General features: G+C 58.9%; 47 protein-coding genes (2 of these 47 only partly in view). 10 read left to right on the top strand and 37 right to left on the bottom strand.

Annotated elements, in window-relative coordinates; all coding sequences use genetic code 11:
* The 26 genes from HU736_RS10360 to mtnA all read right to left on the bottom strand — a co-directional run.
* Positions 1 to 1202: the 5' portion of a polysaccharide biosynthesis protein gene (locus HU736_RS10360; protein ID WP_186700183.1), read on the bottom strand. The gene continues 793 nt to the left of window position 1, outside the view; 1202 of the gene's 1995 nt are visible here — the first part of the coding sequence; its start codon is at positions 1200 to 1202; its stop codon lies off the left edge, out of view.
* 117 nt (positions 1203 to 1319) lie between these two features.
* On the bottom strand, positions 1320 to 2297 hold the full coding sequence (locus HU736_RS10365; protein ID WP_186700181.1) for an MraY family glycosyltransferase: 978 nt from the start codon (positions 2295 to 2297) through the stop codon (positions 1320 to 1322).
* Between the two features lie 40 nt (positions 2298 to 2337).
* Positions 2338 to 3300 carry an NAD-dependent epimerase/dehydratase family protein gene (locus HU736_RS10370; RefSeq protein ID WP_186700002.1) on the bottom strand — a complete coding sequence of 321 codons (963 nt, stop codon included), beginning with the start codon at positions 3298 to 3300 and terminating at the stop codon, positions 2338 to 2340.
* Positions 3301 to 3314: 14 nt separating this feature from the next.
* Complete coding sequence (locus tag HU736_RS10375; protein ID WP_186700000.1) at positions 3315 to 4526, bottom strand: glycosyltransferase family 4 protein; 1212 nt, start codon at positions 4524 to 4526, stop codon at positions 3315 to 3317.
* Positions 4527 to 4703: 177 nt separating this feature from the next.
* Complete coding sequence (locus HU736_RS10380) at positions 4704 to 5813, bottom strand: glycosyltransferase family 4 protein (protein ID WP_186699998.1); 1110 nt, start codon at positions 5811 to 5813, stop codon at positions 4704 to 4706.
* Between the two features lie 15 nt (positions 5814 to 5828).
* Positions 5829 to 6962: an N-acetyl sugar amidotransferase gene (locus HU736_RS10385; protein ID WP_186699996.1), complete on the bottom strand. Its 1134-nt coding sequence runs from the start codon at positions 6960 to 6962 to the stop codon at positions 5829 to 5831.
* A 116-nt stretch (positions 6963 to 7078) separates the two neighbouring features.
* A complete protein-coding gene (locus HU736_RS10390; protein ID WP_186699994.1) occupies positions 7079 to 7834 on the bottom strand; it encodes an AglZ/HisF2 family acetamidino modification protein in 756 nt (251 codons plus the stop codon).
* Entirely contained in the window at positions 7834 to 8451 is a 618-nt protein-coding gene (hisH, locus tag HU736_RS10395) for an imidazole glycerol phosphate synthase subunit HisH (protein ID WP_150571389.1), read from the bottom strand. Before hisH ends, HU736_RS10390 begins: the two co-directional genes overlap by 1 nt.
* Positions 8448 to 9683, bottom strand: coding sequence for a lipopolysaccharide biosynthesis protein (locus tag HU736_RS10400; RefSeq protein ID WP_186699992.1), 1236 nt, complete (start codon positions 9681 to 9683; stop codon positions 8448 to 8450). The genes hisH and HU736_RS10400 overlap by 4 nt, the downstream gene beginning before the upstream one ends.
* Positions 9680 to 10996 carry a hypothetical protein gene (locus tag HU736_RS10405; RefSeq protein ID WP_186699990.1) on the bottom strand — a complete coding sequence of 439 codons (1317 nt, stop codon included), beginning with the start codon at positions 10994 to 10996 and terminating at the stop codon, positions 9680 to 9682. The genes HU736_RS10400 and HU736_RS10405 overlap by 4 nt, the downstream gene beginning before the upstream one ends.
* 2 nt (positions 10997 to 10998) lie before the next feature.
* Positions 10999 to 12081, bottom strand: a complete 1083-nt coding sequence (locus HU736_RS10410) for a DegT/DnrJ/EryC1/StrS family aminotransferase (protein ID WP_186699989.1) — start codon at positions 12079 to 12081, stop codon at positions 10999 to 11001.
* A gap of 2 nt (positions 12082 to 12083) precedes the next feature.
* Complete coding sequence (gene wbpD, locus HU736_RS10415) at positions 12084 to 12659, bottom strand: UDP-2-acetamido-3-amino-2,3-dideoxy-D-glucuronate N-acetyltransferase (RefSeq protein WP_186699987.1); 576 nt, start codon at positions 12657 to 12659, stop codon at positions 12084 to 12086.
* Positions 12656 to 14488 carry an acyltransferase family protein gene (locus HU736_RS10420; protein WP_186700178.1) on the bottom strand — a complete coding sequence of 611 codons (1833 nt, stop codon included), beginning with the start codon at positions 14486 to 14488 and terminating at the stop codon, positions 12656 to 12658. The genes wbpD and HU736_RS10420 overlap by 4 nt, the downstream gene beginning before the upstream one ends.
* 133 nt (positions 14489 to 14621) lie before the next feature.
* Complete coding sequence (gene wbpB, locus HU736_RS10425; protein WP_186699985.1) at positions 14622 to 15572, bottom strand: UDP-N-acetyl-2-amino-2-deoxy-D-glucuronate oxidase; 951 nt, start codon at positions 15570 to 15572, stop codon at positions 14622 to 14624.
* 73 nt (positions 15573 to 15645) lie between these two features.
* Positions 15646 to 16956, bottom strand: a complete 1311-nt coding sequence (gene wbpA, locus HU736_RS10430) for a UDP-N-acetyl-D-glucosamine 6-dehydrogenase (protein ID WP_186699983.1) — start codon at positions 16954 to 16956, stop codon at positions 15646 to 15648.
* A gap of 1223 nt (positions 16957 to 18179) precedes the next feature.
* Positions 18180 to 19229 carry an LPS O-antigen chain length determinant protein WzzB gene (locus HU736_RS10435; protein WP_186699981.1) on the bottom strand — a complete coding sequence of 350 codons (1050 nt, stop codon included), beginning with the start codon at positions 19227 to 19229 and terminating at the stop codon, positions 18180 to 18182.
* 204 nt (positions 19230 to 19433) lie between these two features.
* Complete coding sequence (locus tag HU736_RS10440) at positions 19434 to 20852, bottom strand: MBL fold metallo-hydrolase (protein WP_186699979.1); 1419 nt, start codon at positions 20850 to 20852, stop codon at positions 19434 to 19436.
* A gap of 103 nt (positions 20853 to 20955) precedes the next feature.
* Positions 20956 to 21219, bottom strand: coding sequence for a LapA family protein (locus HU736_RS10445; RefSeq protein WP_150571398.1), 264 nt, complete (start codon positions 21217 to 21219; stop codon positions 20956 to 20958).
* Between the two features lie 22 nt (positions 21220 to 21241).
* Positions 21242 to 21541 carry an integration host factor subunit beta gene (gene ihfB, locus HU736_RS10450; RefSeq protein ID WP_101321649.1) on the bottom strand — a complete coding sequence of 100 codons (300 nt, stop codon included), beginning with the start codon at positions 21539 to 21541 and terminating at the stop codon, positions 21242 to 21244.
* Between the two features lie 398 nt (positions 21542 to 21939).
* Positions 21940 to 23619 (bottom strand): 30S ribosomal protein S1, encoded by a 1680-nt coding sequence (gene rpsA, locus HU736_RS10455; RefSeq protein ID WP_101321650.1) that lies wholly within the window; start codon positions 23617 to 23619, stop codon positions 21940 to 21942.
* 123 nt (positions 23620 to 23742) lie between these two features.
* Positions 23743 to 24429, bottom strand: coding sequence for a (d)CMP kinase (cmk, locus tag HU736_RS10460; protein ID WP_101321651.1), 687 nt, complete (start codon positions 24427 to 24429; stop codon positions 23743 to 23745).
* The gene (locus HU736_RS10465; RefSeq protein ID WP_186699977.1) at positions 24426 to 26666 is read right to left on the bottom strand and encodes a bifunctional prephenate dehydrogenase/3-phosphoshikimate 1-carboxyvinyltransferase; all 2241 of its coding nucleotides are present in this window, start codon (positions 26664 to 26666) and stop codon (positions 24426 to 24428) included. The genes cmk and HU736_RS10465 overlap by 4 nt, the downstream gene beginning before the upstream one ends.
* Positions 26667 to 26835: 169 nt before the next feature.
* Positions 26836 to 27930, bottom strand: a complete 1095-nt coding sequence (gene pheA / locus HU736_RS10470; RefSeq protein WP_101321653.1) for a prephenate dehydratase — start codon at positions 27928 to 27930, stop codon at positions 26836 to 26838.
* Complete coding sequence (gene serC, locus HU736_RS10475) at positions 27930 to 29015, bottom strand: 3-phosphoserine/phosphohydroxythreonine transaminase (RefSeq protein ID WP_186699975.1); 1086 nt, start codon at positions 29013 to 29015, stop codon at positions 27930 to 27932. Before serC ends, pheA begins: the two co-directional genes overlap by 1 nt.
* A gap of 70 nt (positions 29016 to 29085) precedes the next feature.
* Positions 29086 to 31860 carry a DNA gyrase subunit A gene (gene gyrA, locus HU736_RS10480; protein WP_150571400.1) on the bottom strand — a complete coding sequence of 925 codons (2775 nt, stop codon included), beginning with the start codon at positions 31858 to 31860 and terminating at the stop codon, positions 29086 to 29088.
* 281 nt (positions 31861 to 32141) lie between these two features.
* Positions 32142 to 33218, bottom strand: coding sequence for an S-methyl-5-thioribose-1-phosphate isomerase (gene mtnA, locus HU736_RS10485; RefSeq protein ID WP_103438212.1), 1077 nt, complete (start codon positions 33216 to 33218; stop codon positions 32142 to 32144).
* Between the two features lie 109 nt (positions 33219 to 33327).
* On the opposite strand from mtnA, the gene HU736_RS10490 reads away from it, so the two are divergent.
* From HU736_RS10490 to HU736_RS10505, 4 genes are all read left to right on the top strand, one after another.
* The gene (locus tag HU736_RS10490; protein ID WP_186699973.1) at positions 33328 to 34650 is read left to right on the top strand and encodes a TRZ/ATZ family hydrolase; all 1323 of its coding nucleotides are present in this window, start codon (positions 33328 to 33330) and stop codon (positions 34648 to 34650) included.
* 64 nt (positions 34651 to 34714) lie between these two features.
* Complete coding sequence (ubiG, locus tag HU736_RS10495) at positions 34715 to 35413, top strand: bifunctional 2-polyprenyl-6-hydroxyphenol methylase/3-demethylubiquinol 3-O-methyltransferase UbiG (RefSeq protein ID WP_101321657.1); 699 nt, start codon at positions 34715 to 34717, stop codon at positions 35411 to 35413.
* Between the two features lie 2 nt (positions 35414 to 35415).
* Positions 35416 to 36087: an N-acetylmuramic acid 6-phosphate phosphatase MupP gene (mupP, locus tag HU736_RS10500; RefSeq protein ID WP_186699971.1), complete on the top strand. Its 672-nt coding sequence runs from the start codon at positions 35416 to 35418 to the stop codon at positions 36085 to 36087.
* A 51-nt stretch (positions 36088 to 36138) separates the two neighbouring features.
* Positions 36139 to 36879: a YciK family oxidoreductase gene (locus HU736_RS10505; RefSeq protein ID WP_101321659.1), complete on the top strand. Its 741-nt coding sequence runs from the start codon at positions 36139 to 36141 to the stop codon at positions 36877 to 36879.
* An 88-nt stretch (positions 36880 to 36967) separates the two neighbouring features.
* Here HU736_RS10505 and HU736_RS10510 read toward each other — a convergent pair whose 3' ends face one another.
* From HU736_RS10510 to HU736_RS10540, 7 genes are all read right to left on the bottom strand, one after another.
* Positions 36968 to 37753, bottom strand: a complete 786-nt coding sequence (locus HU736_RS10510; RefSeq protein WP_186699968.1) for an iron-containing redox enzyme family protein — start codon at positions 37751 to 37753, stop codon at positions 36968 to 36970.
* 39 nt (positions 37754 to 37792) lie between these two features.
* A complete protein-coding gene (locus HU736_RS10515; protein WP_186699966.1) occupies positions 37793 to 40249 on the bottom strand; it encodes an EAL domain-containing protein in 2457 nt (818 codons plus the stop codon).
* 146 nt (positions 40250 to 40395) lie between these two features.
* Positions 40396 to 42228: an ATP-binding cassette domain-containing protein gene (locus HU736_RS10520; RefSeq protein ID WP_186699964.1), complete on the bottom strand. Its 1833-nt coding sequence runs from the start codon at positions 42226 to 42228 to the stop codon at positions 40396 to 40398.
* Positions 42221 to 42853 (bottom strand): DsbA family protein, encoded by a 633-nt coding sequence (locus tag HU736_RS10525; protein WP_103438218.1) that lies wholly within the window; start codon positions 42851 to 42853, stop codon positions 42221 to 42223. The genes HU736_RS10520 and HU736_RS10525 overlap by 8 nt, the downstream gene beginning before the upstream one ends.
* Positions 42854 to 42856: 3 nt before the next feature.
* Positions 42857 to 43789, bottom strand: coding sequence for an oxygen-dependent tRNA uridine(34) hydroxylase TrhO (gene trhO / locus HU736_RS10530; protein ID WP_186699962.1), 933 nt, complete (start codon positions 43787 to 43789; stop codon positions 42857 to 42859).
* 180 nt (positions 43790 to 43969) lie between these two features.
* Positions 43970 to 44266: a BolA family protein gene (locus HU736_RS10535; RefSeq protein ID WP_101321665.1), complete on the bottom strand. Its 297-nt coding sequence runs from the start codon at positions 44264 to 44266 to the stop codon at positions 43970 to 43972.
* 10 nt (positions 44267 to 44276) lie between these two features.
* Positions 44277 to 44798 carry a DUF2059 domain-containing protein gene (locus HU736_RS10540; protein ID WP_101321666.1) on the bottom strand — a complete coding sequence of 174 codons (522 nt, stop codon included), beginning with the start codon at positions 44796 to 44798 and terminating at the stop codon, positions 44277 to 44279.
* Positions 44799 to 44952: 154 nt separating this feature from the next.
* On the opposite strand from HU736_RS10540, the gene HU736_RS10545 reads away from it, so the two are divergent.
* Positions 44953 to 46347 (top strand): class II fumarate hydratase, encoded by a 1395-nt coding sequence (locus HU736_RS10545; protein ID WP_186699960.1) that lies wholly within the window; start codon positions 44953 to 44955, stop codon positions 46345 to 46347.
* A gap of 145 nt (positions 46348 to 46492) precedes the next feature.
* Here the strand turns inward: HU736_RS10545 and HU736_RS10550 are convergent, their stop codons facing one another.
* Positions 46493 to 47452, bottom strand: coding sequence for a DMT family transporter (locus HU736_RS10550; protein ID WP_150570905.1), 960 nt, complete (start codon positions 47450 to 47452; stop codon positions 46493 to 46495).
* A 161-nt stretch (positions 47453 to 47613) separates the two neighbouring features.
* Positions 47614 to 49107: a polyphosphate:AMP phosphotransferase gene (pap, locus tag HU736_RS10555; RefSeq protein WP_186699957.1), complete on the bottom strand. Its 1494-nt coding sequence runs from the start codon at positions 49105 to 49107 to the stop codon at positions 47614 to 47616.
* Positions 49108 to 49230: 123 nt separating this feature from the next.
* Here pap and mnmC point away from each other — a divergent pair, with 123 nt between their 5' ends.
* The 5 genes from mnmC (at position 49231) to HU736_RS10580 (ending at position 56423) form a co-directional block, all read left to right on the top strand.
* Complete coding sequence (mnmC, locus tag HU736_RS10560; protein ID WP_186699955.1) at positions 49231 to 51207, top strand: bifunctional tRNA (5-methylaminomethyl-2-thiouridine)(34)-methyltransferase MnmC2/FAD-dependent 5-carboxymethylaminomethyl-2-thiouridine(34) oxidoreductase MnmC1; 1977 nt, start codon at positions 49231 to 49233, stop codon at positions 51205 to 51207.
* A gap of 141 nt (positions 51208 to 51348) precedes the next feature.
* Positions 51349 to 53136, top strand: a complete 1788-nt coding sequence (locus HU736_RS10565; RefSeq protein WP_103438222.1) for an N-acetylglutaminylglutamine amidotransferase — start codon at positions 51349 to 51351, stop codon at positions 53134 to 53136.
* A gap of 3 nt (positions 53137 to 53139) precedes the next feature.
* Positions 53140 to 54885, top strand: a complete 1746-nt coding sequence (gene ngg / locus HU736_RS10570) for an N-acetylglutaminylglutamine synthetase (protein ID WP_186699953.1) — start codon at positions 53140 to 53142, stop codon at positions 54883 to 54885.
* Between the two features lie 64 nt (positions 54886 to 54949).
* Positions 54950 to 56134, top strand: coding sequence for an osmoprotectant NAGGN system M42 family peptidase (locus HU736_RS10575; protein ID WP_103438224.1), 1185 nt, complete (start codon positions 54950 to 54952; stop codon positions 56132 to 56134).
* 61 nt (positions 56135 to 56195) lie between these two features.
* Positions 56196 to 56423, top strand: coding sequence for a YheU family protein (locus HU736_RS10580; protein WP_101321674.1), 228 nt, complete (start codon positions 56196 to 56198; stop codon positions 56421 to 56423).
* 32 nt (positions 56424 to 56455) lie between these two features.
* Here the strand turns inward: HU736_RS10580 and csrA are convergent, their stop codons facing one another.
* Together csrA and HU736_RS10590 are read right to left on the bottom strand one after the other, a co-directional pair.
* A complete protein-coding gene (gene csrA, locus HU736_RS10585; protein ID WP_186699951.1) occupies positions 56456 to 56635 on the bottom strand; it encodes a carbon storage regulator CsrA in 180 nt (59 codons plus the stop codon).
* Between the two features lie 966 nt (positions 56636 to 57601).
* A protein-coding gene (locus HU736_RS10590; RefSeq protein WP_101323088.1) for a YnfA family protein crosses the window boundary here: on the bottom strand, positions 57602 to 57671 show its final stretch. Its footprint extends 263 nt past the window's final position; 70 of the gene's 333 nt are visible here — the last part of the coding sequence; the start codon falls outside the window, past its right edge; the stop codon is at positions 57602 to 57604.

A 57671-nucleotide genomic window follows, 5' to 3' on the forward strand; every position in this document is an offset into this window, starting at 1 on the left:
AGCACACCCTCCGTAATATTGTGCTCAACCATAGGAACATGTTTATAAGCGGCCGCATGATAAACAGTATTGACCCGCCACATGACCATGGTGTCGAGGAGATGCTTTTGATTACGAATCGAGCCCAAGAGTGGCAATAAGTTGACCGGAAGTGACTCACGCTGGATGCGCTGCTCAAGCTCGCTGTGAATACTGTATAAATTAAATTCGCTGTGTTCAAACAACAGTAAGGCTTTGGGCTTGAGCATTAAAATCTGTCGACACAACTCAGAGCCAATCGACCCGCCCGCCCCTGTGACCATTACAACCTGACCAGCGATGCAGTGAGCCAATAGATCTTGCTGTGCGGGTACGGCATCACGTCCCAGCAGGTCCGCGATATCCACCTCCTGAATATCGTCGACTTTTACGCGACCGCTAGCCAAATCCATGATTCCAGGAATACTACGGACGTGCAGTGGAAATTTTTCGAGGAACCCTAGAATTTCTCTACGCCGCGCGCGTGTCGCAGAGGGCACGGCGAGAAGCACCTCTTCCGCTCCCGTACTGTCAATCAGCCTCTGAATATCTTTACCCCTGAAGACTTGAAGGCCGGAAATCACACGATCAGCTACTCCTTCGTCGTCATCTATAAATGCTACTGGACGCATCAGGCGCCCCATTCGAAGTGCTGCAACCAGTTGATTGCCAGCGGCGCCCGCACCATAAATGGCTACCTTAGGCAACCCGTTATCACGAGTTGCAAACGGAACATGCTGCTTTGCGGCAAACCAGTCGCCTAAAAAATACTGCCGCATGATCAATCGGAGGCCACCAATCATTATTAAGCTGAGCCACCAATAGTTGAATATGATGGAGCGTGGCACTACAAATTTATGATTAACATACCAGTACACGATCAGCGATAATATCAACGCGGAGAGGCTAACCGCTTTGATAATTGTAATGAGAGCATCATTGCCGAAGTACCTCATTACCGCACGATACATTCCAAATCGGATGAATATCGGAATAGCAACCAGCGGAGCCGCGACAAAAAGCCAAGGGTGACTTATCAGCGGATTGACCATCTCGTCTATGCCAAGCCGTACCGCGAAAGCGAGCCACAGAGCGAGCACCACCAGCAGGACATCAATCACCACCTGCAGCGCTCTTTTATATCGTCGCGGGAGTGCTAGCATGCGATTTCTTATACTGTCCATCTGTCTCACAAAACCCCTCACTTTCCTTTATTTCCGAGATACCCCAAACCGCTAACCTGTAGAACCGGCGGCTGACTATGAATGCAGATGCGCCGCTGAGAAGTTAGCTTCAGTGCATCATTCTTCAAGCTCGCCTGCATGGTATTTCACCGCAAGACCAATCAATGGTAAATAAGCAATGATCACACCAATTACGCCGGACAGCCAGCCCATAGCTACAGCGACGGCAACTGGAAGGAGCCAAATAACATTAATCAGAAAAACCGCACGCGTGACCGTCAAATGATTGCCGTAGAGACGGGCTGCAAACTGGTAAGCATGACTGCGATGAGCCTCGTGGGCTTTCTCTCCTCGTGTCAACCGACGTATGAGGGTGAAAGTGGCATCCACTATGAAAACGCTGAGTAAAATCAACCATGACCAGAAAATCGTGGATGACGCCCACGCGCCTTGAATTGACAAACCGCCGAGCGTAATACCAAGAAAACCGCTGCCGCCGTCACCCATGAAAATTTTCGCTGGTGGAAAGTTCCAGTATAGGAAGCCTGCCACAGCCAGACCAAGCACAAGTGGTGCCATGACTAATTGGTCAAGATCAACAAGCCAGTAGATAAAAGCAATACCAAACGAAGTCGTCAAAGCTTCAACGCTAGCTAGACCATCAATGCCATCCATGAAATTGTAGAGATTCAGAAGCCAGACGAGATAAAAGATAGCAAAAATCGCCAGCAGCCACTGCCCTTCTATTCGTAGACGCAGTACTTCAAGTGCAGGGAAGCCCCCCAGCCAAGTGAGTACCCACAGAGCGCCGCAAAGGTGACCGAGTAACCGCCAACGAGCAGCAATGTGACCGTGATCGTCCATGAATCCAATAACGGCTGTAATCAATCCCGCACCACCGACTCCGACTGATGCTCCCAAGGGAGCGTACCCAAGGATCACCAGCGTGAGGAGACTTGCGGTAAAGGAGATTACTATCGCAATGCCTCCTCCACGTGGAGTAGGAACGGCATGCGAACTCCGAGCATTCGGAACATCAATAATAGATTTCGCTAGAGCGTATCGACGAAGGAGGCCGGTGACCATCAGCGCCATAGTGAATGCAATGCAATATAGTAAGATTAAACTCACGGTCTCAACCCCCTAGGTTGTCATCGTACCTGCTCACGAAGTCTCTACCTGCTGCGGCCAACGCTTTCTCGGGGGAAAGCGGCGCAGTCCAACCAAGCAGCAATCTGGCTTTGGTGGAGCTTACTACCAATGACTTACATAATTGACTGTACATAGTCTTCCGATTAATAACAGAAAACCCTATCCCAATTAACGACACCGGAAAAGCGAAAAGTCGATGAGGCCTTCCCATGCCATCCGCCAGTAACTGAATTATTTGCGGAGTTGCCAGATCCTTACCGTCCGAAATTACAAAGGTTTGATTCGCCGCAAGAGGATGTCTAATACAGGTTTGGATGAAGTCGATCAGGTTCTCTAGCGCTATCATACTGCGACGGTTATCAACACTTAGCAGTGGAAGGGGTATGCCGCTTCTGACCAGGCTCATAAGACGTCGAAAGTTGCCTGGAGCCCCTCCAGCGTAGACAAGTGGAGGACGTATAATCACGAGCTCCATGTTTCCATCTTTTGCGAGTTGGATCAACTCCCTCTCGGCATTCTTCTTACTCACCGCATAGTGCTGCGACGGTAAACAAATACTGTTTTCGGAGAACTCCTCGCCTTCACTCGTTTCAGAGCCGATGACACCGATGGAGCTGAGAAATATAAAACGTCTTACGCGTTGTTGAATCGCGGCTTGTGCCAACTTAGTGACCACATGGACGTTCGCATTATTGAAAGCTGTAACCGGGTCATCCGACTTGTCATTAAGAATATGAGCTCTGCCTGCCAGGTGGACAATCGTATCCACTCCTGCACAGAGCGTGTCTAGGTCATCACTACTCTCAAGATCTAGACGAACGTGCTCCGTTACCTCTCCAGGTACTTCACCGCTGCGACTCACAGCTCGCACTGATGACTGCTGAGTTATCAACATTACGCACAATGCAGTGCCGATAAAACCTGAAGCACCAGTCACCAAAATCATGTCGCTTCCTGTGCTCATGTCAATATTCTGCAGGCAATAGTACTATACTCAAAGTTGGCCAGTAGGTATTCGCGACCACGTGACCCCATTGAGCTCAACTCTTCACTGCGCGTCATGCTTAGTGAAGATAAGGCCAGCGCCAGCTCACGAGATTGATCAGGTTGGACCGTCAACCCACACTTTGCATCGGCGATGGGATCGTTGAAAGCATGATAAGCACCAACAACAGGCAACGCCATCGCCATATAATCATATAGCTTATTTAGACTAACGCCGAATCGATAAATTGGTAAATCATGCATTACGAGAAAGCCGGCATCAACCTGCCCAAGCGCCGCCAGGATCACACTCTTATCGACCTGATCATAGAAACTCACAAAATCATATCTCCCCTCCACACAGCGACGCTTAAGCTCCTCGCCCTGCTCACCCTTGCCAACAATAACAAAACGCAGTTTCCGCTCAGGTGAACTAGGCAGATATTCCAGCGCATCGAGAAATTTGTGCATTGCATTTGGCTCACCGAGCGCACCGGCATAAAAATAGATAAATTCGCCATCTTTACGGTAACGTTCTAGCTGTACCAGCAGTGGATGTCTACATAAGGCCACAGCAGGCGTGTTCAGTGAAAAGCCGTTAGGGGCATAGGTAAATTTCTCAGACTCTAAGCCGTTTGCCTGCATGTGTGCCAACGCACCGGGAAGCAGGGAAATCACTCTATCGGATTTACGATAAGCAAGACGCTCTATCCAGTGAAGTAAATACACGACGGGATGGCGTTTACTTATGCCAGCTACTTCGACAAGGCTCAGCGGCCACAAATCTCTTACCTCGAAGTAAATCTTGGCTCGGTAGAGCCTCGCCATCATCAAAGCACTAGGGAAAGCGAATGGGTGTGCGGACGAATAAATGATCAAGTCAGGTCTGCACTTGCGTGGTAGCCGAGCAAGAAACAAGAGCACCGTCAATGCGAAACTCAGCATGGACAACAGCCTCTTCATACCGTTGCCAGCGTACCTAAATGCAGGTAGAAAATTATAGTTAACACCGCCGTGGGTGGCGGGTCCGGTAGCCATCCCCTCACCGTCCATGAGATGGTGATATGCAGGCGTTACTACAGTTACATCGTGACCAGTAGCTTGCCACTCTCTAGCTAGGTAGAAAGCTCTCCAATAGCGCCCTACTTCTGGCCCTCCTGCATAAGGATTGATGTACATAATCTTCATGTAAAGCTCACACGTAATTGATTTGAACCCAAGCGGTGGTGAGTACTGTATTGATGGAGTCGCACATGAAAACCTACTGTAAATTGATTAGCAGCTAAACGCTACGATGCTCGGCTGCCCATTTACTGGCGGCGCATGTACCCGAAGCGTTAGGTTTAACACATCCGAATGCAGTGACTAATACAATAGTTGATTATAAAGCCGCACCAGCTTTTCTTCTTCATTGGCCCAGTTATAATGTGATAAAATTGCCGCTCGACCGTTGCGCCCCATCCGCTCTGCTTCTTGCGGATTGTCGACTAAATAGTCGATCGCTTTCGCAATAGCCTCAGGATTCATTGGATTAACACACAGACCGCAGTCATTTTTCTCAATAATACTCTGCCAAAGAGGAAAATCAGACGAAATTACCGGTAAACCGATAGCCATATACTCAAACATCTTCACGGGCAAAGCGTCCAGATAATTAGGGATCGGGTGAAGCGTAACTAGGCCGGCCACTGATTCCTCCAATGTTCGCTTAACGCCGGCTCGATCCAGCCACCCCAAGTGATTCACTTTGTACCAACCGACCTCTTGCATCACGGCTGCTTCAAATTTGGGCTCAGTGAACACCCCACCAATTGCGAGCCTAACATCCGAGGTAGTGCATGAAATTGCTTTCACTATTTCATGAATACCACGCACTTCACCCAAGCCCCCTATGTAAGCAACCTGTTTCTTTCTACTAGTCCAGCTTATTTGACTAAGAGATAGCTCGTCTAAGATTGGGTAGTTATTAACATCTAGCGTACGCACCCCCATCTGCACAAATTTGTCGCGAATGTATGGAGTCGCAGCTACCACCGCATCGAGCCTTCGGCATACCCATCGTTCGAAAACGGCAAATATCTTAGATAATGCAATTTTAGCGATACGATTCAGATAAGGTTTACCTAACAGCTGCTTAGGGACATCTTCATGGGCGTCGAATATTACTATCTTACCGCTAGCCTTCAGTTTCAGAGCAATGGGCAGCAACTCTGGATCGTGCAGATGGTAGATAGCAGCATCCAATTGTAATGCCTTACATCCGATGTTCCTCGTGGTGCTAAAGATTCGTTTTAGACGCCCACTTAACTTGCCAACATCTAGAATTTTTACATCATCTATTACTTCATCGCCAAAGCCATCCGCTACAATTAAAGAGACATCATAGCCAGCACGAGCAAGCGACTTACATTGCTTATGGTAAATACGGACATCAAATCGAGGATGAGCTGATGTTAAATGAACGACTTGGGTCATCACGTCGCCGCCCGCTCAAGAATAAACATTGATACGTCTTCCCAGCGCACGCTGGACCATCAATTGCATTTTCTTCGCGAACTTTTGGCGAGCCCTCCAATTAGCGAATTCTGTATAATCGTGAATTGGCGCTCGCATAAGTTCATCAAACTGCTCACGCGTGACTCTCATTTTCTTGCAAAAATACTCGATATCAAGCGCCAACTCCTCAGCAGCATATAGAGGCTCTGCAAGTTTGGCCATAGCCTGTTCCCGCGTCATTTGACGAGAAAGTATCATACTGGAATAATGCAACTTTCTCTTATCATATCCGAACTTGGTGGGCAAGTAATAATTCTGGAATAACTTAGTAAATGCGGATTCGCCATGTTTGCGTGCGTATGAACGATATCCAATGGTTTCGCGCAGGTAGCTTTCAGCAGCACCCTTGTCGTAGTCCATGTAATTTAGCGGACGTACCGTTCGCATTCCTTTGACAAACGGGTACCAGAAGTAGTACTCAAAAAAACTGATCGTCTTATAATCACGTAGCGGCCGCGCGCCGTACTTATTATGAATAGCATGCAAATTTATAGCATCCATTGCGCTGCCATGCCACCCTTCAGGAAACACTGCCTCGGTGGCAAGATTTCCGCCACTGAGAATATAGCGAATGTCGTTTTTTACTGCAAAGTGGTACATACTAGAAAAGTAGGCATGATCCTGCGGCACGTCTTGATTAGCAACAGCGGCCTTCATATAAGCTAGCTGCAGATCCCTAACCTCCTCCCAATTCATCACATGAGTATGTAAATCGTATCCGCAGTACTTGATAACTTTCTCAATATTACTAACTGCGAGCTCAGTATTCCAACCTGCGTCAACGTGAACGACCAGTGGACGCAGACCTAAGTCCTTGACTTTGAGAGCGAGAAAGGAGCTATCAACACCTCCGCTTAGACCGATAATGCAATCATATTCCTTATCGGCCCCATCTCGTTTAATTTGGTCTACAATTTCTGCCAATCGTTGCTGGCCATCAACACCGCTAAATAGTTGCGCCGACTGCAAACTGTCAAACTTGTGGCAGTGATTACATACGCCCGCCTCATCAAATACGATTTCAGCGTCCGAAGTATCCATAACACAACGTTTGCATACCTTGATCAAGGTCAATCTCCTAACCCTATGATTTCTACCTGAGTTTCATCACCTTGAATTCAGGCTTAAGATCTTGTCCCACTTTGCTACATGCTGAGGGAATAAATGTCTTGCCTACACGGCGATTATCTTCGGCCTAGAGTGCTCACCTTAGGGTAGCTTATCAGTACCGCTCTGTGTTTACCGTGAAAAACAAAAAGGCTCCCCGCCGCTGCCGCCGAGACGCCGGTCTGATCGAATAGGTCGGTAAGGTCGCTCACCGCGCCTGCACCACCACAAGCAATTACAGGCACATGTACGCCTTTGACGACGCTGTCAATGAGCCCTGCGTCGAAGCCTCTCTGAGTACCATCCTGGTCTATCGAGGTGAGGAGGATCTCACCGATACCTGCGCTTTCGAGGGTTTGAGCCCATTCGACAGGGGATCGCTTGGTGTTCGAAGCCCCACTAGCAGCATAAACCGAATACCCCCCAAAAAATCCTTTCCTACAATCAATCGAGCCAACCACACTCTGCGAGCCATATTTTTTGGCTATATCAGTGATGATAGAGATATCAGCTAGCGCCGCCGCGTTGATCGAGATTTTTTCAACTCCCAGCCCAAACAGTTTATCGGCATGCGCTAGAGTCCTGATCCCGCCACCATAGCAAATAGGCATGAAACACTCGCCGGCAACTTCGGCGATGAGTTGATAATTGGGCTCCTGCTTGAGCATGGAGGCTTCAATATCCAACAAGATCAACTCGTCGACCTCTTTCTCATTGAAGATCCTGATCGCATTGATCGGATCGCCAACATATTTAGGGTCTTTGAACTTGACAGTCTTGACCAGACCACGATCTTTGAGCAACAGGCATGGAATAATACGTTTTCTGAGCATCAGATCAGCTCCACGAAATTCTTGAACAGTTGCATACCGAATTTGTGGCTTTTTTCTGGATGGAACTGAAAGCCGAACACGTTATCTTTAACGACCGCAGCGGTGAACAGCTGATCATAGTTTGCGCTCAGCAAAATATTGCTTTCATCGCGCGGGCTCATGTAATAGCTGTGCACAAAATAGAACCTGCTGGGGTTATCCAGGCCGTTCAGGCCGTCAAGGATGGGATGCTCCTGCGCCGCTACAATTTCGTTCCAGCCCATGTGCGGGATCTTGCGGTGCTCACGCGGTTCGAAACGGACAATATCCATGTCGACCCAGCCCAGGCCGGGTTCGCTGCCCTCTTCCGAGCGCATGCCCAACATTTGGCTACCGAGACAGATACCCATGACTGGCTTTCGCTTCTCCATGACCTGTTCAGTCAGAACGTCAACCAAGCCACTTTTGCGCAAAGTCTGCATACCCGCGTCGAAGGCACCGACGCCAGGTAAAATCAGCTTTTCAGCACTTTCGATGTCTGACCGGGCGTTGGAAGCAATGGCCTTAGCGCCCACGCGTTTCAACATGTTCAAAACCGAAGCGATGTTTCCGACACCATAATCAACGACAACGATCACTTGGCTTCTCCCTTGGCGCAGTGGAAAGACATCCATAAATAGATGAAATACATAAACGCGTAACCCGCTGCGTAAAAGGTCAGGACAGACTCAACGGTGGCCGGCAGCATAAAACATGCCACGGTCATGGCCAGGAGAACCAGTTGCCATAGCAAATCCAGATTCTGCCGCTGGGCAATGTAGATCGTGTAGCTGAGCGGACTGGCAACAAAGCGCATGTAAAACAGCGGTATCAGCAACACCGCGTAACGCCCTGACTCCGTCCATTCAGCGCCAAAAATCAGGGCGAACGCAGGTTCTGCGAACAAGCCAATAATGATGAAAGGGGGCAACGCCAGCAGCGCCAACACCTTGAACGTCGACAAGAATAGCTTGCGGCAGTTACCAGAGTCGCGATACTCGCGGGCCGCTTGCTCTTTGAACACATCCAGCACAGAAGCGGCTAGTAAAGATATCGGTGCGCCCATCATTCTCAGGGTCAAGGCAAACCAGCCGGCAATTTCACCGCCAAACTTGCTGGCCAACAAAATGACTGGTAACTGACTGGAAACGGTATTGATCAGATCCGCTGGTAGTGAGTACTTGGGGAAGTTTGAATAGCTACGCGCCACCGCTGCCACGTCGACGAGAGAAGCCCCCAAGCTCCTACCAAGCAGAACCTTGCCTACCCAGAAAGCGGCCAAGCTGGTTGCAATCAAAACGCCCAGTGTCTGCCCATAGATGAGCCCTTGCTCACCCTCCAATAGGTACCCAGCAGCCACCTGAGAAACCGCTATGCAGGCGGCCAGGCTTATACGTGCGAGTCCAAGCTTGTTGAATGCTTGCTGATAGGTCAGGACAGAGAGCAGCAACTTATTAATACCGAGGCCAGCGGCCACCGCTGCGAGCGCAAGCCAATAGTGACTAATTTCAGCGGGCAGACTAGACGTCGCATACGGAACAACCAACAACAGTCCGATAACCGCAATCGACAAAGTCAATACTAGGAAAATAACAAGTTTGATGACAGCATAGAACTCTGACTTCTGTCCAGTCGAAAATAGAGAAAGCTCATAGCGGCCAGTCAACAGCACCGAGATTATTGTAGCAGCAGATAACCATACGCTGAATCCGCCTATTTCACCCGGAGAGTAAAGGCGTACCAGCAACAGCATGACACCGATGGTAATCAGTTGCGCCCCGAGCGTACCTAGTAGAACGCGCATGATACGGCTAAAAAATAACTTACTCACGGACTTGTTCTCGCACCCAGCCTCAGCGGGAGGGAGATGAGGATTAGGGACACAAGCATGAAGAATACACCAGATCCTAATAAAACTGTCAAAAGCGACTGCTCAATTATCTTTGTCGCGATCAATAGCGCCACCGGAATTGCTAAGACTGCGCCGTGCCGTGAGTATAAAAAGTTTAACAATACGGTAATACCAGCGACAAGTGACGTCTCTACAACAACTCCAATGTATTTGAACTGCATGAACGCCACCGCGATAAAATTGACGTTTGCGTTCATCTCCGGATTTTCAAACATTTCCACGCCCAGCCTGAACGTCACGGGGTCAGAACGCCCCTGTCCGAACACCGCACCCAGTAGAGTATCGCCATAATAGTTATTTCCGAACTGAATTACGAAGGCGTCTGCGGCTCCAAGCAAAGTAGACGGGACTACAAACGCTCGCCGCAACAGGTAGTCATTCAAGTAAGAGTACCCGAGGACCTCATATTCAATTGCGCCAAGCATGAGCACACCCAACAGTGCGATTAGCAGCCACGACAACTTCACACTGCCAAACTTTCGATAATACAACATAATGAAATAGATAAGAAACATCAGCACAACCGGGTACTTTTGACCAAAGGCACCCCATACAATCAACACATTGAGGGAGCCCAGGACTAAAAAGCGCTTCTTTCTTTTGTACACGCCCCAAGCGAATAATACGGGGAAAAGCGCTTGAGTCCCGATAGAAGCTAGATAAGCGCCCGGTGTACCTGCGGCGAAGATCTCCCTTGCGACCGCGCGTCTGGCATAATGGCTGCTAAAATCGAGAGAAAAATACCCAGCGCTTTTAGCTACTATGTAGGCCAATACAGCCAGATTGAGCACAGACAATATTAATAAAATGTTCTTTCCCTGGCTACCCGAACCGCAATCGAGTTTAGGATAAAACCGTATCTTATTTGCCAAACCGATGATCGACAGGCCGATCACCACCGCAAGCGTCACACCCGAAAACGGATTGGCCTCAGGTGAATACCTATTAGCACCATTGAGCACCAGCGCATGTGGTACCAAAACCAAAACAAAAAAAGCGACCAGTAAGTCCCCAGGTCGCTCAATCCTTCCAACAGCCAGCAAGGCGCAGATCACTGCAAGCAGCAACAAATACATCGTTTGCACGAAGTCCAGTGGCCGCTCTGCCGCGCCCATGTAGTCATAAAGCTGATAGATGTAGCTGTTATTCACCCAGACCAATGCCAAAAAATAAGCAAACAACAGCACCGCGTTCAGCAGTACTGATTTGTCGATCCGGGTGGCTAGGTACATTCTTACTGTGCCAATGCGGCGCTGATGGCCGTCACAGCAGCCTGATCCAGATAAGGATGCATCGGCAAACTCATGACCTTGGTCGCAACGTCATCGCCAATCGGCAACACCGCGCGCTCATCCATGACTGCCGGCTGCTTGTTCAGCGGGATCGGATAATGAACTGCAGTAGGGATGCCGGCAGCCTTGAGACGTTCTTGTACGGCATCGCGGTCCTGTACCTGAACCGTGTACTGGGCAAAGGCACTGATGTTGCCTTCGGCAATGTACGGTGTACCCGACACCCCCGCCTGCTTCAGTGCAACTTCATACCATGCCGCCACTTGCTGACGCAGGCCGATCTCTTCCTCGAATATCTCCAGCTTCGGCAACAGAATTGCCGCCTGCAAGGTATCGAGCCGGCTGTTTACACCTACGCGAATGTGATGATAACGACGGTCCTGACCATGGCGCGCGACCTGGCGAATCACTTTGGCCAGCTCTTCGTCATTGGTGAAGATAGCGCCGCCGTCACCGTAGCAACCCAACGGCTTGCTCGGGAAGAAGCTGGTGCACGACACCGTGGTCAGGTTGCACGAACGTTTGCCTTTGTACGAAGCACCAAAGCTCTGCGCCGCATCCTCGATCACCGGGATGCCATGCTTGGCGGCGATTGCGTTGATTGCATCGTAATCGGCGCACTGGCCATACAACGAGACCGGGATGATGGCTTTGGTCCGCGGCGTGATGGCGGCTTCCAGCAAGGCGGGGTCAAGGTTGTAGGTGCGAGGGTCGATGTCTACATACACCGGTTTGGCGCCGAGCAGCGCTACGGTTTCGGCGGTGGCTATGTAGGTGAAGCCGGGGGTGATGACTTCATCGCCTGGGCCGATGCCAAACGCCATCTGCACGATCTGCAGGGCATCAGTGCCGTTGGCGCAGGTGATGCAGTACTTGGCGCCGACAAACGCCGCCAGGCGCTCTTCGAGTTCGCTGACTTCAGGGCCGAGGATGTATTGGCCATGGCTCAGTACCCGCTGGATACCGGCATCGATCTTGTCCTTGATGCGTGCCTGCTGGCTCTTCAGATCAATGAATTCAATCATGCTTACGCGTCCACCTTGCTCAGGGTCTTGCCATTAAGTACGTAGCGCACACCGGAATGCGAACACACCGCTTCGCGGTTGGCATCCAGTTGCAGTTGTTCGCCAAACTCGCTCATCCAGCCGATCTGCCGGGCCGGCACGCCGACCATCAAAGCGTAGGCCGGGACATCCTTGTTGATCACCGCGCCGGCACCGACAAAGGCGTATTCACCCACTGTTACGCCACAGACAATGGTGCAGTTGGCGCCGAGGGTGGCGCCCTTTCTGACCAGCGTGTCGCGGTACTGATCTTTGCGCTCGATCAGCGATCGCGGATTGTAAACGTTGGTGAAGACCATGCTCGGGCCACAGAATACGCCCTCTTCGAGGGTCACGTTGTCGTACACCGAAACGTTATTCTGGATCTTGCAGCGGTCACCAATGACAACCTTGTTGCCGACGAAGACGTTCTGGCCCAGCGATACTCCTGCGCCAATCTGTGCACCGGCACAGACGTGGACGAAGTGCCAGACCCGGGAATCGCTACCGATCTGCGCGCCGTCGTCGACGATCGCGCTTGGGTGTTGATAATAACTCATGGCTTGAAACTCACACTGGATTTAGGTTGATCGAAAAACCGCTGCAACTGAACACCCGCAAAATGCCCGTAAAGGCGAGCACCCAGCTCGTTTAGGTGATGGTTATCTCGATAGATAATTTGACCATTCTGATATGGGGCACTGCCGAAGAAGCTACCACTAGAAAAATCTACGAACTGTACATTCGCCATACCGCCAATAACTTCTTTCAACTGCTGATTAGCGTTCTTCCATTGCCTGTTGGGAATCACGGGCGCCGACAACCCAAGCTCAGCAAAACGGCGTATACGCTGAACGTTTGATTCGAACATTGGGATCTGCGCGAGCACCAGTACCTGCTTTCCAGCATGGCTGACGTCCACAAGGAAGGTTCTCATCGCTTTAATAAAGATCGGGCTCTGCATTTGGTACTGCCACATGCCCGCCACAATGACCTTGTCGAATGTAGGCATCAACTGCGCCACTGCAGCAATCTGCGCCATGCAAGCCTTCCGCGACGACTTTGGCAAACGATCGTAATCGAAACCTGGTATCGGTACGCAACTACTGCCGCTGAGTACCCGATAGGACACACCTGTTTCGTCACCGGCAACGTCAAAGAAGTAGTTCAACTGCGCAGCATGGCTGTCGCCGATCACCAGCACCGTCGGCTGAGCATCGGCCTTGCCCCGCTTGCATTCGCCGACCTGAGTGCCGTGGCAGATCAACTCGGGGGCAGCGTAACGTGTCAGTTGCAAGGGCGCAGGGGTGACCACCCGCAGATTCAACTGCGAGCCGGCAAACAGCACCACGGCTACAATGGCAGTGGCCAGTGCCCACTTCGGCGACTGCTGACGCAGCCCTGCGGACTTCCTGATCGGCGTTTCAATATAACGATAGGATAACCAACCCAGCAGCAGCGACCCGCTGACAAACAACAGCAAGCCAGCGCCATCAAGTTCGTACTGGCCAGTGTAGTAGCGGATAAAGGCCAGGATCGGCCAGTGCCACAGGTACAACGAGTAGGAGATGCCGCCGATCCACACCATCGGCCGGCTGGCCAGCAGCTGACTCGCCGGGCCGCGGCGGGCGGCGATCAGCAAGCCGGCACCAACGCAGGGCAGGATCGACCAGTAGCCGGGGAAGTTCTGCTTGTCTATCAGCAGGAACGCGCAGACCAGCGCAAGCGCCCCGAGCAAGCCCAAGGCAGTCGACAGTTTGCCGGGCAACTCACGGTTCTGCAGTGCCAGGGCAACAACGGCGCCGACCATGAACTCCGGCACGCGCGCGAGTAACGCAAAGTACAAGGTGTCCTGCTTGCCGCTGGTAACCCGATAGCCACTCCAGGCAAACAAGGCCAGGCCCAGCAACGCGAATACCGGCAGTCGCCACTGGCGGGGCAGGCACATGAACAAAATGGGGAAGAACAGGTAGAACTGCATCTCGATCGCCAGCGACCAGGTATGCAGCAACGGCAGCTCATCGGCACGGGGGGCGAAGTAACTGCCAAAATCGGCAAAGTAGCGATTGCTGGTGAAAAACGCCGACGACTTCAGGCTTTTTTCGAAAAATCCATAATCCGCTGGCAGAAACAGCACAGCCGAGACTACACACACGACCGCCAACATGACGAAGTACGCCGGCAGGATGCGCTTGATCCGACCCGTGTAGAACTCGACCAGATTGATTTTTTCAGTGCGCCCGGCCAGCAGGGCAGTGATGATGAATCCGGAGATGACGAAGAACACGTCGACGCCGACAAAGCCTGCATGCAACCAGGCGCTGTTGGCGTGGTAAGCGAGCACGGCCAGCACCGCGACGGCGCGCAAGCCCTGCACATCCAGACGCATGTCTCTGAGTTGCCTTGGCACGCCGACCTCGCTCAGCAGATTGTAATTATTGTTCGACACGCTGAAGACCGATCCTGCGCTAACGTGCTGTAGACGGGTGGCCGCACCGGGCCACCCATGGCATTGGTGCTGCTTAGCGGGTCAGCGCCGCAACGAACGGATGGCCTTCGTTGTCAGCGGCCTTGACGATGGCAGCACTACGGATGATGTTGACCGTTTCGACGCAATGGCGCGCATCTTCGATACCGTAACCGCGACCGGCCAGAATCTCTTCATAGCTGGTGGTGTGCAGGTCGGTGAAACCTTCCGAGAACTCCATTTCCTCGCCGTTGACGGTGATCGAACGGTAGGTAGGCTTCTTGCCCTTGACCGATTCCGGCAGGTCGTTGGCATCGACCGAGAGGAACCAGCGTACGCGGGCGTTCTCGTACTCGAGGTAACCGGCAGCTTTATGCTCGGAGGTGAAGTGCACGACGTTACGCTGCAGCTTGCCGAAGATGAAGTGCAGCATGTCGTAGAAATGCACGCCGATATTGGTGGCCACACCGAACGACTTGCGCGGGTCACCCTTCCAGCTCTTCAGGTACCAGTTACCCCGGGAGGTGATGTAAGTCAGGTCGACTTCATACTTGTGCGGGTTGTTCTCACGGGCAACCTTGTCTTTCAGGGCGATGATCGCCTGGTGGTGACGCAGTTGCAGGATGTTAAACAGACGCTTGCCGGTTTCCTGTTCCACCAGCGCCAGTTGGTCGAGCATCTCTGGAGTTGGCACCAGCGGCTTTTCGCAAATCACATCGCAGCCCAGGCGCAGGCCTGCGGCAATGTGTGGGTAGTGCAGGTAGTTTGGCGAGCACACCGCAACGTAATCCAGGGCGGTGGCCGGATCACGTTTGAGGTTGCTGGCGTGATCGAGGAAGAACTCGAACTCGGTGAAGAACTCGCTCTGCGGCGAGATGCTGTCAATGATGCCGACCGAGTCGTTGATGTCGTAGGCAGACACCAGACGGTTGCCGGTGTCCTTGATGGCGCGCATATGGCGAGGAGCGATGTAGCCGGCGGCACCGATGAGAGCGAAGTTTTTCATGGTTGATCCTGTAAAAACGAAAGTATCCGCCCGCGCGGCAAGCGCAAGCGGATCGACATGACGAAGTCGGTAATCAGGCTTTGATGATATGCGCTGTCGGCGTGCGGTACTTGCCGCGGCTGTCAACGATCAGCTTGGCCTTGCTCTCGATCAGGGCATAGTCAAACTTGTCGTGATCGGTCGCCAACACAACAGCATCGAAGCTGGCCAGGTTTTCAGCGGTCAGTGCTTCGCTGCTCAGCTCGAAGTGGTGCTCGCGCATCTTCGGGAACACCGGTACATGCGGATCGCTGTACGCAACCACGCCGCCCTTGGCTTCGATCAGCTCCATGATTTCTACCGACGGCGACTCGCGCATGTCGTCTACGTTTTTCTTGTAGGCAATACCCAGGACCAGCACGCGGCTGCCCTTGAGTGCCTTGCCTGCATCGTTGAGGCCGTCCATCAGTTTGCCGAGCACGTATTCCGGCATGGCCTGGTTGACTTCGCCCGAGAGCTCGATGAAACGGGTATGCAAGCCGTATTCACGCGCCTTCCAGGTCAGGTAGAAAGGGTCGATCGGAATGCAGTGGCCACCCAGGCCTGGGCCAGGGTAGTAAGGGGTGAAGCCAAATGGCTTGGTCGCCGCGGCGTCTACTACTTCAAAGATGTCGATACCCATGCGGTCGGCCACGATCTTCATCTCGTTGACCAGGCCAATGTTGACGGCGCGGTGGATGTTCTCCAGCAGCTTGGTCATCTCGGCAGCCTTGGTCGAACTGACCTGAACAACCTGATCGATCGCTTGCTCATACAGGGCGACGCCGACTTCCAGACACTGAGCGGTGTGACCGCCAATGACTTTTGGAATGGTGCGGGTTTCGAAGTTCGGATTGCCCGGATCTTCGCGCTCAGGCGAGTAGACCAGGTAGATGTCCTGACCGACCACCAGACCGCCTTCCTGCACTCGAGGCAGTAGCTCTTCTTCGGTGGTGCCTGGGTAGGTGGTGCTTTCCAGCGAGACCACTTGCCCAGCACGCAGGTATGGCTTGAGCGCATCAGTGGTGTTGATGACGAAGCTCATGTCCGGTTCGCGGTACTTGTTCAACGGGGTCGGTACGCAGAGGATCAGTGCGTCACATTCGCTGACACGGGTGAAGTCGGTGGTAGCTTCGAAACCGGTTTCGCGAGCCTTGGCGACATTGACAGCGGAGATATGTTCGATATAGCTCTGGCCGGCATTGAGCTTATCCACTTTGAAGGTATCAATATCGATGCCTAGTACATTGAAGCCAATGGCATTGTATCGGAGCATCAGTGGAAGGCCGACATAACCAAGGCCTACTATACCAATCAAAGCCTTCCGGCTTTTGAACTTCTCTACCACTGCATTAATGTCTGTCATATTTTCCAACTCACCATGAATTTTTCTGCCCGTCATCGTGACAGTACAGCGGGTACTAAAATCTTGGACGACTCATTACCAGCCGAGTGAATCGATCCGCTACTAAGCTCGGCGCCGTCGCCATAGTGAAACCGCATGTCCGCCGCTGAAGACATCGAAGCGGCTCGCGGACTGCGAACATCAAGGCGCTGCAATGATATGGCTTTCATCACCGAGGTTCCATCAGATATTTCAGTGTGTGGGATCCTTGCTGCAAACGCCGAGCCTTCGCTTTGGCTCAAGCGCGGCTGCGCCACACTGCTTGATAGCCCGCAGCGGGCACGAAAGGCTCGCTTGCCAAGCCCCCCCTCAGCATCAGTGCTGAGCCGCCACTGGCGAGCAATCATGCGTCGAGGTGGAAGCTAGCAGCAGCCTCAAACGCTATGTGCGTGAGTGATGCCCAGCTGTCAACGATGCTGGCGAACCGCCCACGCACTCGCAAAAGTGTACCCGGGCATTGCCTACACAACCTTTTCTTGCGAAGTTGATTTGCCAGCCCTGGCAATAATTTTGTCAAAAATGCGGAACCGCCCTCACACAGCCCTCCCAAGCCGCTCCAAAAAATTGATCATAGTTAATTGAAAAAGTGGGTCTCCATACCTTCACAATAACTCTCGAAGAAAACGCTCCTACTGACCAGGCCAATTTAAACCCTAACACTCAAGAACCAGGCTCTAATATTCATATCCGACCGAAATTATGTGAAGCGTAGCTGTGCAAACAACTATCGGACCCGGAAATATCCCTGGAAAATAAGAACAATCGAAAGACATAACAAAACCGACTAAGGCCCTCACCTCCGCGCCCCCAGCCAGACCAGAAAGCAACTAATCAACTAATCAACTAATCAACTAACTACAAAATAAACATGCATAATAACTAAAACTGATCACTTACGATCATTGCCCGGAGACCTGCAGGTCGATCAAACCGCTCAAAGAGACACGACATCAGCACTACGACTTTCCCTCTGCTTTCGGAATAATCAGTAATCTGTAGTGACCAATACTCAAATACTCATAGCCATCGCAAGACAGGCAAACCAAGACAACACCGACTTAGGATCCAAGCGTAATATCTATCCATCCAACTGGCTGAAGATATACCAGATAGAACAGCATAACTGAACTATTACTGCTCCGCCCCCAATACCGTACGTTTACGCGCCTATCCGCGATATCTTCTCAAGTGGTTGTACGATGCTTAAGCCACAGACTTCTGCCAATTGCAGCCAAGGCCCCCAAACTTACCCCTATGATCGTTGCGATGAACAAGATCAATGCTTTTCGGGGCTTTATCGGCTTATCGGGCTGCTCGACCGTCCCGTCTTGCTGATACACAGACACGCCAGATGAGTCGACACTAATGCTTCTATACAGACTCAGTTTCTCTTGCCTCACACGTAGCTCGGGGATGAATGGATCATCAGATATACGCGATTTTAGTGTATCGATTTCCGCTCGCAGTGCGTCGCTACCTCGCATATAAGTCAGACTACCCACCATGCCAGCAGATACTTCAGCGGGCAAATTGCTCGTAATTATCGACGGCTTTTTCAAACCTATTGACTCCGCAACGTCAAGTGCCTCTTCGAGTTGCGCGATCCGATCCTCTCGCTGCTTGCGCGCTCCGGCTTGAGCAGACATGATCTGCCGTTCTAGGTTATTAGCCATGATCAAAATATCACTCTGGGTTCCTGTAAGCACTTCATGCTTGGCACGAACGGAGGCCATTTCAACATAGGTAGTGACCCACTGTGCCGCACGCTTAGGATCTTCAAGGTTTGCTGTTACCACGTAGCGAAGGGGCATATCCTTGCCCGCCTGCGTCACTTTCAGAAGTGAATTGAATTGACTATACAGGGCATCGCGAGAGCCACGGCGCTGATCATCGTTGAGCGAAGTTAAATATTCGCTACGAAAGAATTTTTTGCGTAATGCCTCGGACTGCAGAGCCTTCAGATATATTTCGTAAACTTCCTTAACGCTGTAGGTCGGCAACCCCGAGTCCCCGCCTCTCGCATTATTAAGCTGAGCAATTTCGTTCTGAGATGGTGGCTGAATATATAGCTTAGCCTCATACACCGGCGGAGCCAGTATGACATAGAGCAAGCTCACCCCGATTATTGGCAGTGCGACCAGTACGATCCATATCTTTTTGTGCCAAACGCCTTGCATCAAATCAACAAGGTCAATTTCACCCTCCCCACTACGGCGCTGATGTTCATTGGCCATTTATTTTCCTTTGAATCTCTCTGGTGACTGCCTGAAGCAGGCCTGATCTGTGCCACTACCTAGCCCGTTGCCCACCAAAATCAAGCTTAGCGGCAATCAGCTAAGATGCCCGCCCGTTCGTACATCTTTAGCATCTATCAAACTAGTCGAGCCTGAGCATGAACCCTATAGGAAGTAAGCCGGACTCCGCCCTCAGCCGAGCCGTTAAGCAGGAATTGTGACCCCCACACACCAGCCGAGCTCATCATATTTTTGCGCTAACGCCTCAGCCAACGCCAGCTTCGCCCTACCCTCTCCATGCACCAGCACCACCCGCTTCGCCGCACTCCCCGCTCCCAGCGCAAATTCGATCAAGCCAGCCTGATCGGAATGAGCCGAATACCCGCTCAGCGTGGTCACCTTCACATGCAGCTTATAGCCATTCCCATCCAGCTCAACCCACTGCGCACCGGCCTGCATCAACGCCCCCGGCGTACCTTTGACCTGATAGCCAACAAACATGACTTCATGCCGCCTATCACCTAGCATAGCTTTAAGGTAATTAACGATCCGCCCACCCGAACACATGCCATTGCCAGCAATCACAATCGCTGGCCGGCCAGTACTCTTTAGATAATTGACCACTTGCTGGTGCTTGGCGTGGCTATCCACACACACCAACTGGGAAAAGCCAAGCGGCCTGCGCCCTTTGCTCAAGCGTAGTCGGGCTTCGTCATTCCAGTACTGATGCAGCTCCCGGTAGACCTGAGTAACGCGCTGAGCCAGCGGCGAGTCGAGGATGATCGGTAGTTGCGCCCAGTCGACCTGATCATCGCTGGCTGCCGCGCCCGAGGTATCGAGCAGGCCTTTGAGGTGGAGGACCTCTTCAATCTCATAGAGCAACTCTTGCGTACGACCGAGACTGAATGCGGGGATCAAGATCGTGCCCTGGTCAGCCAAGGCACGATCTATCGCTGCTTCCAGACGCTGGCGCCGGTTGCTGCGGTCAGGATGCAGGCGATCGCCATAGGTGCTTTCGAGCACCAGCACATCGGCGCGCTCCGGTGGCTGGACCGGACGTAGCAAGGGGCTATTGGCCGCGCCGATATCGCCAGAGAACACCACACGGGTGCTGCACGATTGCGCAGGGGTACTGATGTCGCACTCGACGTACGCTGAACCGAGCAGATGGCCGGCACGCTGCAGGCGGATGCCACACTGCAGGTGCTCGTGCTCGATCAGGCTGTACCACTGACCAAAGGCGACCGTCTCTACCAAACTTTTCAGCAGCTGCAGAAAACGCGTTACGTGCGCGGGCTCGCTACTGATGCCGAGCTTGAAGGCATCTTCAAGAATCAGCGGGAGCAGTTTGGCGGAAGGCTCGCTACAGAAGATCGGGCCGCGAAAGCCTGCGGCCAGCAGCGCAGGGATGCGACCGACATGGTCGAGGTGCACATGGGTGATCACCAACGCCTGGATGCCGCTGATATCGAAGCCCAGAGCGGAGGAATCAAGGCGGGCATCGGCGCCTTGCTCAAGCCCGCAATCGATGAGCAGGCTGGTGGCGGAATCTAGGTGCAACTGATGACAGGAGCCCGTGACGCCGCGGGTGCCACCATGGTGTGTGATAACGGGGAAAGTCATGCTGCTGAAGCCCTGCGCAGGGTTGAAAACGAAGCGGGCTATTACTCCATTTTCTTCGCCGGCTTCATATCAGCTATGCCTGCTAAAGCTGTAAGACGTTTCCTCAGCTCTCTGCCAAGGCCGCCTGACGTGCCGATGCACGAATCCTGCGCTTACTGCGCATAACGCCGTAGGCACCAAGCAATGGACCGAGGGCCAGGCCCACCACCAAGGCGGCGAGCACTGGCAGCGCTACGGGCACTGCAGGGGCAGTCCAGCCGAACAACACCAGGGCGACGGTTTGCTGGTTCTCCAGCACGAAGAACATCACCACTGCTGCCAGCAGCAGGACGAACAGCAGCGCCAGGGCGCGCTTGAGGTTACGCATCGGTCTGATCCTTTGATTGCACTCAGGCTTCGGTTTCGTGCTCTTCTTCGTTGACCCGATCGCGCAATTCCTTGCCCGGCTTGAAGTGCGGCACGAACTTGCCTTCAAGGCTTACCGACTGGCCGGTCTTGGGGTTGCGACCTACGCGAGGTGCGCGATAGTGCAGCGAGAAGCTGCCAAAGCCGCGGATCTCGATGCGATCGCCCGTGGCCAGGCACTGGGCCATTTGCTCGAGCATGGTCTTGATGGCCAACTCGACGTCCTTGGACGAGAGTAAACCCTGATGGGTGACAATACGTTCGATCAGCTCCGACTTCGTCATGTTTTTCCCTTCGTTATCAAGCAGCTAGATCATTGCTTAACCAGTTTGTAGCACGCTCAGGGGGATTTGAACAGGGCGGTTCTTGACTTAATAAAAAAATTCAAGATTGGTGCGCGGGGAACTTTTTCGGTGCAAGGGGTTGGGGTGGTGCTGGGCAGAGGGGTTTGTTGGGGTTGGCTTGAGTAAGCCGGGGCCGCTGCGCGACCCTTTCACGACACAAGGCCGCTCCACAAGTACAGTGCACGGCTTTGATGCGAGGGAGTGACAGGCTACGGTGATCAGCGAGGCGTAGAGGAGAGAGCTGCGCTGCGATCTAGGTGCTCTGATGGCAAGCTCCAAATCGCAGGCAATAAAAAAGGGCGACCTAAGTCGCCCTTTTTCTACCGATCAAGCAGAACTTAGTTCTGTTTGGCCATTGCTTCGCGCAGCAGCGCAGCCATGGTGGTGTCGGCAGCAGCTGCCTCAGGAGCCTGTTTCAGGCTCTGGATAGCTTCACGCTCTTCAGCATCGTCTTTCGATTTGATCGACAGGCTGATAACGCGCGACTTACGGTCAACGCTGATGATCTTGGCTTCGATCTCTTCGCCTTCCTTCAGAACGTTACGCGCGTCTTCAACGCGGTCACGGCTGATTTCGGAAGCTTTCAGAGTAGCTTCGATGTCGTCGGCCAGGGTGATGATGGCGCCTTTGGCGTCAACTTCCTTGACGATACCCTTGACGATTGCACCCTTGTCGTTGACAGCAACGAAGTTGGAGAACGGATCGTCTTCCAGCTGTTTGATGCCCAGGGAAATGCGCTCGCGCTCTGGATCAACCGACAGGATGACAGTTTCCAGTTCGTCGCCCTTCTTGAAACGACGTACGGCTTCTTCGCCGGTTTCGTTCCAGGAGATGTCGGACAGGTGAACCAGACCGTCGATGCCGCCGTCCAGGCCGATGAAGATACCGAAGTCGGTGATCGACTTGATGGTACCGGTGATCTTGTCACCCTTGTTGAACTGGCCGGAGAAGTCTTCCCATGGGTTGGACTTGCACTGTTTGATGCCCAGGGAGATACGACGACGCTCTTCGTCGATGTCCAGAACCATAACTTCCACTTCGTCGCCAACCTGAACGACTTTCGACGGGTGGATGTTTTTGTTGGTCCAGTCCATTTCGGAAACGTGTACCAGACCTTCAACGCCTTCTTCCAGCTCAGCGAAGCAGCCGTAGTCGGTCAGGTTGGTAACGCGAGCTTGTACGCGAGTACCTTCTGGGTAACGAGCAGTGATAGCTACCCACGGATCTTCGCCCATCTGCTTCAGACCCAGCGAAACGCGGTTGCGCTCACGGTCGAACTTCAGGACGCGAACATCAACTTCGTCACCAACGTTGACGATTTCCGACGGGTGCTTGATACGCTTCCAAGCCATGTCGGTGATGTGCAGCAGGCCGTCGATGCCGCCCAGATCCACGAATGCGCCGTAGTCGGTGAGGTTCTTGACGATACCTTTGACTTGCTGGCCTTCTTGCAGAGTTTCGAGCAGAGCTTCACGCTCGGCACTGTTCTCGGCTTCGAGGACGCTGCGACGCGAAACAACGACGTTGTTGCGCTTCTGGTCCAGCTTGATGACCTTGAATTCCAGCTCTTTGCCTTCGAGGTGGGTGGTGTCGCGCACTGGGCGGACATCAACCAACGAACCTGGCAGGAACGCACGGATACCGTTAACGTCGACAGTGAAGCCGCCTTTAACCTTACCGTTGATAACGCCCTTGACAACTTCTTCGGCAGCGAAAGCAGCTTCCAGAACAATCCAGCACTCGGCGCGCTTGGCTTTTTCACGGGACAGCTTGGTTTCGCCAAAGCCGTCTTCGACCGCGTCCAGCGCAACGTGAACTTCGTCACCGACCTTGATGGTCAGCTCGCCAGCTTCGTTGTAGAACTGCTCGAGCGGGATGACGCCCTCGGACTTCAGGCCAGCGTGTACGGTAACCCAGTCGCCGTCGATGTCGACAACGATACCGGTGATGATCGCACCCGGCTGAAGATTGAGGGTTTTCAGGCTTTCTTCAAAGAGTTCTGCAAAGCTTTCGCTCATTTTAATTCCTGTAGATTTGGGCGAAGAAGACGCCCCTAACCACACTCCAGACAATGTGGGTTTCGTTATTTAAAGGAAAACCGGCAAGACGTTGACTGGTGCCCCTGCCTGCTTTCCTGATCATCAGGCGATACCGCGGAGCGCGATTTCGCTTTTGATGCGTTGCAACACCTGCTCGATAGACAACTCGGTAGAGTCCAGCTGTATCGCGTCGGCCGCCGGTTTAAGCGGGGCCACCGCACGCTGGGTATCGCGCTCATCGCGCGCACTAATCTCATCTAGCAGACTCGCCAGCCTAACATCGTCGCCTTTCGCTTTCAACTGCAAATAACGACGACGCGCCCGTTCCTCAGCGCTGGCGGTCAAAAACACTTTCAACGGCGCGTCCGGGAACACCACAGTGCCCATGTCGCGGCCGTCTGCGATCAGCCCCGGAGCCTCCTGAAACGCGCGCTGGCGCTGCAGCAGGGCATCGCGCACCGCGGGCAGCGAGGCCACCATCGAGGCGCCTGCGCCGACTGCTTCGGTACGGATGTCGAGGCTGACGTCATCTCCCTCGAGCATGATGCGCTGCAGCTTACCCTCCTCGGCCGGGTAGAACTGCACATCCAGATGAGCGGCCAGCTTGGTCAGCAGCTCTTCGTTGGTCAGGTCGACGCCATGGTTGCGCGCGCTGAAGGCGAGCAAACGGTACAGCGCGCCGGAGTCGAGCAGGCGCCAGCCGAGCTCACGCGCCAGCAGCCCGGCTACAGTGCCTTTGCCCGAACCGCTTGGGCCGTCGATGGTGATGACGGGGGCCTGGGCGTTCACGACTTGGCCTCTTCGGCCACACGAATGCCGACTTCGGCGCACAGCGCGAGGAAGTTCGGGAACGAGGTAGCAACGTTGGCGCAGTCATGGATACGCACCGGCGCAGTGGCCCGCAGCGAGGCGATGCTGAAAGCCATGGCGATACGGTGGTCGCCGTGGCCGTGCACTTCGCCGCCGCCGATCGGGCCGCCGTCGATGATGATCCCGTCCGGGGTCGGTTCGCACTTCACACCCAGGGTGACCAGGCCATCGGCCATTACCTGGATGCGGTCGGATTCCTTCACTCGCAGCTCTTCAGCGCCACGCAGGATGGTCCGGCCTTCGGCACAGGCCGCGGCGACGAACAGCACCGGGAACTCGTCGATAGCCAGTGGTACCAGCTCCTCTGGGATCTCGATGCCTTTGAGCTTGGCGCCGCGCACACGCAGGTCGGCTACCGGCTCGCCGCCGACTTCACGCTGGTTCTCCAGAGTGATATCGCCGCCCATCAGGCGCAGGATATCGATGACACCGGTGCGGGTCGGGTTGATGCCGACGTGCTCAAGCAGCAGGTCGGAGCCTTCGGCGATCGACGCGGCAACCAGGAAGAACGCAGCAGACGAGATATCTGCCGGCACTTCGATACGGGTTGCGGTGAGTTTGCCACCCGCTTGCAGCGAAGCGACCGGGCCGTTGGACTCGACCGCATAGCCAAAGCCGCGCAGCATGCGCTCGGTGTGGTCGCGGGTTGGCGCAGGCTCGGTGACGGTGGTCACGCCCTCGGCATACAGGCCGGCCAGCAGCAGGCAGGATTTGACCTGGGCACTGGCCATTGGCAGCGTGTAGTTGAGTGCCTTGAGCTTTTGCCCGCCACGAATGGTCAGTGGTGGCCGGCCATCGGCGCCGGTTTCGACCACGGCGCCCATTTCCCGCAGCGGGTTGGCGACACGGCCCATCGGCCGCTTCGACAGCGAAGCATCGCCAGTCATGGTCACGTCGAACGGCTGGCCGGCGAGCAGACCCGACAGCAGGCGCATCGAGGTGCCGGAGTTGCCGACGTAGATCGGCCCGGGCGGCGCTTTCAGGCCGTGCAGGCCGACACCGTGAATAGTGACCTTGCCATGGTTGGGGCCTTCGATGACCACACCCATGTCGCGGAAGGCCTGCAAGGTCGCCAGAGCGTCCTCGCCTTCAAGGAAGCCTTCGACTTCAGTGGTGCCTTCGGCCAGCGAGCCGAGCATGATCGAGCGATGGGAAATCGACTTGTCGCCTGGAACGCGGATCCGTCCGGACACGCGGCCACCAGGTTGGGCCAGGAAAATCAGATCGTTGGCGTTCATAGCGTCCACATAGGCCCGGCGGGCCAGGATTTTACTGAAATGCTCGCGGGCAACCCGTGCGCGGGTAAATACCCCCAGCAGCTGGTGCCCATCCCCTGCATCGACCGCGTCGCGCAAGGCGTCGAGGTCGCTGCGAAATGTATCTAGCGTGCGCAGCACCGCCTCGCGGTTGGCGAGGAAGATGTCATGCCACATGATCGGGTCGCTGCCGGCGATTCTTGTGAAATCGCGAAAGCCCCCTGCAGCGTACCGGAAGATTTCGAGGTTTTCATTGCGCTTGGCCAGCGAATCGACCAAGCCGAAGGCCAGCAGGTGTGGCAGGTGACTGGTAGCGGCCAGCACTTCGTCGTGACGCTCGACCGTCATGTGTTCGACATCGGCGCCCAATGCGCGCCACAGGCGGTCGACCATGGCCAGTGCGGCAGGGTCGGTTTCAGCCAGTGGCGTAAGAATGACTTTATGCCGGCGGAACAGCGCGGCGTTGGAGGCCTCTACCCCGCTCTGCTCGGAGCCGGCAATCGGGTGGCCAGGCACGAAGCGCGGCAGATTGCTGCTGAACACTTCGCGAGCAGCACGGACCACATTGCACTTGGCGCTGCCGACGTCGGTGACGATGGCATTGCCAAGGTCGAGCCCGGCCAGCACGGCGAGCAGTTTTTCCATGGCCAGAATCGGCACGGCGAGCTGGATCACGTCGGCGCCGATGCAGGCGCTGGCGAGGTCTTCTTCGCAGCGGTCGACTACACCGAGGGCAACCGCCTGCTTGCGCGACGGGGCATCGAGGTCGACGCCGACCACTTCGCGGCACAGGCCGCTTTCACGCAGGCCCTTGGCGAACGAGCCGCCGATCAGGCCGAGGCCGACCACCACCAGGCGGTTGATGATTGGCGTGGGTTGGGGTGTTGGTGCGTTTACCACTGGTGTGAACCCTGTTGATGGATCAGGTCAGTCTGGGAGGGCCATTGGGGCTGCTTTGCAGCCCATCGCGACACAAGGCCGCTCCTACACAGTGCAACGGCTGCCCGCAGAACCTGTAGGAGCGGCCTTGTGTCGCGATGGGGCGCATCGCGCCCCCAGCGGCCTGCGATCAAAGCACTGCCTTTGGATAAGACCCCAGCACTTTCAGCGCTACGGCTTCCTGGCTGATCTGCTCCAGCACTGCCTTGATCAACGGATCACGGTGGTGCCCGACAAAATCAATGAAGAACACATAGGTCCACTTGCCACTGCGCGACGGCCGGGTTTCGATCCGGGTCAGGTCGATGCCGTTGTCGTGGAACGGCACCAGCAGCTCGTGCAGCGCGCCCGGCTTGTTGCTCATCGACACAATGATCGAAGTCTTGTCGTCGCCGGTCGGCGGCACTTCCTGGCTGCCGATCATGAGGAAGCGCGTGGAGTTGTCCGGGCGGTCTTCGATTTTCTCGGCAATGCGCGTCAGGCCATACAGGTTGGCTGCCATATCGCCGGCAATCGCCGCCGAGTTCCATTCACCCTTGACCCGCTTGGCCGCTTCGGCGTTGCTCGACACCGCCACCCGTTCAACATTCGGGTAGTGCGCATCGAGCCACTTGCGGCACTGGGCCAGCGACTGGGCATGGGAATAGATGCGGGTGATGCTGTCGGTCTTGGTGCTCTCGCCCACCAGCAGGTGATGGTGAATGCGCAACTCGACTTCGCCGCAGATAACCATGTCGTGCTCGAGGAAGCTGTCGAGGGTGTGGCTGACCGCACCTTCAGTGGAGTTTTCCACCGGCACTACGCCAAAGTTGACCGCACCGGCGGCCACTTCACGGAACACTTCGTCGATCGCCGCCATTGGCCGGCTGATCACCGCGTGACCGAAGTGCTTCATCGCCGCAGCCTGGGTAAAGGTACCTTCAGGGCCGAGATAGGCGACTTTCAGCGGCTGCTCAAGGGCCAGGCACGAAGACATGATTTCGCGGAACAAACGCGCCATCTCTTCGTTGCCCAGTGGGCCGCCGTTGCGCTCCATGACGCGCTTGAGCACGGCAGCTTCACGCTCGGGACGGTAGAACACCGGCGTCTCGCCTTCGGCCAGGTTGGCCATCTTGACCCGGGCCACTTCCTGGGCGCAGCGGGCGCGCTCGCTGATCAGCTCGAGGATCTTCTCGTCGAGGCTGTCGATGCGCACACGCAGGGCTTTGAGTTCGTGCTCGACCATCAGGCGTGCTCCTTCTCGAATTCAGCCATGTAGCTGACCAACGCTTCCACGGCGTCCTGACCCAGGGCGTTGTAGATCGATGCGCGCATACCGCCCACCGAGCGATGGCCCTTGAGGTTGAGCAGGCCGCGGGCGTCGGCACCGGCGAGGAAGGCCTTGTCCAGGCGCTCGTCGGCCAGGCGGAACGGCACGTTCATCCACGAACGGGCGTTGACGCTGATCGGGTTGCTGTAGAAATCGCTGGAGTCGATGAAGCCGTACAGGCGGTCCTTTTTCGCCCGGTTGCGCGCTTCCATGGCCTCGACACCGCCCTGCTCCTTGAGCCACTCGAAGACCAGCCCCGAGAGGTACCAGGAATAGGTTGCCGGCGTGTTGTACATCGAGCCGTTGTCGGCCGAGACCTTGTAGTCAAGCATGGTCGGGCAGCTGCTGCGGGCGCGACCGAGCAGGTCTTCACGCACGATCACTACAACCAGGCCGCTTGGGCCGATGTTCTTCTGCGCGCCAGCATAGATCAGGCCGAACTGGGACACATCGGTCGGGCGCGAGAGGATGTCCGAAGACATGTCGACCACCAGCGGTACGTCACCGGTCTGCGGCACCCAGTCGAACTGCAGGCCGCCGATGGTTTCGTTGGACGCGTAGTGGACGTAAGCGGCGTCCTTGCTCAGGCTCCAGTCGTTCTGGCCGGGGATAGCGAGGTAATCGTAGGGCTTGGCGCTGGCAGCAATGTTGATGTTGCCAAAGCGACGCGCTTCTTCGATGGCCTTTTTCGACCAGATGCCGGTCTCGATGTAGTCTGCGGTGCCGTTTTCCGGCAGCAGGTTCAGCGGGATCTCGGCAAATTGCTGGCTGGCGCCACCTTGCAGAAACAGCACTTTGTAGTTGGAGGGGACGGACAGCAGGTCACGCAGGTCCTGCTCGGCCTTTTCGGCAATGGCCACGTAGTCATCGCTGCGATGGCTCATTTCCATCACCGACAGACCTTTGCCATTCCAGTCCAGCATTTCCGCCTGGGCGCGCTGCAGGACTGCTTCAGGAAGCGCAGCAGGGCCTGCGCAGAAGTTAAAGGCTCGTTTGCTCACATCCACTCTCGCTCTGCTCTGGTCAGTAAGCGGGGCGACCATGGCCGCCCCGCTCGGGTTGTTGCGCTGTTTATTCCTGCGGCGCCTCTTCGGCGGCGCCGGCGTCATCATCTGCCGCCTCTACCGCATCGAGTTCGACGCCCTCTGCGCCCTCCTCGCCTTCGAGCAACTCCTCGAGGTCTTCGGATGGCTCCTGGATCCGCTCAAGGCCCACCAGGGTCTCGTCGCTGGCCAGTTTGATCAGGGTCACGCCCTGGGTGTTACGACCCAGGCTGGAGACTTCGCCAACGCGGGTGCGGACCAGCGTGCCCTGGTCGGAGATGAGCATGATCTCTTCACCTTCCTGCACCTGGATCGCGCCGATCAGCAGGCCGTTACGGCCCTTGGTGCCCATGGCGATGACGCCCTGACCACCACGACCGCGCCGTGGGAACTTGGACAGCGGGGTACGCTTGCCGAAGCCACGCTCGGAGGCGGTAAGGATCTGCGCACCGGACTCAGGGATCAGCATCGAGATGATCCGCTGGCCTTTGCCCAGCTTCATGCCGCGCACACCGCGAGCGGTACGACCCATTTCACGCACGACGCTTTCAGCGAAGCGGATGACCTTGCCGGCGTCGGAGAACATCATGACTTCCTTGGCGCCATCGGTGATGGCGGCGGCAATCAGGGTGTCGCCTTCTTTCAGCTTCAGCGCAATCAGGCCACTGGTACGTGGACGCGCAAACTGCGCCAACGGGGTCTTCTTGACGGTACCGGAGGCCGTCGCCATGAAGATGTAGGCACCGGTAGGCTCTGCAGCCCACTCGGCAGTGTCGCCGTCTTCTTCGTCGACTTCTTCGGCCTCGACCAGCTCACCCTCGAGCACGGTGTCGTCGCCATCCTCCAGCTCTTCATCGACATCGGCGCTCTGCTGCAGGGCTTCGAGGTCGATCTGCAGCATGGCGGTAATGCGTTCGCCGTCTTCCAGCGGCAGCAGGTTGACCAGCGGACGGCCACGGGCAGCGCGCGAGGCTTCCGGGATGTCGTAGGTTTTCAGCCAGTAAACCTTGCCCTTGCTGGAGAACAGCAACAGCGTGGCGTGGCTGTTGGCAACCAGCAGGTGTTCGATGTAGTCCTCGTCCTTGACGCCGGACGCCGACTTGCCTTTGCCGCCACGGCGCTGGGCCTGGTACGCGGTCAACGGCTGGGTCTTGGCGTAGCCGCCGTGGGAGATGGTCACCACGCGCTCTTCTTCCGGGATCATGTCGCCGTAGCTGAGGTCGTGACGGGCATCGAGGATCTCGGTGCGGCGCACGTCGCCGTATTCGGCACGGATCGCTTCGAGCTCTTCGCGGATCACTTCCATCAGGCGCTCGGCGCTGCTGAGGATGCGGATCAGTTCGCCGATCTGCTCGAGAATCTCCTGGTACTCGGCCAGCAGCTTTTCGTGCTCGAGGCCGGTCAGGCGGTGCAGACGCAGGTCAAGAATGGCCTGGGCCTGCTCTGGCGACAGGAAGTACTTGCCATCGCGCATGCCGTACTGGGCATCGAGGTTTTCCGGGCGGCACGAGTCGGCGCCTGCGCGCTCGACCATGACCTGCACCGCGCTCGATTCCCACGGCATCGCAACCAGGGCTTCCTTGGCTTCGGACGGGGTCGGCGAGGCCTTGATCAGGGCGATGACCGGGTCGATGTTGGACAGTGCAACAGCCTGGCCTTCAAGGATGTGGCCACGTTCACGGGCCTTGCGCAGCTCGAATACGGTACGACGGGTCACCACTTCACGGCGGTGACGGACGAACGCTTCGAGCAGGTCCTTGAGGTTGAGCAGGCGCGGACGACCGTCGATCAAGGCGACGATGTTGATGCCGAACACGCTCTGCAGCTGAGTCTGCTGGTAGAGGTTGTTGAGCACGACCTCAGGCACCTCGCCGCGACGCAACTCGATGACCACGCGCATACCGTCCTTGTCGGACTCGTCGCGCAGCTCGGTGATGCCTTCGAGCTTCTTCTCTTTGACCAGCTCGGCGATCTTCTCGATCAGGCGAGCCTTGTTCAGCTGGTACGGCAGCTCGGTGATGACGATCTGCTGACGGCCACCGACCTTGTCGATGTCTTCGATCTCGGAGCGGGCGCGCATATAGATGCGACCACGACCGGTGCGATAGGCCTCGATGATGCCGGAGCGGCCGTTGATCAGGCCGGCAGTCGGGAAGTCCGGACCAGGGATGAACTGCATCAGCTCATCGATGGTGACTTCAGGATTGTCGATCAGCGCCAGACAGCCATCGATCACTTCGCCGAGGTTGTGCGGCGGGATGTTGGTCGCCATGCCCACGGCGATACCGCTGGAGCCGTTGACCAGCAGGTTGGGGATGCGCGTTGGCATTACCGCCGGGATCAGCTCGGTGCCGTCGTAGTTGGGTACCCAGTCGACGGTTTCTTTGTGCAGGTCAGCCAGCAGCTCGTGTGCCAGCTTGGACATGCGCACTTCGGTGTATCGCATTGCCGCAGCGTTGTCGCCGTCGACCGAACCGAAGTTGCCCTGGCCGTCGACCAGCAGGTAGCGCAGCGAGAATGGCTGGGCCATACGCACGATGGTGTCATAGACCGCAGTGTCGCCGTGCGGGTGGTACTTACCGATAACGTCACCGACCACACGGGCGGACTTCTTGTACGGTTTGTTCCAGTCGTTGCCCAACTCGCTCATCGCAAACAGAACGCGGCGATGCACGGGCTTCAAGCCGTCACGCGCATCGGGCAGTGCACGCCCGACAATCACGCTCATCGCGTAGTCGAGGTAAGACTGTCTCAGTTCGTCTTCGATATTGACCGGGAGGATTTCTTTGGCCAGTTCGCCCATGAGAAGCCTGATTCCTTTTTCTGGTGAAACCTCGTCCAAGTCCCCAGAGGACGAACGAAGCTCGTCGCCGCAGCGCACAGTGGTGCGACGACTTACGACAAATCAATAGGTTGTGCCTTGGATCTGCGCAATGAAGACCGCATAAACGGGCGGCCTTGGAAACTGCCGGATGGTACCACAAAAATGCATCAGGCTTAAGCCTCAAGCTGCAACAAGAAGCAGCGCTGCCGAGCAACGGCAGCTTTGCCCTGACAGCTGCGCCCTGCACGGCGCACAGGCGCTCAATGCAGGCGCTTGCGGCACATCAGCTGGGCGATCTTGGCGGTGTCCGGGCGCTCTACCACGCCTTTTTCGGTCACGATCACATCAACCAGGTCAGCCGGGGTCACGTCGAACACCGAATTGAACACCTCAACCTGCGCGGCAACCCGATTGCCGGCAACGTCCAGCAGCTCGTCTGCTTCGCGCTCTTCCAACGGGATATCGTCACCGGTCGCCAGGTTCAGGTCGATGCTGGTGCTTGGCGCCACCACCATGAAGCGCACGCCGTGGTGCATGGCCGCTACCGCCAGTTGGTAAGTGCCGATCTTGGCCGCGACATCGCCGTTGGCCGCGATGCAATCGGCACCCACCACGACCCAGGTGATGCCCTTGACCTTCATCAGGTGCGCCATCGCCGAGTCAGCGCAGAGGGTGACCGGCACGCCTTCCTGCGCCAGTTCCCAGGCGGTCAGGCGCGAGCCTTGCAGCCAGGGCCGGGTCTCGCCGACGTAAATCCGCTCGACCATGCCCTCAAGGTAAGCTGCACGCAGCACGCCCAGCGCGGTACCGAAGCCCCCGCTGCCCAGCGCACCGGCATTGCCGTGGGTCAGCATGGTCTGCTCGTTGCCTTGCTGGCGGCGGATCAGCTCGATGCCGTATTGGGCCATGGTCAGGTTGGCTTCGCGGTCGCTGTCGTGGATGGCGATGGCCTCGGCTTCCATGGCCGCCAGCAGGTTTTCATTGGGGCGCAGGCGCTGCAGGCGATCACGCATGCGGTTGAGCGCCGAGAACAGGTTGGCCGCGGTGGGCCGCGCTTCGGCCAGATCGAGAAAGTCTTCTTCGATCGACTCTTCCCAGTCGCCCTTCTCGGCAAGCCGGGCACGCAGCGCCAGGACCAGCCCGTAAGCGGCGCTGATGCCGATGGCCGGCGCACCGCGCACCGCCATCGAGCGGATCGCGCTCACCACCTGAGACACGTCGGTACAGGCTAGCCAGCGCTCTTGCGCCGGCAGCAGGCGCTGGTCGAGCAGATGCAGGGTGCCGTCACGCCACTGAATGCCGGTCACCTTCTCTGCCGCCATAAGTCGCTCGCGCATCGCCTCTCCCCGTGCTTTGCTGATCAAAAGCCGGCGATTATAGCGAGCCTCAGCCGCGGGCGCTCGGGTATACTGCGCGATCCGCCCAAACCCTTCAGGTAGCTGCCGCATGCCGACCTCCGTAGCCCCCCTCGACCTGCTCCTGGTGCCGACCTGGCTGGTGCCTGTGGAGCCAGCCGGAGTGGTACTGGAAGGGCACGCGCTGGGCCTGCGCGACGGCTTGATCGCCTGGCTCGGCCCGCGCGAGCGCGCGCCGGCGGCGCTACAGGTGCGCGAGTTGCCCGACTGCCTGCTGTGCCCAGGCCTGATCAACGCCCACGGCCACGCTGCCATGAGCCTTTTCCGCGGCCTGGCGGACGACTTGCCGCTGATGACCTGGCTGCGTGAGCACATCTGGCCGGCCGAGGGCCGCTGGGTCGATCCGGGCTTTGTCCGCGACGGTACCGACCTGGCCATCGCCGAACAGCTCAAGGGCGGCATAACCTGCTTTGCCGACATGTACTTCTACCCGCGCGAAGCCTGCGAGCAAGTCGAGCAGAGCGGCATTCGCGCCCAGGTGGCGGTGCCGCTGCTGGACTTCCCGATACCCGGTGCAGCGACTGCGGACGACGCCCTGCATCAGGCCATCGAGCTGTTTGGCGAGTTGCGCCACCACCCGCGCATCACGATCGCCCTCGGCCCCCACGCGCCGTATACGGTCGGTGACGAGACGCTGGAGAAGATCCGCGTGATTGCCGATCAGCTCGATGCGCCGCTGCACATGCACATCCACGAGACCGCCAGCGAAGTCGAGCAGGCCGTTGCCGAGCACGGCGAACGGCCGCTGGCTCGGCTGGCGCGGCTTGGCCTGCTGGGGCCGAGCCTGCAGGCGGTGCACATGACCCAGATCAGCGACGACGACCTGGCGCTGCTGGTAGAAAGCAACACCAGCGTGATCCACTGCCCGGAATCCAACCTGAAACTGGCCAGCGGCTTCTGCCCGGTTGAGCGTTTGTGGCAGGCCGGGGTCAATGTCGCTATAGGCACCGATGGCGCGGCCAGCAACAACGACCTCGACCTGCTCGGCGAGACCCGCACCGCCGCCCTGCTGGCGAAAGCGGTGGCCGGCTCGGCGTCGGCGCTGGACGCCCATCGTGCCTTGCGCATGGCGACCCTTAATGGCGCTCGCGCCCTGGGTCTGGACGCACAGATCGGCTCGCTGGAGCTGGGCAAGGCCGCCGACCTGGTGGCGTTCGACTTGTCTGGCCTGGCCCAGCAGCCGGTACACGACCCTGTGTCACAATTGATCTATGCCACCAGCCGCGACTGCGCGCAGCATGTCTGGGTCGCCGGCGAGCAGCTGCTCGAAGAGCGCCGCCTGACCCGTATGGACGAGGCGGCACTGACCGCCATGGCCCGCGCCTGGGGCGCGCGCATCGCAGGCAAGGAATGACCACGCTCCAGCTGCGGCTGGCGCTTAGTGACACCTTTTATTCAAGTTTCAGAGGATCTGTTCAATGAGCAACGTCGACCACGCCGAAATCGCCAAGTTCGAGGCCCTCGCCCACCGCTGGTGGGACCGCGAAAGCGAATTCAAACCCCTGCACGACATCAACCCGCTGCGGGTCAACTGGATTGACGAGCGCGTCAGCCTGGCCGGCAAGAAGGTGCTCGATGTCGGCTGCGGCGGTGGCATCCTCAGCGAAGCGATGGCGCAACGCGGCGCCACCGTGACCGGCATCGACATGGGCGAAGCGCCGCTGGCGGTAGCCCGCCTGCACCAGCTCGAGTCGGGCGTCGAGGTCGAGTACCGGCAGATCACCGCCGAGGCCCTGGCCGAAGAAATGCCCGAGCAGTTCGACGTGGTCACCTGCCTTGAGATGCTCGAGCACGTGCCTGACCCGTCGTCGGTAATCCGCGCCTGCTACCGCATGGTCAAGCCGGGCGGCCAGGTGTTCTTCTCGACCATCAACCGCAACCCCAAAGCCTACCTGCTGGCGATCATCGGCGCCGAGTACATCCTCAAGATGCTGCCGCGCGGCACCCATGACTTCAAGAAGTTCATCCGCCCGTCCGAGCTGGGCGCCTGGAGCCGGGTTGCCGGGCTTGAAGTCAAAGACATCATCGGCCTGACCTACAACCCGCTGACCAAGCACTACAAGCTGAGCAGCGACGTCGACGTCAACTACATGATCCAGACCCTGCGCGAGGTGTGAGCATGCGTTTGCGAGCAGTACTTTTCGACATGGACGGCACGCTGCTGGACACCGCGCCTGACTTCATCGCCATCTGCCAGGCGATGCTCGCCGAGCGCGGCATGGCGCCGATCGCCGACAAGCTGATCCGCGACGAGATCTCCGGCGGCGCGCGGGCGATGGTTGCCGCGACCTTTGTCATGAGCCCTGAAGACGAAGGCTTCGAGGCATTGCGCCTGGAATTTCTCGAGCGTTACCAGCGTGACTGTGCAGTGCACAGCAAGCTGTTCGAGGGCATGTCCGAGCTGCTCGACGATATCGAAAAAGGCGGCCTGATCTGGGGTGTGGTGACCAACAAACCGGTGCGTTTCGCCGAGCCGATCATGCAGCGCCTGGGCCTGGCCGAGCGCTCTGCGTTGTTGATCTGCCCGGACCATGTCAAGAACAGCAAGCCGGACCCCGAGCCACTGATCCTGGCCTGCAAGACCCTGGATCTGGACCCGGCCAGCGTGCTGTTCGTCGGTGACGACCTGCGTGATATCGAGTCGGGGCGCGACGCCGGGACCCGCACCGCAGCGGTTCGCTATGGCTATATTCATCCGCAGGACAACCCCAACAACTGGGGTGCAGACGTGGTGGTGGACCACCCGTTGGAGCTGCGCAAGGTGCTCGACAGCGCGCTGTGCGGCTGCTGATCAATCGCTGAGGGCGCGCCCGCCGCGCCCTGGCTTGCAAAGGATAGACCTATGTTCGATTACACCGCCCGCCCTGGCCTGCTCGCTGGCCGAGTGATCATGGTGACTGGCGCCGGCCGCGGCATTGGCGCTGCGGCGGCCAAAGCCTATGCCGCGCTTGGCGCGACCGTGCTGCTGCTGGGCAAGACCGAAGCCAACCTCAATGAGGTCTATGACGAGATCGAAGCCGCTGGCCACCCGCAACCGGTGGTGATCCCGTTCAATCTGGAAACCGCCCTCGCGCACCAGTATGACGAGCTGGCCGTGATGATCGAGAACGACTTCGGTCGCCTTGACGGACTGCTCAACAACGCCTCGATCATTGGCCCGCGCACGCCGGTGGAGCAGCTCTCGGGCGACAACTTCATGCGCGTGATGCACATCAACGTGAATGCCACGTTCATGCTTACCAGCACGCTATTGCCGCTGCTGAAGTTGTCCGAGGATGCGTCGGTGGTGTTCACCTCCAGCAGCGTCGGGCGCAAGGGCCGGGCTTACTGGGGTGCCTATGGTGTGTCGAAATTCGCTACCGAGGGCTTGATGCAGACCTTGGCCGACGAGCTGGAAGGGGTAGCACCGGTGCGCTCCAACAGCATCAACCCGGGCGCGACCCGCACCGCCATGCGTGCGGCGGCATATCCGAGCGAGAATCCGCAGGACAATCCGTTGCCTGAAGAGATCATGCCGGTTTACGTGTATTTGATGGGGCCGGACAGCAAGGCGGTGAATGGGCAGGCGTTCAACGCCCAGTAACACCGCGGTGGCTGGATTGGGGCTGCTTTGCAGCCCTTCGCGGGCAAGCCCGCTCCCACAGGGTTAGCGTCGTGGCGCCAAGTCGCGATCAACCGGCTGCCAGACCCAGCCGCGTACGCCCAGCCTGACGCTGCTCGAGCTGCATGCAGCGCTCGAGGAACAGGTACATGCAGTCGTAGCTCTTGCACACCGCCTTGCGCAACTCGGCGCGCAGCAACGGCGTCGGGCTCTCCCCCACCAGTGTGCAGATGATCTCCAGCGCCTCCCAAGGGTGCGCATCGTCATACTGGGCATGCATTTTCAGCCACTTCATGGCGCGCTTGCGGGTCTCTTGCGGGAAGCCCTCGGCATACGCGCCATCCGCACAGACCACCGCCGACCATTCGCCGGTTGCGCCTTCAATCGCATAGTTGGTGGCCGCCATGGCAATCGCCAGCGACTCGGTCGAGCACACCCGCCAGCACCAGTCATTCAAGCCATTGAGCTCGGCCGGCACGTCCTGCGCCTGCAGATCACCCAAGGTCACACCGTGGGCATGGCACCAGTGCACCCAGTAATCAGCATGGTTGAGTTCGACGCGGATATTGCGCATCAGCCAGCGCCGGGCCATGTCGTCGCCAGGGTGGCGGGCAAAGCGGGTCTTGGTCAGATTGTGCGCCATGTACAGGGAAAACTGCTCAACCACTGGCCAGCCGCCAATCAGGTACTGGCGAATGGTCGCTTGACGCAGTTGACCATCGCGCAGGCGCTGGTAGAACTCGTGCTCGACTACCCGGCGCTTGCTCTCGCGGCAGTCTTCGATCATTTGTTGCGCCCACTGCGGGTAGCTGGCGGGATCCATCAGCGGCCCAATCCGAACGAATGCATCACTCACTGTCAGCTCCTTGATTCCCTGTGATTTAGCCGTCCACTCTCAGCGAAACGTCCCTGGCGCGCGCTGCAGCAAAGGCCGTGCTGCAATTCGTTGGCGTTGCAGGCTATCGCAGGTAAACACCTGCGGCCGCTCGATCAGGTAGCCCTGGGCGTAGTCCACGCCGATTTCCTGCAGGGCCTGCTCGATCAACGGCGTTTCAACAAATTCGGCGATGGTGCGTTTGCCCATGACGTGGCCGATGTGGTTGATCACCTCAACCATAGCGCGATTAATCGGATCATCCAGCATGTCTTTTACAAAACTTCCGTCGATCTTCAGGTAGTCAACCGGCAAATGCTTCAAATAAGCGAATGACGACATTCCGGCGCAGAAGTCATCCAGTGAGAACTTGCAGCCCAGCCCTTTCAATTCATTGATGAAGCGAATGGCACTGCCCAGATTGGCGATGGCGCTGGTTTCGGTAATTTCGAAGCAAATCATCCGTGGCGGGATTTCAAACTCGCTGAACAGCCGTTGCAAATAATCAAGAAATTTATCGTCGCCGATGCTCGAACCGGACAGGTTGATCGCCACCAGTGCCAACGGCCCCGGGCGCCCCTCGTTCAGGCACTGGCGGATAACCTGGAATACGTTGCGCACTACCCAGCGATCAAGCGCCGTCATCAGCCCATAACGCTCGGCGGCGGGGATGAAGCTGTCGGGCAGAATGGTCCGCCCGCTTTCGTCGTGCAGGCGCAGCAGGATCTCGATATGCCCCGGCCCTTCCTGATCACTGAGGGCGGCAATCTCCTGGGCGTACAAGCAGAAGCGGTTCTCCTCGAGCGCCACATGCAGACGCTGAATCCAGGCCATTTCGCCAAAGCGCATGGACAGCTCGCTGTCGTCGGCGTGGTACACCTGAACCCGATTGCGGCCCTTCTCCTTGGCCATGTAGCAGGCCATGTCGGCAGCGCGCAAGGAGGCCTCAAGGGTGCCGGGCGCTTGCGCCATGCTCACCAGGCCAATGCTCACAGTGGTAATGAACGGCCGCCCCTTCCAGACAAAATGCAGGCTCTGCACCGCCTGGCGCAGTTGCTCGGCGATGCGCTCGGCCTGCTCCTGCGGACAGTTCTCGAGCAGTACGCCAAATTCGTCTCCCCCCAGCCGCGCCAGGGTGTCGCCCTCGCGCAGGCCGGACTGCAGCACCGCACAGATGTGGCGCAGCAGCTCGTCACCCGCGGCGTGGCCACAGGTGTCGTTGACCAGCTTGAACTGGTCCAGATCGAGAAACATCAACGCATGCCGGCCAGGCTGACGCGCCAGGCCGTTGAGCGCCTGTTCGAGGCGGTATTCAAACTCGCGGCGGTTGGCCAGCCCGGTCAGGGCGTCATGGGTGGCCTGCCACGACAGGTTGGCAATGTACTGCCGCTCCTGGGTCATGTCATGCAGCACCAGGACGATGCCAGTGGCCTGGCCATCGCTGAGGATCGGTGAGCCCACCAGATTGACCGAGACCGTGCTGCCATCCAGGCGCTGGATCAATCGTGCATGCTCGGCGCCGCCGCGCAGGCTGCCTGCCAGCACCTGCTCGATCAAGGTGCGCGCGTCTTCATCGCTGTGCTCGTCGAGCAGGCTGAACAGCGCCGACAACGGCAGCCCCTGAGCTGATGCAGCTTGCCAGTGGGTCAACTGCTCGGCGGCGGCGTTCATGTAGAGGATATTGCCGTCGACGTCGGTGGTGATCACCGCATCGCCAATCGAGGCCAGGGTGATCTGCGCACGGTCCTTTTCGGCCTGCAGTGCGCTGGCAAACGCCTGGCGTTGGGACAACAACTTGCTCGAACGGCGCCAGGCCATTGTAATCAGGAAGATCGCCGTCAGCAGGTTGCTGATCAGCAACACCTTGAGCAGCACCCGCGAGCCTTCTCCCAGGGCGTCGCTGAAGGCCTTGGCGGCCGGCGTCACGCCTTCGTTGATGGTGGCGATGCGCGCCTTCCACTCATTGACCTGCTCCAGGGTCGGCTGGCCGCTGCTGAAGCTGCTGTGGATTTCAGTCGCGAGCAGGTCGAGCTGGCGCAGGTAGTCGTCGCCGATATCCCAATAGGCAATGGCCTTCTGCATGAAACTGATGTTACGAAAGTAGCTGTAGAACCAGATGATCCTACTGACGTCTTCAGGGTGGTTGCCGCCCTGCAGGATGCCGGTGCGGGCTGCAGCGTAGTCGGGGGTGGGCTGGTCCAGCGCGATGCGCAGTTCGTGATCGCCCTGAGGCACGGCGATGGCTTGGTGAAAACGCTGCAGAAAGCGCGGTTCAGGCCGCTCGGCGTATAAATTGAGGTAATAGATGGCGTCTTTCTGCGCCTTCGACCAGAGGCTCTCGCCGGCGACATAGGCACGCACGGCCGAAAGCGTGTACAGGCTCAGGCCGGCCAGCAAGACCTGCAGGATCACCACGGCGACAAACGGCCAGATGATACCCAGCAGCCTAGGCGCTTGATGAATTTGAGTTCCCTTCATGGAGTCCCTGTCACGGCGGCAGATAAAGCACTAATCAAACCAGACAAGCACAGCGTAGGCGAGAAACCGCTACTAGCTAGACGTTCGCATTGCAAATAAATGCAGGATTTTCCTGCTCATGCAGCGCCGCCGGCGCCAGCCACTGCTCAGGTCTGCTGCAGATGGCCGTACAACTTGGCGTAAAGCCCACCGTCAGCTATCAATTGCTGATGATCACCGTCTTCGGCGACGTGCCCGCCGTCAAATACCAGGACCCGGTCGGCCTGCTTCACCGCCGAAAGCCGGTGGGCAATGATCAACGTGGTACGGCCACTGAGAAATCGCGCCAAGGCCAGATGCAGGTTGTATTCAGTGGCGGCATCGAGGGCCGAGGTGGCTTCGTCGAGGATCACCACTTTAGGCTCGGCAAGGACCATCCGGGCAATCGCCAGGCGCTGACGCTGGCCGCCGGACAAGCGCACACCAGAGCGGCCAACGACGCTATCAAGGCCCTGCGGCAAGGCACTGATGGTGCTGTCGAGCTGGGCGATGCGCAGCGCCTGCCAACAGGCTTCGTCACTGCATTCGCGGCCCATGGTCAGGTTGGCGCGCACGCTATCGTTGAACAAGGCCGGATGCTGCAGCACTACCGCAACGTTTTCGCGCAGGGTCTCGAGGCCAATCTCCTGCAGGCTGGCGCCGCCGAAACGAATGGTCCCGGCCTGAGCGGTGTACAGACCCAGCAGCAACTGAACGAGGGTGCTCTTGCCGCCGCCGCTGGCGCCGACAATCGCGACCTTTTCGCCTGGCGCAATCGACAGATCGAGGTGCTCCAGCACCGGCTCGTCAGCGTAGGAGAAACGCAAGTCGCGCACCTCGATGCCAACCGTGTCGCGCCCGGCAAACGGATCGCTGGCAGCGGCGTATTGCGGCTCGTCCTCGCGCGCCAGCAGCTCGTTGAGGCGGCTCAGCGCGCCACCGGCGGCGTAGTAGGCGTATTGCAGATTGAGCAGCTGCTCGACCGGGCCGATCATGAACCACAGGTAGCTGAACACAGCGAGCATCTGCCCGATCGACAGGTCGGAGAACAACACGGTGAGCATCGCAGCAGCACGGAAGATGTCGATGCCGAACTGGAACAACAAGCCGCTGGCGCGCCCGCTGGCATCGCTTTTCCACTGCGAGGCCACGGCGTAGTCACGCACTTCACGGGCGCGCAGGCCAAGCCGACCTAGGAAATAACCCTGACGGTTGCCGGCGCGGATTTCCTGAATGGCATCCAGCGTCTCGGTCAGCGCCTGGGTAAAGCGCCCAGTGCTGTCGTTCTCGAGTTTCTTCAGGTGTTTGACGCGCTTGCCCAACTGCACGGTGAAGTAGATCACCAGCGGGTTGAACAGCAGAATCACCAATGCCAACTGCCAGTGCATCCACAGCAGGATTGCCGCAGTGCCGGTCAGGGTCAGCATCGCCACCAGGAAGCGACTGAGGGTTTCGCCAACAAACTTGTCCAGGGTGTCGAGGTCAGTGACCAAGTGAGTGGCCACGGTGCCACTGCCCAGGCTTTCGTATTCCTTGAGCGAGATACGCTTGAGGCGCTCGATCAGGCGAATCCTCAGGCGGTAGACAATGTCTTTGGCCAGGCCAGCAAACAGCTTGGCCTGAACCACGTTGAAGGCCAGCGCGCAAACCCGCAGGCAGAATGTCGCCGCGAGCATCAAGCCGATATAGCCGGTTGCCTGCTGCCAGTGGCTTGGCAGCAGATGATTCATCCACTTGAGTGCAGCGTCGCCGTGGCCCAGCAGCACCTCATCGACCAGCAGTGGCAGCAGCAACGGGATCGGCACGCTGCACAGCACCGCCAGCATCGCCACCAGGTTGGCGCCCCACAAGGCCTTGCGGTGATGCAGTGCCAGCCGGCGGATTTCTGCCCAACTCAGCCGATCAGGGGCGCCATGAGGCTTCCCCGGTACAGGGTCGGGCGACCCCGGCAGGTCAAGCACACGCGGCCTGCTGCAGCCAGCGGCCGAGCAAAGGCTGCAAGCTGGTCAGCGGCTGATAGCCGTTGGTCAGCAAGGCCAGTTGACCGTTACGTTCGGCCAGCAGGGTCGGGAAACCGGCGATACCCAGGTCTTGCACCCAGCTGAAATCAGCGGCGGTAGCACTGCGGGTTTCGCTGCGAATCAGCGCTTCAGCGAACTGCGCGCGGTCAAAGCCGGCCTGCTCGGCCAGGTCGACCAGTTGCGGTGGGCGGGTCACGTCCAGGCCTTGCTCGTAGAAGCCGGCCTGAATCAGCGCCAGCAACGACCAGGCGCGTTCGGCGTCGAGCTCGCGCGCAGCAACCAGGGCACGGCAGGCCGGCTCGGTGTCATAGACAAAACCATCGGGCAGCGCGTCGTCGAATCGAAACGGCTGGCCGGTGGCCTCGGCGACCGCCTGCCAATGCTCGAGGATGTAGCGCCGAGTAGCGACATCCAGGGCGCTGCTGGCCGAGCGCAGGCCGCCCACCACCAGCCGCGTCGGCACGCCCGCCTCGGCTGCCTGGGCGATCAGCGCTGCGGCCACCGGGGCGAACCCCCAGCACCAGGAGCACATCGGGTCCATCACATACAGCAGGCGTGCAGACATGCCTCAGGCCTCGGCTTTGTAGTTGAAACCAATCGGGTGTGGCTGGTTGCGCGCCTTGGCCAGTTCGATCTGTTTCTGCCGGTCGATGGCGCTGCGGCGAGTCTTCTCGCTCAGGCTGTCCCAGCAATGCGGGCAGCTGACGCCTGGCGAATAATGCTCGGACGCACGCTCTCCGGCGTTGATCGGGTGGCGGCAGGCATGGCACTGGTCGTACTCGCCCTCGGTCAAGTCGTGACGCACCGTGACGCGGTTGTCGAAGACGAAGCAGTCACCATCCCACAGGCTCTCTTCCTGAGGCACTTCTTCGAAGTACTTCAGCACGCCTCCCTTGAGATGATAGACCTCCTCGAAGCCCTCACCGAGCATATAGCTGGAGGCTTTTTCACAGCGGATGCCGCCGGTGCAGAACATTGCCACCTTCTTGTGCTTGCTCGGGTCGAAGTTGGCCTTGATGTACTCGGGAAACTCGCGGAAGGTCTCGGTCTTGGGGTCGACCGCGCCCTTGAAGGTGCCGATCGCCACTTCGTAGTCGTTGCGGGTGTCGATCAAGAGCACTTCAGGGTCGCTGATCAGGGCGTTCCAGTCCTTGGGCTCAACGTAGGTGCCAACCTTGTGGTTTGGGTCCACGCCAGGCACGCCAAGGGTCACGATCTCTTTTTTCAGCTTGACCTTGGTGCGGTAGAACGGCTGCTCGTCGCAGTACGACTCTTTATGATCGATGTCGACCATGCGCGGGTCGCTGCGCAACCACTGGAGCAGGCCGTCGATCCCTTCGCGGGTGCCCGAGACAGTACCGTTGATGCCTTCCAGCGCCAGCAGCAGAGTGCCTTTGACGCCGTTGTCGAGCATGGCCTTGAGCAGCGGCTCGCGCAGTTCGAGGTAGTCTTCCAGGGTGACGAATTTGTACAGCGCCGCGACGACGATAGCTTGTGACATGTAACGAGTTCTCCAGGTGGTCACCCTCGTAAGGGGCGGACCGGAATGACAGTTTGAGCGGGTGGCCTTGAAACACACATGGGAGCGGCGATGCGTTGACCCAGGCTGAAAGCAGCTCGGGTCAACGCACCACCGCTCCCACGGGGATGTTGCGCAGTTTACCAGAATGCCTGGGAGGTTTCAGTGACCGCCGCCAGCACACACCGGCGATGCCGGTGCTGCGCCAACCTTGGCCCACTCCTCAGGGGTGTAGGTGTGAATGGCCAGGGCATGAATCTGCCCCATCAGATCGGCCATGGTCGCGTACACCCGCTGGTGGCGCTTGACGCTGTTGAGGCCAGCGAACTGCTCGCTGACCAGCACCGCCTTGTAGTGCGTCTCCAGCCCACGGCTGTGCATGTGGCTTTCGTCGAGCACCTCAAGGTGCACGTTGGCCAATGCTGCCAGTTGCTGTTCGATGCGTTGCTGCATGTTCATCAGCGTTGGCTCACTTCTTCGCAGGAGCGGCTTTGCCAGCGTTCGGGTCGAGCTCTTTGGTCATGTCTTCAAGCAGCTTGTTGACCACCGGTACCGCTGGCTCCAGGCTCTGCTGGGTCAGCTGGGCCGACTGCTGAGTGACCTTGGGCATTTCGCGCAGGACTTTCTTGCCCAATGGCGACTCGTAGAACTTGACCAGGTCCTGCAGCTCGCCTTCGGTGAAGGTCGCGGTGTACAGGTTGACCATCTGCGGCTTGAGCTTTTTCCAGCCAATGGCGTTGTCCAGGGCAGCGTTGGCCTTGGCCTGGTAGCTGTCGAGCACGGCTTTCTTGGAGGCTGGCGCCTTGGTCTGCTCGAAGCGCTGGGCAAACATCTGCTGCACCTGCATGTACACCGGAGTGCCCAGCTTGTCGGCATTGGCCAGGGTCAGGAACTTCTCGGCGGCTTGGTTGTGCGCAGGGGTTGCGGCAAGAACCGAACCGCTGGCGCAGGCCAGGGCGACGGCGGCACAAAGGACACGGAGACGGGTCATTGCAAATCCTTCAGGAAAGGGAGGCGAGTACCTCAGAGACGAGCATTCTGCGCCGCGCCGGGCGCTCTACTCAAGTAGCACGATGAGCGATTGAACCGCTCGGTCGAATAGGGGCCTAAACTGCGGATTCAGACGAATATGGAGTGAACGCCGCATGAGCCGTATCGAAACAGACAGCCTGGGCCCGGTCGAAGTTCCTCAGGACGCCTACTGGGGCGCGCAAACCCAGCGCTCGCTGATCAACTTCGCCATCGGCCAGGAGCGCATGCCGCTGGCCGTTTCGCACGCGCTGGCGCTGATCAAGAAGGCCGCCGCACGGGTCAACGACCGCAACGGTGACCTGCCGGCGGATATCGCCCGGCTCATCGAACAGGCCGCCGACGAAGTGCTCGATGGCCAGCTGGACGAGCAGTTCCCGTTGGTCGTGTGGCAGACCGGCAGCGGCACCCAGAGCAACATGAACGTCAATGAAGTGATCGCCGGGCGCGCCAACGAGCTGGCCGGCCAGAGCCGCGGCGGCAAGTCGCCGGTACACCCGAATGATCACGTCAACCGCTCGCAGAGCTCGAACGATTGCTTCCCCACCGCGATGAACATTGCCGCTGCACAGGCAGTGCACGACAAGCTGCTGCCAGCGATTGCCGAGCTGTCGTCGGGGCTGGCCGAGCTGTCTGCGCGCCATCACAAACTGGTCAAGACTGGCCGCACGCACATGATGGATGCCACGCCGATCACTTTCGGCCAGGAGATCTCGGCGTTCGTCGCCCAGCTCGACTACGCCCAGCGAGCGATTCGCGCAGCGCTGCCAGCAGTGTACGAGCTGGCCCAGGGCGGCACGGCTGTGGGCACCGGCCTGAACGCACCGCATGGCTTTGCCGAAGCCGTCGCCGCCGAGCTGGCGGCATTGTCCGGGCTGCCCTTCGTCACTGCGCCGAACAAGTTTGCCGCGCTCGCCGGGCATGAGCCGCTGGTCAACCTGGCCGGTGCGCTGAAATCACTCGCCGTAGCCCTGATGAAAATCGCCAACGACTTGCGCCTGTTAGGCTCCGGCCCACGTGCAGGGCTGGCCGAGGTGCGCCTGCCGGCCAACGAGCCGGGCAGCTCGATCATGCCCGGCAAGGTCAACCCAACTCAGTGTGAGGCGTTGTCGATGCTGGCCTGCCAGGTGCTGGGCAACGACGTCACCATCGGCTTTGCCGCCAGCCAGGGGCATCTGCAGCTGAACGTGTACAAGCCGGTGATCATTCACAACCTGCTGCAGTCGATCAACCTGCTCGCCGATGGCTGCAGCAACTTCCAGCAGCACTGCGTGGCCGGCATCGAGCCGGATGCCGAGCAGATGGCCGAGCACCTTGAGCGTGGTTTGATGCTGGTGACTGCGCTGAACCCGCATATTGGTTATGACAAGGCGGCGGAGATTGCCAAGAAGGCTTACAGCGAAGGGACGACTTTGCGTGAAGCTGCCCTGGCGCTGCAGTACTTGACCAATGAGCAGTTCGATCAGTGGGTGCGCCCGGAGAACATGTTGGCGCCTGGCGCCAAGGGCTGAGTGAGTCGGGGCTGCTTTGCAGCCCTTCGCGGGTAAACCCGCTCCCACAGGGCACTGGCCAGCAGGTCAAGCTCAGCTCTGTGGGAGCGGGTTTACCCGCGAAGGGGCGCGCAGCGCCCCCATCATTATTAGCGGCCAACAATATTCAACCAACCTGCAACCGCGCACGCCTTGCCCGCCAACTGGCCAGCAGCGACGGCCCCAAGGCCACCAGCGCCGAACCCAGCACCACCGTCACCGCGCCGATATAACCCAGCGCATTGATCTGTTCGGCATGCACATACTCCGGCCACAGCCACGCAGCCAGCGCTACAGCGACAAACGTCACCAAGGGCGTCAACGCCAATGTCGCACTGACCCGCGACGCCTCCCAATGCGCCAGCGCTTCCGCAAAAGCGCCATATGCCACCAGAGTATTCAAACAGCAGGCCAACAGCAGCCAGCCTTGCAAGGGGCTCAACTGCAGCGCCTCGAGCGGGTGCACCCAGGGCGTCAGCAGCGCCGCGCAACCCAGGTAGATCACCATCATCACCTGCTGCGAATTCCATACGGTCAGCAGCTGTTTTTGGCTAAGCGCATAAAACACCCAGATGCTGGTCGCCAGCAAAATGGTCAAGACACCCGTGGTGTAGGTGCCCAACGACCCCAGCAGCTCGGCCAGGCGCTGATTGAAAAACAGCCCAAAGCCCATCAGCAGCACGACCAGGCCCATGCCCTGGCCCCAACTGAAGCGCTCCCTGAATACGAATACGCTAGCCACCAACAACAGCACCGGGCCGATCTGCACCACCAGCTGGGCAGTGCCGGGGCTGAGCAGCTTGAGCCCGATCAGGTACAGCACGTAGTTGCCAAGCAGGCCGAAGATGGCCAGCGCCACCAGGCCGGTACGCTTGCGGCCCAGGCCGGCAAATGGCGGCAGGCGGCGCTTGGCCGACAGCCAGATGAACAACAGGCCACCGGATACCAGCAGGCGATACCAGGTCACCGTGACCGGGTCCATCACCTGCAGGACCTGCTTCAACTTGATCGGCAGGATGCCCCAGAGCAGCGCGGTCAACAGTGCCAATAGCAGGCCATGGACCCAGCGTCCGGAAGTGGTGTGCATAACGTCCTCGATCAAAGCCCGTGGTGGGGGTGATTGCAGTCTAAGGGCTTGGCGGGTGTGACAGGTCTAAAATGACTGGAAAAAAATGCATCAGGTCATTCCCTGGCGGCATGCCTACCTGCTGCGCGCTGGGCGCGACGCCGCAGGCAGGCCATTTGCGGTTACTTCTTGTGCTTGGCGAACGCTGCTTCCAAGGCCTCGTTGATGGTGCGCAGGACCTTGACCCGCGCCCAGCGCTTGTCATTGGCCTCGACCAGCGTCCACGGCGCAATCTCGGTGCTGGTGCGGTCGACCATATCGCCGACAGCTTCGGTATAGACGTCCCATTTTTCGCGGTTGCGCCAGTCATCTTCGGTGATCTTGTAGCGTTTGAAGGGTATTTGCTCGCGCTCTTCAAAGCGCTCCAATTGGGTCTGCTGATCGATCGCCAACCAGAACTTGACCACTACCACGCCGGCGTTGCTCAGCTGCTCTTCGAAATCATTGATTTCACCGTAGGCGCGCATCCAGTCGGCAGGCGTGCAAAAACCCTCAACCCGCTCCACCAGCACCCGGCCATACCACGAACGGTCGAAGATGGTGAACTTGCCGCGCGCCGGCACATGCCGCCAGAACCGCCACAGATAAGGCTGGGCGCGTTCCTCTTCAGTGGGTGCGGCAATCGGCACGATGCGGTACTGGCGTGGGTCGAGCGCAGCGGCCACACGGCGGATCGCGCCGCCCTTGCCGGCCGCATCGTTACCTTCGAACACCGCGACCAGGGCATGCTTGCGCATGTGCTTGTGACGCAGCAAACCGGCCAGGCGCGCTTGTTCGCTGACCAGCCGCTGCTCGTAGTCCTTCTTGTCCAGGCGCTGGCTCAAATCCAGCGCGTTGATCAGGTTGAGGTCGTCGATGCTGCGGCCCAGCGGGGCGACGTTGCCCTTGTGCTTGGCCTTGGGGTCCACAGCCAGCGCGGCCTGCATGCTCTCCAGCAGAATCTGACCGACGGCCAGGCTACGGTAATGCGGGTCGGCGCCTTCGATCACGTGCCAGGGCGCATAGTCGCGGCTGGTGCGGCGCAGCACGCGCTCGCCGAAGCGCACGAAGCGGTCGTAGGTCTGCGACTGTTGCCAGTCCAACGGGCTGATCCGCCAGCTGTGCAGCGGGTCGTCGCGCAGGGTCTTGAGGCGCGCCTTCATCTGCTTCTTGGACAAGTGAAACCAGAACTTGATGATCAACGCGCCTTCATCGCAGAGCATCTGTTCCAGCCGCTCGGCGCCGGCAATCGCTTGATCGAGCACGGCGTCCTTGAATTGGCCATGCACCCGGCCTTGCAGCATCTGGCTGTACCAGTTGCCGAAAAACACCCCCATCCGGCCCTTCGGTGGCAGCGCCCGCCAATAGCGCCAGGCGGGCGGCCGGGCCAGTTCTTCGTCGGTCTGCTGGTCGAAGGTCAGCACGTCGATCAGGCGCGGGTCCATCCACTCGTTGAGCAACTTGACCGTCTCGCCCTTGCCGGCGCCTTCGATGCCATTGATGAGGATGATCACCGGTAGGCGAGACTGCTGCTTGAGCTCGTACTGAGCGTCGAGCAGCGCCTCGCGCAGCGCCGGCACTGCAGCATCAAAGGTGTCCTTGTCGATGTGGTGACCGATTTGCGCAGATTCGAACATGCTGGCGTGGCTCCTTCATTGGAATGACAAGACTAGCGGATCGGCAGCGATTTATGCGCTTGCGTGCAGCCTAAGACCTGCGCAATGGCTTAAAATCCCGCTTCCGCTGCCGCCGAGCCGACCATGCCAGACCCTACCCTCCCCCAGCACGCCCAGATTGACTGGGACGATCTGGGCCGCCCGCACTCGCGGCAATACGACGACGTGTACTTCTCCACTACTGAAGGCAGCCTCGAAACCCAGTACGTGTTCATCGAAGGCAACCGCCTGCGCCAGCGCTTTGCCGAGCTGCCAGCCGATGGCTGCCTGGTGATCGGCGAGACCGGGTTTGGCACCGGGATGAACTTCTACTGCGCCTGGCAGCTGTTTGCCGAGCAGGCCACGGCCGGCGCCCGCCTGCATTTCGTCAGCGTCGAAAAGTACCCGTTGAGCCATGCCGATCTGAGCCGCGCCGTTAAGCTGTGGCCGGAGCTGGCGGCTTACTGGCAGCCGCTGTTGGACCAGTACGTGGCAGTGCATCCAGGCTTTCAGCAGTTCAGCTTCGACGGCGGCCGGGTGACCCTGACCTTGCTGATCGGTGATGTACTCGAGCAACTGCCGCTGCTCGATGCGCGCATCGACGCGTGGTTTCTCGACGGCTTCGCGCCCGCGAAAAACCCAGACATGTGGACCCCCGAGCTGTTCGCGCAACTGGCGCGGCTGTCGCATGCAGGCACCAGCATCGGCACCTTCACCACCACCGGCTGGGTCCGCCGTAGCCTGATCGAGGCCGGCTTCAGCATGAAAAAGGTGCCTGGGCTGGGCACCAAGTGGGAGGTGATGCACGGCCACTACAGCGGCCAGCCGGCGGTGACGGCCACGGCACCGTGGTACGCCCGCCCAACAGCCACCGGCGGCCCGCGCCAGGCGCTGGTGATCGGCGCCGGGCTGGCTGGCAGCGCCAGCGCCGCCAGCCTGGCCACACGAGGTTGGCAGGTCACGGTGCTGGAGCGCCATGCTGCGCCTGCACAGGAAGCCTCGGGCAATCCGCAAGGCGTGCTGTATTTGAAGCTGTCTGCCCATGGCACAGCGCTGTCACAGATGATCGTCGCCGGCTTCGGCTACACCCGCCGTTACCTCGAACGCATGCAGCGCGGACGCGACTGGGATGCTTGCGGCGTACTGCAACTGGCCTTCGATGAAAAGGAAGCCGTGCGTCAGGCCAAGCTCGCTGGCGCCTTCGACAGCAGCCTGCTGCGCCCGCTGAGCCAGCTCGAGGCCGAGCAGGTGGCAGGGGTCAGCCTGGCCAGTGGCGGCCTGTTTTATCCACAGGGTGGCTGGGTGCACCCGCCGGCGCTGTGCGCTGCGCAATTGCAGCACCCGCGCATTGAAGTAAAGGTGCATCAGGAAGTGCTCGAGCTGCGCCAGGTTGATGGCCTCTGGCAAGCCTGGGCCGGCGCGCGTCTGCTGGCCACTGCGCCGGTGGTGGTGCTGGCCGGCGCGGCCGATGTGCGCGCCTTTGCGCCGTGTGCGGAGCTGCCGCTCAAACGCATCCGTGGGCAGATCACCCGCTTGCCGGCCACTGCCGAGAGCCGCTCGTTGAGTACGGTGGTATGTGCCGAGGGCTATGTGGCGCCGGTGCGCGATGACGAGCACACGCTTGGCGCCAGCTTTGACTTCCACAGCGACGACCTGACCCCGACCGTGGCCGAGCATCAAGGCAACCTCGAGCTGCTCGAGGAAATTTCCGCCGACCTCGGTCAGCGGCTGCAGCTGGCCACGCTGGACCCGGCACTGCTGCAAGGGCGCGCAGCGTTTCGCTGCACCAGCTCGGACTACCTGCCGATTGTCGGGCCGGTTGCTGACGCTCATGCCTTCAACGAGGCGTACGCCATGTTGCGCAAGGATGCTCGGCACCTGCCTGCAGTTGACTGTCCTTGGCTGGAAGGCCTGTACGTTAATACCGGGCATGGCTCGCGAGGCCTGATCACCGCCCCGCTCAGCGGTGAGCTGCTGGCGGCCTGGATCAGTGGCGAACCCTTGCCGGTGCCGCGGTCGGTAGCTGAGGCGTGCCACCCGAATCGCTTTGCATTACGCGCCCTGATTCGCGGCAAGGCCTGAGCAACGGGCTGCTTGCAGCCGACTGACCACTCATCCCTTATAACCGATTGATATAAAACTCTCAGAAACCGCTCCGGTCACTACCTAAGTGCCCGTCATCCGGCGAGGCACCTTCCCCAACGGCAAAACCGGTAAGGACTTATGTGCGGATTAGCTGGAGAGTTACGTTTTACCCCGATCAATCAGGCCCCGCGCCCCGCGGATCTCGCTGCGGTTGAGCGCATCACCCACCATCTGGCCCCACGCGGCCCGGATGCCTGGGGCTTCCATAGCCAAGGGCCGATTGCCCTCGGTCATCGGCGCTTGAAGATCATGGACTTGTCCGACGGCTCGGCGCAGCCGATGGTCGACAACAACCTCGGCCTGTCGCTGGCGTTCAACGGCGCCATCTACAACTTCCCGGAACTGCGCCAGGAGCTGCTCGACCTGGGTTATACGTTCTGGTCCGACGGCGACACCGAAGTGCTGCTCAAGGGCTATCACGCCTGGGGCGCCGCGCTGCTGCCCAAGCTCAACGGCATGTTCGCGCTGGCCATCTGGGAGCGCGACACCCAGCGCCTGTTCCTGGCCCGTGACCGCCTTGGCGTCAAGCCGCTGTACCTGTCGCGCAACGGTGAACGCCTGCGCTTCGCCTCGACCCTGCCGGCACTGCTCAAGGGCGGCGATATCGACCCGGTGATCGACCCGGTCGCGCTCAATCACTACCTCAACTTCCACGCTGTGGTGCCGGCGCCGCGCACCTTGCTGGCCAATGTGCAAAAGCTCGAACCTGGCACCTGGATGCGTGTCGACCGCCACGGCGAAGTCGAACGTCAGACTTGGTGGCAGCTCAAGTACGGGCCAAATGCCGACGAGCAGAAGCTCGACCTCGAAGACTGGACCACCCGCGTCCTCGACGCTACCCGCGATGCGGTGGCGATCCGTCAACGCGCCGCAGTGGACGTTGGTGTACTGCTGTCGGGCGGGGTCGATTCGAGCCTGCTGGTCGGTCTGCTGCGCGACGTTGGCGTAGACGATCTGTCGACTTTCTCGATCGGCTTCCAGGACGCTGGCGGTGAGCGCGGCGACGAGTTCGAGTTTTCCGACCTCATCGCCCGCCACTACGGCACCCGCCACCATCAGTTGCGCATCGATGAGCACGAAATCATCGACCAGTTGCCGGCGGCGTTCCGCGCCATGAGCGAACCGATGGTCAGCCACGACTGCATCGCTTTCTATCTGCTATCGCGTGAAGTCGCCAAGCACTGCAAGGGCGTACAGAGCGGCCAGGGCGCCGATGAGCTGTTTGCCGGTTACCACTGGTACCCGCAGGTCGATGGCGCAGCGGACCCGTACTCGGCCTACCGCGATGCGTTCTTTGACCGCAGCCATGCCGAATACCGCGAGACGGTGCAGGCACCGTGGCTGCTGGACAACGACGCAGCCGGTGATTTTGTTCGCGAGCATTTCGCCCGCCCTGGCGCGGCCGATGCGGTAGACAAAGCGTTGCGCCTGGACAGCACGGTGATGCTGGTCGATGACCCGGTCAAACGGGTCGACAACATGACCATGGCCTGGGGCCTGGAGGCGCGCACGCCGTTCCTCGATTACCGCCTGGCGGAACTCTCGGCGCGGATCCCGGCACGCTTCAAGCTGCCCGATGGCGGCAAGCAGGTGCTCAAATCGGCCGCACGTCGGGTCATCCCGCATGAGGTGATCGACCGCAAGAAGGGTTACTTCCCGGTCCCTGGCCTCAAGCACCTGGAAGGCGCCACCCTGGGTTGGGTGCGCGACCTGCTGACCGACCCAAGCCAGGACCGTGGCCTGTTCAACCCGGCCATGATCGACAAGCTGCTGAGCAACCCGCACGGCCAGTTGACCCCACTGCGCGGCTCCAAGCTGTGGCAGTTGGCGGCACTGAACCTGTGGCTCAGTGAACAAGGAATCTGATCGATGAAAGCCCACGAAACAGCCTACGGCCAGCGCTTGCTGCGCGGCCAGGCCCCGTCCTACGCGCGGCTGCAGGCGCGCCTGGCCGAAGATGGCAGCGAGCCGCACGACCAGCCGCGGGCAGTCCACTGCGGCTGGGGCCGGCTGCTGATCGGCCATACCTACCCGGACCCGAGCTGCCTGGCACAGGCGCTGCTGGATGAGGCCCCCGGTGAACGCGACATTGCCCTTTACGTGGCGGCGCCGCATCAGGTACTGGCGCACGCTCCGCAACAGCTGTTTCTCGACCCCTCGGACACCCTGCGCCTGTGGTTCAGTGACTACCGCCCGGCGCAGCGGGTGTTCCGCGGTTTTCGTATTCGTCGGGCCCAGAGCGAAAGCGACTGGCAGGCGATCAATGCGCTGTACCAGGCGCGCGGCATGCTCCCGGTCAACGCCGAGCTGCTCACCCCGCGCCATCAAGGCGGGCCGGTGTACTGGCTGGCCGAAGATGAAGACACCCATGCTGTGATCGGCAGCGTGATGGGCCTCAATCACAGCAAGTCGTTCGATGACCCCGAGCATGGCAGCAGCCTCTGGTGCCTGGCCGTCGACCCGCGCTGCAGCCGGCCAGGGGTTGGCGAGGTGCTGGTTCGGCACTTGATCGAGCACTTCATGAGCCGCGAGCTGGCCTATCTGGATCTGTCGGTGATGCACGACAACCGCCAGGCCAAGCGCCTCTACGAAAAGCTCGGCTTTCGCAACTTGCCGACCTTTGCCGTCAAGCGCAAGAACGGCATCAACCAGACCCTGTTCCTCGGCCCTGGGCCTGAGGCCGAGCTCAACCCGTACGCGCGCATCATTGTTGACGAAGCCCACCGCCGCGGCATCGAAGTGCAGGTCGACGACGCCAAGGCCGGCTTGTTTACCCTCAGCCTGGGCGGGCGCCGGGTACGCTGCCGCGAGTCGCTCAGCGACCTCACCAGCGCCGTCAGCATGACCCTCTGTCAGGACAAGCGCCTGACCCAGCATGCGCTGGAAAAGGCCGGGCTGAAGGTGCCGGTGCAACAGCTGGCCGGCAATGTCGACGACAACCTGGCGTTTCTGGAAGAGCACGGCGCGGTAGTGGTCAAGCCGGTCGATGGCGAGCAAGGCCAGGGTGTGGCGGTCAATCTGACCACGCTTGAGGAGGTTTCCCAGGCCGTCGCACACGCCCAGCGTTTTGATAGCCGCGTACTGCTCGAGAGCTTCCATCCGGGGTATGACCTGCGCATCGTGGTCATCGGCTACGAAGTGGTGGCCGCAGCCATTCGCCACCCGGCACAGGTGATCGGTGACGGCACGCACAGCGTCAAGGCGCTGATCGATGCCCAGAGCCGCCGCCGCGAGGCTGCCACGGCTGGTGAAAGCCGCATTCCGATGGATGAAGAAACCGAGCGCACCGTGCGTGCGGCAGGTTATGAATACGGCGATATTCTGCCGGCAGGCGAGCACCTGGCGGTACGCCGTGCGGCCAATCTGCACACCGGCGGCATTCTCGAAGATGTCACCGAACGTTTGCATCCGGCCTTGGCCGATGCCGCCGTGCGCGCGGCGCGGGCGCTGGATATTCCCGTGGTCGGCCTGGACTTCATGGTGGGCGACGCCAGCCAGCCCGACTACGTGATCATCGAAGCCAACGAGCGCGTTGGCCTGGCCAACCATGAACCGCAACCCACGGCCGAGCGCTTTGTCGATCTGCTGTTTCCGCACAGCCGGGCACCAGCCTGAATCACCCAGGGGGCCTGCGCGGTAACCGCGTCAGGCCACCCTCCCCCACCGCCTAGGAGTGACTATGTCTGTAACCCACCCCGAACCGGATCTGGACTACCTGAAACGCGTCCTGCTGGAAATGCTCGCCATCCCCAGCCCGACCGGCTTTACCGATACCATCGTGCGCTATGTCGCCGAACGCCTGGATGAATTAGGCATTCCGTTCGAGCTGACCCGCCGCGGCACCATCCGCGCCACCCTCAAAGGCCGGCAAAGTTCGCCTGACCGCGCTGTATCAGCCCACCTCGACACCATCGGCGCCAGCGTGCGCCAGTTGCAGGACAACGGCCGCCTGGCCCTGGCGCCGGTCGGCTGCTGGTCGAGCCGGTTTGCCGAGGGCAGCCGGGTCAGCGTGTTTACCGACACCGGTGTGTTCCGCGGCAGCGTGTTGCCGCTGATGGCCAGCGGGCACGCCTTCAACACCGCTATCGACCAGATGCCGATCAGTTGGGACCACGTCGAAGTGCGCCTGGACGCCTACTGCGCGACCCGCGCCGACTGCGAGGCGTTGGGGATCTCGATTGGTGATTTCGTCGCCTTCGATCCCCTGCCCGAGTTCACCGAAAGCGGCCATATCAGCGCCCGCCATCTGGACGACAAGGCCGGTGTAGCAGCGCTGCTTGCTGCGCTCAAGGCGGTGGTGGAAAGCGGCCAGCAGCCGCTGATCGACTGCCACCCGCTGTTCACCATCACCGAAGAGACTGGCTCTGGCGCTGCAGGTGCATTGCCGTGGGATGTCAGTGAGTTTGTCGGCATCGACATTGCGCCGGTGGCACCTGGTCAGGCCTCCAGCGAGCATGCGGTGAGCGTGGCGATGCAGGACTCGTCGGGGCCGTACGATTACCACCTGTCGCGGCACCTGCTCAAGCTTGCCAATGACCAGCAACTGCCGGTACGCCGCGATCTGTTCCGTTACTACTTCAGCGATGCGCACTCGGCGGTTACGGCGGGCCATGACATCCGCACGGCGTTGGTGGCGTTTGGTTGCGATGCCACCCACGGGTATGAGCGGACCCATATCGACAGCCTGGCAACCCTCAGCCGGCTGCTCTCGGGTTACCTGCTCAGCCCACCGGTGTTTGCCAGCGATTCGAACCCGGCCAATGCTTCGCTGGAGCGCTTCAGCCACCAGATAGAGCATGACGCGCAGATGGAGAGCGATACCCGTGTGCCGCCGGTTGACAGCCTTTTGGGTAACAAGCTGTGACGCCTGTGGTGCGCGAATCGCGTAGCATGGCGGGATTGTCGATCAATCTACGAAGTTGCCCATGCTGATCCCTTACGACCAACTCGAAGCTGAAACCCTGACCCGCCTGATCGAGGACTTCGTGACGCGCGAAGGCACCGATAACGGCGATGACACGCCGCTGGAAACCCGTGTGCTGCGGGTGCGCCAGGCATTGGCCAAGGGTCAGGCGTTTATCCTGTTTGATCTGGAAAGCCAGCAGTGCCAGCTGCTGGCCAAGCATGATGTGCCCAAGGAGCTGTTCGAGTAATGCTGTGGGGGGCTGCGAGCCGGTCCCCCTTTTTACTGCTCCTGCACTTTGCGGGCTTTGATTCGCTTGTAGATTTCACAGCGGTGTACGGGTAGGTCGCGTGGGGCGTCGATGCCCAGGCGGACGATGCCATGGTCGATCGCTACTACCACGATCTGGATGTCATCGTTGATGGCGATGGCCTGGCCAACTTCGCGAGTCAGTACCAGCATGCTTTGATCCTCCTCGTTCCAGGGAAGATTGGAGACTGCACTGGGTACATTCGCCTACACAACGTTGCTCCTGCTAAATAGATCGGTCCTACGCTTGAGGGTAAAAAACCCTACAGATTTGGGGTGGTTTTGAGGGGGGTGTTTCTTGATTGGGGTGGGCTTATCCTTTTTTTGTGGTGGCGGGTAGGGTCCCTTTCGCCCTTACGGCGAGTCACTTTTTTGACAAACGCCTCAAAAAAGTAACCAAAAAAAGGCTGGCTCCTACATCCGGCCCCTTCGCTGCGCTGCGGGGTTCCCTCGCTCCGGCCTTGCTCCCGGGAGGACCGCGCTGTACGGGCCTCCTGGCCCGCAGCGCTTGCCGGCCATCCATGGCCGTCACCTCCCTCCGCAAGACCTGCGCTCGGCCTCCTGAAGTCGCAGGTAGATCAAGATCAAAAGCAGATCAAGATCAAGAGCACGCCTCGCTGCGCTGGCGCAGATCAAGAACGCAGATCAAAAGCGAAGGTCAAAAGCGAAGGTCAAAAGCGACAGTCAAGGCTGGGGCAGCTTTGCGGCCATCCGTAGCGGTCCGCCTTGCCCGCGAAGGGCCGCGCCGCGGCCCCGCTCTTGATCTGCGCCAGCGCAGCGAGGCGTGCCTTTGATCTTGATCCACCGGCGACTCAGGAGGCCGAGCGCAGGTCTTGCGGAGGGAGGTGACGGGCATGGATGCCCGGCAAGCGCTGCGGCCCAGGATGGGCCGTACAGCGGTCCTCCCGGGAGCAAGACCGGAGCGAGGGAACCCCGTAGCGCAGCGAAGGGGCCGGATGTGGAGCCAAGACCTTTTTTGGTTACTTTTTTGGGGCGTTTGCCAAAAAAGTGACTCGCCGTAAAGGCGAAAGGGGCCCGACCGGCCAACACAACAAACGGATAAGCCCCCATAATCGAGCACGACCCACCGAAGCCGAGAGCTGAACATCAACCAGCAAATCAGCCCTGCTGCAACCGCGGCCCAAACACAATAATCGTGGCCCCGACCACACACAACAGCGCCCCGAGC

It is taken from the genome of Pseudomonas shirazensis, from assembly GCF_014268785.2.
GTDB classification, from domain to species: domain Bacteria; phylum Pseudomonadota; class Gammaproteobacteria; order Pseudomonadales; family Pseudomonadaceae; genus Aquipseudomonas; species Aquipseudomonas shirazensis.

What these genes read in the sequence shown, in the direction of transcription:
- HU736_RS10365 (WP_186700181.1), bottom strand. Translation starts at nt 2,297, where the DNA reads ATGGCGCTGATGGTCACCGGCCTCCTTCGTCGATACGCTCTAGCGAAA.
- HU736_RS10370 (WP_186700002.1), bottom strand. Translation starts at nt 3,300, where the DNA reads ATGATTTTGGTGACTGGTGCTTCAGGTTTTATCGGCACTGCATTGTGC.
- HU736_RS10375 (WP_186700000.1), bottom strand. Translation starts at nt 4,526, where the DNA reads ATGAAGATTATGTACATCAATCCTTATGCAGGAGGGCCAGAAGTAGGG.
- HU736_RS10380 (WP_186699998.1), bottom strand. Translation starts at nt 5,813, where the DNA reads ATGACCCAAGTCGTTCATTTAACATCAGCTCATCCTCGATTTGATGTC.
- HU736_RS10390 (WP_186699994.1), bottom strand. Translation starts at nt 7,834, where the DNA reads ATGCTCAGAAAACGTATTATTCCATGCCTGTTGCTCAAAGATCGTGGT.
- HU736_RS10405 (WP_186699990.1), bottom strand. Translation starts at nt 10,996, where the DNA reads ATGTACCTAGCCACCCGGATCGACAAATCAGTACTGCTGAACGCGGTG.
- HU736_RS10410 (WP_186699989.1), bottom strand. Translation starts at nt 12,081, where the DNA reads ATGATTGAATTCATTGATCTGAAGAGCCAGCAGGCACGCATCAAGGAC.
- wbpD (WP_186699987.1), bottom strand. Translation starts at nt 12,659, where the DNA reads ATGAGTTATTATCAACACCCAAGCGCGATCGTCGACGACGGCGCGCAG.
- HU736_RS10420 (WP_186700178.1), bottom strand. Translation starts at nt 14,488, where the DNA reads ATGCGTCTGGATGTGCAGGGCTTGCGCGCCGTCGCGGTGCTGGCCGTG.
- wbpB (WP_186699985.1), bottom strand. Translation starts at nt 15,572, where the DNA reads ATGAAAAACTTCGCTCTCATCGGTGCCGCCGGCTACATCGCTCCTCGC.
- wbpA (WP_186699983.1), bottom strand. Translation starts at nt 16,956, where the DNA reads ATGACAGACATTAATGCAGTGGTAGAGAAGTTCAAAAGCCGGAAGGCT.
- HU736_RS10435 (WP_186699981.1), bottom strand. Translation starts at nt 19,229, where the DNA reads ATGGCCAATGAACATCAGCGCCGTAGTGGGGAGGGTGAAATTGACCTT.
- HU736_RS10440 (WP_186699979.1), bottom strand. Translation starts at nt 20,852, where the DNA reads ATGACTTTCCCCGTTATCACACACCATGGTGGCACCCGCGGCGTCACG.
- HU736_RS10445 (WP_150571398.1), bottom strand. Translation starts at nt 21,219, where the DNA reads ATGCGTAACCTCAAGCGCGCCCTGGCGCTGCTGTTCGTCCTGCTGCTG.
- ihfB (WP_101321649.1), bottom strand. Translation starts at nt 21,541, where the DNA reads ATGACGAAGTCGGAGCTGATCGAACGTATTGTCACCCATCAGGGTTTA.
- rpsA (WP_101321650.1), bottom strand. Translation starts at nt 23,619, where the DNA reads ATGAGCGAAAGCTTTGCAGAACTCTTTGAAGAAAGCCTGAAAACCCTC.
- pheA (WP_101321653.1), bottom strand. Translation starts at nt 27,930, where the DNA reads ATGGTCGAGCACGAACTCAAAGCCCTGCGTGTGCGCATCGACAGCCTC.
- gyrA (WP_150571400.1), bottom strand. Translation starts at nt 31,860, where the DNA reads ATGGGCGAACTGGCCAAAGAAATCCTCCCGGTCAATATCGAAGACGAA.
- mtnA (WP_103438212.1), bottom strand. Translation starts at nt 33,218, where the DNA reads ATGCGCGAGCGACTTATGGCGGCAGAGAAGGTGACCGGCATTCAGTGG.
- HU736_RS10490 (WP_186699973.1), top strand. Translation starts at nt 33,328, where the DNA reads ATGCCGACCTCCGTAGCCCCCCTCGACCTGCTCCTGGTGCCGACCTGG.
- ubiG (WP_101321657.1), top strand. Translation starts at nt 34,715, where the DNA reads ATGAGCAACGTCGACCACGCCGAAATCGCCAAGTTCGAGGCCCTCGCC.
- mupP (WP_186699971.1), top strand. Translation starts at nt 35,416, where the DNA reads ATGCGTTTGCGAGCAGTACTTTTCGACATGGACGGCACGCTGCTGGAC.
- HU736_RS10505 (WP_101321659.1), top strand. Translation starts at nt 36,139, where the DNA reads ATGTTCGATTACACCGCCCGCCCTGGCCTGCTCGCTGGCCGAGTGATC.
- HU736_RS10515 (WP_186699966.1), bottom strand. Translation starts at nt 40,249, where the DNA reads ATGAAGGGAACTCAAATTCATCAAGCGCCTAGGCTGCTGGGTATCATC.
- HU736_RS10525 (WP_103438218.1), bottom strand. Translation starts at nt 42,853, where the DNA reads ATGTCTGCACGCCTGCTGTATGTGATGGACCCGATGTGCTCCTGGTGC.
- trhO (WP_186699962.1), bottom strand. Translation starts at nt 43,789, where the DNA reads ATGTCACAAGCTATCGTCGTCGCGGCGCTGTACAAATTCGTCACCCTG.
- HU736_RS10535 (WP_101321665.1), bottom strand. Translation starts at nt 44,266, where the DNA reads ATGAACATGCAGCAACGCATCGAACAGCAACTGGCAGCATTGGCCAAC.
- HU736_RS10540 (WP_101321666.1), bottom strand. Translation starts at nt 44,798, where the DNA reads ATGACCCGTCTCCGTGTCCTTTGTGCCGCCGTCGCCCTGGCCTGCGCC.
- HU736_RS10545 (WP_186699960.1), top strand. Translation starts at nt 44,953, where the DNA reads ATGAGCCGTATCGAAACAGACAGCCTGGGCCCGGTCGAAGTTCCTCAG.
- HU736_RS10550 (WP_150570905.1), bottom strand. Translation starts at nt 47,452, where the DNA reads ATGCACACCACTTCCGGACGCTGGGTCCATGGCCTGCTATTGGCACTG.
- pap (WP_186699957.1), bottom strand. Translation starts at nt 49,107, where the DNA reads ATGTTCGAATCTGCGCAAATCGGTCACCACATCGACAAGGACACCTTT.
- mnmC (WP_186699955.1), top strand. Translation starts at nt 49,231, where the DNA reads ATGCCAGACCCTACCCTCCCCCAGCACGCCCAGATTGACTGGGACGAT.
- HU736_RS10565 (WP_103438222.1), top strand. Translation starts at nt 51,349, where the DNA reads ATGTGCGGATTAGCTGGAGAGTTACGTTTTACCCCGATCAATCAGGCC.
- ngg (WP_186699953.1), top strand. Translation starts at nt 53,140, where the DNA reads ATGAAAGCCCACGAAACAGCCTACGGCCAGCGCTTGCTGCGCGGCCAG.
- HU736_RS10575 (WP_103438224.1), top strand. Translation starts at nt 54,950, where the DNA reads ATGTCTGTAACCCACCCCGAACCGGATCTGGACTACCTGAAACGCGTC.
- HU736_RS10580 (WP_101321674.1), top strand. Translation starts at nt 56,196, where the DNA reads ATGCTGATCCCTTACGACCAACTCGAAGCTGAAACCCTGACCCGCCTG.
- csrA (WP_186699951.1), bottom strand. Translation starts at nt 56,635, where the DNA reads ATGCTGGTACTGACTCGCGAAGTTGGCCAGGCCATCGCCATCAACGAT.